This is a genomic window from Fischerella major NIES-592 (assembly GCF_001904645.1).
GTDB lineage: Bacteria > Cyanobacteriota > Cyanobacteriia > Cyanobacteriales > Nostocaceae > Fischerella > Fischerella thermalis.
In genome coordinates, this window is record NZ_MRCA01000006.1 from 309,699 (window position 1) to 366,235 (window position 56,537).

41 protein-coding genes and 2 pseudogenes (1 of these 43 only partly in view) are annotated in these 56,537 nt (G+C 41.2%); 22 read left to right on the top strand and 21 right to left on the bottom strand.

The window, feature by feature from the left end; all coding sequences use genetic code 11:
* The 5 genes from NIES592_RS13880 to NIES592_RS13900 form a co-directional block, all read right to left on the bottom strand.
* A protein-coding gene (locus NIES592_RS13880; protein ID WP_073556038.1) for a cysteine desulfurase-like protein crosses the window boundary here: on the bottom strand, nucleotides 1-966 show its 5' portion. Its footprint begins 372 nt before the window's first position; the window shows 966 of its 1,338 coding nt (coding positions 1-966); it begins with the start codon at nucleotides 964-966; its stop codon lies off the left edge, out of view.
* Nucleotides 967-1,162: 196 nt separating this feature from the next.
* On the bottom strand, nucleotides 1,163-1,417 hold the full coding sequence (locus NIES592_RS13885; protein ID WP_062247181.1) for a Calvin cycle protein CP12: 255 nt from the start codon (nucleotides 1,415-1,417) through the stop codon (nucleotides 1,163-1,165).
* A 306-nt stretch (nucleotides 1,418-1,723) separates the two neighbouring features.
* Nucleotides 1,724-1,882 (bottom strand): hypothetical protein, encoded by a 159-nt coding sequence (locus tag NIES592_RS25220; RefSeq protein ID WP_178379539.1) that lies wholly within the window; start codon nucleotides 1,880-1,882, stop codon nucleotides 1,724-1,726.
* Between the two features lie 188 nt (nucleotides 1,883-2,070).
* Nucleotides 2,071-5,241: a two-partner secretion domain-containing protein gene (locus NIES592_RS13895; protein WP_073556040.1), complete on the bottom strand. Its 3,171-nt coding sequence runs from the start codon at nucleotides 5,239-5,241 to the stop codon at nucleotides 2,071-2,073.
* A gap of 548 nt (nucleotides 5,242-5,789) precedes the next feature.
* The gene (locus NIES592_RS13900) at nucleotides 5,790-6,809 is read right to left on the bottom strand and encodes a tetratricopeptide repeat protein (protein ID WP_073556071.1); all 1,020 of its coding nucleotides are present in this window, start codon (nucleotides 6,807-6,809) and stop codon (nucleotides 5,790-5,792) included.
* Nucleotides 6,810-7,116: 307 nt separating this feature from the next.
* On the opposite strand from NIES592_RS13900, the gene NIES592_RS13905 reads away from it, so the two are divergent.
* On the top strand, nucleotides 7,117-7,356 hold the full coding sequence (locus tag NIES592_RS13905; RefSeq protein ID WP_016866032.1) for a DUF3134 family protein: 240 nt from the start codon (nucleotides 7,117-7,119) through the stop codon (nucleotides 7,354-7,356).
* A 230-nt stretch (nucleotides 7,357-7,586) separates the two neighbouring features.
* On the opposite strand, the gene NIES592_RS13910 is transcribed toward NIES592_RS13905, so the two are convergent.
* Nucleotides 7,587-8,564, bottom strand: coding sequence for a DUF1517 domain-containing protein (locus NIES592_RS13910; protein ID WP_073556041.1), 978 nt, complete (start codon nucleotides 8,562-8,564; stop codon nucleotides 7,587-7,589).
* 340 nt (nucleotides 8,565-8,904) lie between these two features.
* Between NIES592_RS13910 and NIES592_RS13915 the strand changes: the two genes are divergently transcribed.
* The 3 genes from NIES592_RS13915 (at nucleotide 8,905) to NIES592_RS13925 (ending at nucleotide 11,839) form a co-directional block, all read left to right on the top strand.
* Nucleotides 8,905-9,147, top strand: coding sequence for a hypothetical protein (locus NIES592_RS13915; RefSeq protein ID WP_073556042.1), 243 nt, complete (start codon nucleotides 8,905-8,907; stop codon nucleotides 9,145-9,147).
* A 264-nt stretch (nucleotides 9,148-9,411) separates the two neighbouring features.
* Nucleotides 9,412-10,644, top strand: coding sequence for a glycosyltransferase family 4 protein (locus tag NIES592_RS13920; protein WP_062247176.1), 1,233 nt, complete (start codon nucleotides 9,412-9,414; stop codon nucleotides 10,642-10,644).
* A gap of 745 nt (nucleotides 10,645-11,389) precedes the next feature.
* Nucleotides 11,390-11,839 (top strand): hypothetical protein, encoded by a 450-nt coding sequence (locus NIES592_RS13925; RefSeq protein ID WP_231936142.1) that lies wholly within the window; start codon nucleotides 11,390-11,392, stop codon nucleotides 11,837-11,839.
* Nucleotides 11,840-11,923: 84 nt separating this feature from the next.
* Here NIES592_RS13925 and NIES592_RS13930 read toward each other — a convergent pair whose 3' ends face one another.
* Entirely contained in the window at nucleotides 11,924-13,432 is a 1,509-nt protein-coding gene (locus NIES592_RS13930; RefSeq protein ID WP_073556043.1) for a phenylacetate--CoA ligase family protein, read from the bottom strand.
* Nucleotides 13,433-13,621: 189 nt separating this feature from the next.
* Here NIES592_RS13930 and NIES592_RS13935 point away from each other — a divergent pair, with 189 nt between their 5' ends.
* Together NIES592_RS13935 and NIES592_RS24570 are read left to right on the top strand one after the other, a co-directional pair.
* The gene (locus NIES592_RS13935; protein WP_073556044.1) at nucleotides 13,622-15,331 is read left to right on the top strand and encodes a serine/threonine-protein kinase; all 1,710 of its coding nucleotides are present in this window, start codon (nucleotides 13,622-13,624) and stop codon (nucleotides 15,329-15,331) included.
* Between the two features lie 85 nt (nucleotides 15,332-15,416).
* Entirely contained in the window at nucleotides 15,417-17,762 is a 2,346-nt protein-coding gene (locus NIES592_RS24570) for a protein kinase domain-containing protein (protein WP_256678139.1), read from the top strand.
* A 59-nt stretch (nucleotides 17,763-17,821) separates the two neighbouring features.
* On the opposite strand, the gene NIES592_RS13950 is transcribed toward NIES592_RS24570, so the two are convergent.
* Complete coding sequence (locus NIES592_RS13950) at nucleotides 17,822-18,460, bottom strand: Uma2 family endonuclease (RefSeq protein ID WP_073556045.1); 639 nt, start codon at nucleotides 18,458-18,460, stop codon at nucleotides 17,822-17,824.
* A gap of 360 nt (nucleotides 18,461-18,820) precedes the next feature.
* Between NIES592_RS13950 and speD the strand changes: the two genes are divergently transcribed.
* From speD to NIES592_RS13975, 5 genes are all read left to right on the top strand, one after another.
* Entirely contained in the window at nucleotides 18,821-19,270 is a 450-nt protein-coding gene (speD, locus tag NIES592_RS13955; RefSeq protein WP_073556072.1) for an adenosylmethionine decarboxylase, read from the top strand.
* A 25-nt stretch (nucleotides 19,271-19,295) separates the two neighbouring features.
* Nucleotides 19,296-20,243, top strand: coding sequence for a fused MFS/spermidine synthase (locus NIES592_RS13960; protein ID WP_073556046.1), 948 nt, complete (start codon nucleotides 19,296-19,298; stop codon nucleotides 20,241-20,243).
* A 1,165-nt stretch (nucleotides 20,244-21,408) separates the two neighbouring features.
* Nucleotides 21,409-22,392, top strand: coding sequence for an RNA polymerase sigma factor, RpoD/SigA family (locus NIES592_RS13965; RefSeq protein ID WP_016871755.1), 984 nt, complete (start codon nucleotides 21,409-21,411; stop codon nucleotides 22,390-22,392).
* 484 nt (nucleotides 22,393-22,876) lie between these two features.
* Nucleotides 22,877-23,713 (top strand): hypothetical protein, encoded by an 837-nt coding sequence (locus NIES592_RS13970; protein ID WP_062247169.1) that lies wholly within the window; start codon nucleotides 22,877-22,879, stop codon nucleotides 23,711-23,713.
* A gap of 745 nt (nucleotides 23,714-24,458) precedes the next feature.
* A complete protein-coding gene (locus NIES592_RS13975; RefSeq protein WP_073556073.1) occupies nucleotides 24,459-26,189 on the top strand; it encodes a putative bifunctional diguanylate cyclase/phosphodiesterase in 1,731 nt (576 codons plus the stop codon).
* A 1-nt stretch (nucleotide 26,190) separates the two neighbouring features.
* On the opposite strand, the gene NIES592_RS13980 is transcribed toward NIES592_RS13975, so the two are convergent.
* Together NIES592_RS13980 and shc are read right to left on the bottom strand one after the other, a co-directional pair.
* The gene (locus NIES592_RS13980; protein WP_062247168.1) at nucleotides 26,191-27,006 is read right to left on the bottom strand and encodes a squalene/phytoene synthase family protein; all 816 of its coding nucleotides are present in this window, start codon (nucleotides 27,004-27,006) and stop codon (nucleotides 26,191-26,193) included.
* A gap of 284 nt (nucleotides 27,007-27,290) precedes the next feature.
* A complete protein-coding gene (shc, locus tag NIES592_RS13985) occupies nucleotides 27,291-29,201 on the bottom strand; it encodes a squalene--hopene cyclase (RefSeq protein ID WP_073556047.1) in 1,911 nt (636 codons plus the stop codon).
* Between the two features lie 284 nt (nucleotides 29,202-29,485).
* Between shc and NIES592_RS26295 the strand changes: the two are divergent.
* Nucleotides 29,486-29,560, top strand: a pseudogene (locus NIES592_RS26295) (transaldolase family protein); the annotation flags it as partial.
* A 231-nt stretch (nucleotides 29,561-29,791) separates the two neighbouring features.
* Here the strand turns inward: NIES592_RS26295 and NIES592_RS13990 are convergent.
* The gene (locus tag NIES592_RS13990) at nucleotides 29,792-30,247 is read right to left on the bottom strand and encodes a hypothetical protein (protein ID WP_062247166.1); all 456 of its coding nucleotides are present in this window, start codon (nucleotides 30,245-30,247) and stop codon (nucleotides 29,792-29,794) included.
* A gap of 368 nt (nucleotides 30,248-30,615) precedes the next feature.
* On the opposite strand from NIES592_RS13990, the gene NIES592_RS13995 reads away from it, so the two are divergent.
* Both NIES592_RS13995 and NIES592_RS14000 read left to right on the top strand, forming a co-directional pair.
* Nucleotides 30,616-32,631, top strand: coding sequence for a glycoside hydrolase family 10 protein (locus NIES592_RS13995; protein WP_073556048.1), 2,016 nt, complete (start codon nucleotides 30,616-30,618; stop codon nucleotides 32,629-32,631).
* Between the two features lie 157 nt (nucleotides 32,632-32,788).
* Nucleotides 32,789-33,496, top strand: coding sequence for a M15 family metallopeptidase (locus tag NIES592_RS14000; protein WP_062247164.1), 708 nt, complete (start codon nucleotides 32,789-32,791; stop codon nucleotides 33,494-33,496).
* A gap of 111 nt (nucleotides 33,497-33,607) precedes the next feature.
* On the opposite strand, the gene NIES592_RS14005 is transcribed toward NIES592_RS14000, so the two are convergent.
* Nucleotides 33,608-34,234, bottom strand: coding sequence for an iron uptake porin (locus tag NIES592_RS14005; RefSeq protein ID WP_371915102.1), 627 nt, complete (start codon nucleotides 34,232-34,234; stop codon nucleotides 33,608-33,610).
* Nucleotides 34,235-34,244: 10 nt separating this feature from the next.
* Here NIES592_RS14005 and lanM point away from each other — a divergent pair.
* Nucleotides 34,245-37,118, top strand: a pseudogene (lanM, locus tag NIES592_RS26300) (type 2 lanthipeptide synthetase LanM); the annotation flags it as partial.
* A 359-nt stretch (nucleotides 37,119-37,477) separates the two neighbouring features.
* On the opposite strand, the gene NIES592_RS14020 reads toward lanM, so the two are convergent.
* The 3 genes from NIES592_RS14020 to NIES592_RS14030 all read right to left on the bottom strand — a co-directional run bounded on the left by NIES592_RS14020 (nucleotide 37,478) and on the right by NIES592_RS14030 (nucleotide 39,712).
* The gene (locus NIES592_RS14020) at nucleotides 37,478-38,221 is read right to left on the bottom strand and encodes a cobalt-precorrin-6A reductase (RefSeq protein ID WP_073556049.1); all 744 of its coding nucleotides are present in this window, start codon (nucleotides 38,219-38,221) and stop codon (nucleotides 37,478-37,480) included.
* Nucleotides 38,222-38,317: 96 nt separating this feature from the next.
* Entirely contained in the window at nucleotides 38,318-39,400 is a 1,083-nt protein-coding gene (gene cbiD / locus NIES592_RS14025) for a cobalt-precorrin-5B (C(1))-methyltransferase CbiD (RefSeq protein WP_073556050.1), read from the bottom strand.
* Nucleotides 39,401-39,565: 165 nt separating this feature from the next.
* Complete coding sequence (locus tag NIES592_RS14030) at nucleotides 39,566-39,712, bottom strand: hypothetical protein (protein WP_231936140.1); 147 nt, start codon at nucleotides 39,710-39,712, stop codon at nucleotides 39,566-39,568.
* Between the two features lie 74 nt (nucleotides 39,713-39,786).
* On the opposite strand from NIES592_RS14030, the gene rpiA reads away from it, so the two are divergent.
* Complete coding sequence (gene rpiA / locus NIES592_RS14035) at nucleotides 39,787-40,497, top strand: ribose-5-phosphate isomerase RpiA (RefSeq protein ID WP_062247160.1); 711 nt, start codon at nucleotides 39,787-39,789, stop codon at nucleotides 40,495-40,497.
* Nucleotides 40,498-40,838: 341 nt separating this feature from the next.
* The gene (locus tag NIES592_RS14040; protein WP_062247159.1) at nucleotides 40,839-41,138 is read left to right on the top strand and encodes a glycosyltransferase; all 300 of its coding nucleotides are present in this window, start codon (nucleotides 40,839-40,841) and stop codon (nucleotides 41,136-41,138) included.
* Nucleotides 41,139-41,210: 72 nt separating this feature from the next.
* On the opposite strand, the gene NIES592_RS14045 is transcribed toward NIES592_RS14040, so the two are convergent.
* Both NIES592_RS14045 and NIES592_RS24580 read right to left on the bottom strand, forming a co-directional pair.
* Nucleotides 41,211-43,307 carry a sensor histidine kinase gene (locus NIES592_RS14045; RefSeq protein ID WP_073556051.1) on the bottom strand — a complete coding sequence of 699 codons (2,097 nt, stop codon included), beginning with the start codon at nucleotides 43,305-43,307 and terminating at the stop codon, nucleotides 41,211-41,213.
* A gap of 392 nt (nucleotides 43,308-43,699) precedes the next feature.
* Nucleotides 43,700-43,960 carry a hypothetical protein gene (locus tag NIES592_RS24580; protein WP_143168370.1) on the bottom strand — a complete coding sequence of 87 codons (261 nt, stop codon included), beginning with the start codon at nucleotides 43,958-43,960 and terminating at the stop codon, nucleotides 43,700-43,702.
* Nucleotides 43,961-44,338: 378 nt separating this feature from the next.
* Here NIES592_RS24580 and NIES592_RS14050 point away from each other — a divergent pair, with 378 nt between their 5' ends.
* From NIES592_RS14050 to NIES592_RS14065, 4 genes are all read left to right on the top strand, one after another.
* The gene (locus NIES592_RS14050; RefSeq protein ID WP_256678140.1) at nucleotides 44,339-44,650 is read left to right on the top strand and encodes a hypothetical protein; all 312 of its coding nucleotides are present in this window, start codon (nucleotides 44,339-44,341) and stop codon (nucleotides 44,648-44,650) included.
* Between the two features lie 109 nt (nucleotides 44,651-44,759).
* A complete protein-coding gene (locus NIES592_RS14055) occupies nucleotides 44,760-45,677 on the top strand; it encodes an AraC family transcriptional regulator (RefSeq protein WP_073556074.1) in 918 nt (305 codons plus the stop codon).
* 87 nt (nucleotides 45,678-45,764) lie between these two features.
* On the top strand, nucleotides 45,765-46,562 hold the full coding sequence (locus tag NIES592_RS14060) for a dienelactone hydrolase family protein (RefSeq protein WP_073556053.1): 798 nt from the start codon (nucleotides 45,765-45,767) through the stop codon (nucleotides 46,560-46,562).
* A 135-nt stretch (nucleotides 46,563-46,697) separates the two neighbouring features.
* Nucleotides 46,698-48,944, top strand: coding sequence for a PAS domain-containing sensor histidine kinase (locus NIES592_RS14065; protein ID WP_073556075.1), 2,247 nt, complete (start codon nucleotides 46,698-46,700; stop codon nucleotides 48,942-48,944).
* Here NIES592_RS14065 and NIES592_RS14070 read toward each other — a convergent pair.
* The 3 genes from NIES592_RS14070 to NIES592_RS14085 form a co-directional block, all read right to left on the bottom strand.
* Nucleotides 48,928-51,165 carry an FdhF/YdeP family oxidoreductase gene (locus NIES592_RS14070; RefSeq protein WP_073556054.1) on the bottom strand — a complete coding sequence of 746 codons (2,238 nt, stop codon included), beginning with the start codon at nucleotides 51,163-51,165 and terminating at the stop codon, nucleotides 48,928-48,930. The genes NIES592_RS14065 and NIES592_RS14070 overlap by 17 nt on opposite strands.
* A gap of 769 nt (nucleotides 51,166-51,934) precedes the next feature.
* Nucleotides 51,935-52,411: a tRNA (adenosine(37)-N6)-threonylcarbamoyltransferase complex ATPase subunit type 1 TsaE gene (tsaE, locus tag NIES592_RS14075; RefSeq protein WP_073556055.1), complete on the bottom strand. Its 477-nt coding sequence runs from the start codon at nucleotides 52,409-52,411 to the stop codon at nucleotides 51,935-51,937.
* A gap of 180 nt (nucleotides 52,412-52,591) precedes the next feature.
* Complete coding sequence (locus tag NIES592_RS14085; protein ID WP_062247153.1) at nucleotides 52,592-53,962, bottom strand: gluconeogenesis factor YvcK family protein; 1,371 nt, start codon at nucleotides 53,960-53,962, stop codon at nucleotides 52,592-52,594.
* A gap of 240 nt (nucleotides 53,963-54,202) precedes the next feature.
* On the opposite strand from NIES592_RS14085, the gene ruvC reads away from it, so the two are divergent.
* Entirely contained in the window at nucleotides 54,203-54,694 is a 492-nt protein-coding gene (gene ruvC / locus NIES592_RS14090) for a crossover junction endodeoxyribonuclease RuvC (protein ID WP_062247152.1), read from the top strand.
* A 238-nt stretch (nucleotides 54,695-54,932) separates the two neighbouring features.
* Here the strand turns inward: ruvC and cofG are convergent, their stop codons facing one another.
* Nucleotides 54,933-55,919, bottom strand: a complete 987-nt coding sequence (gene cofG / locus NIES592_RS14095) for a 7,8-didemethyl-8-hydroxy-5-deazariboflavin synthase subunit CofG (RefSeq protein ID WP_062247151.1) — start codon at nucleotides 55,917-55,919, stop codon at nucleotides 54,933-54,935.
* Nucleotides 55,920-56,537 lie beyond the last annotated feature (618 nt).

The following is a 56,537-nucleotide window of genomic DNA, read 5'->3' on the forward strand; positions in this document are numbered from 1 at the left end:
ACGCCGATTGGGAAAGGATGACGATGTTGAACGGCTGGGGGGACAACGAAATGTTTGCCATTTGCCTGCATCAGCTTTCAGAAGATCATAAAGCAAGTAATTTTCTTTTGAGGGCGCGACTTGACAACCTATTTTCGCCAAATAATTAATTGCTGCCACCATACCTGCTAAACCTTCGTGGTTGAGTGTACCAGTTTCCCAACGAGATGGTACTTCATCAGAAGCAGGTCGGACTTTGTAAGGTTGAAAACGGACCAGATGTTCGTGTTTGCCGTAGAGAATGCCGACATGAGGCCCAAAAAATTTATAGGCAGAACAGACAAGAAAATCACAATCGAGCGATCGCACATCAATGGGGCCATGAGGTGCGTAGTGGACTGCATCAACAAAAACTAACGCCCCGACAGCATGAGCAAGCTGTGCGATCGCAGCAACATCATTAATTGTACCGACAGCATTAGAAGCGTACCCAACTGCTACTAAACGTGTACGCTCATTTATCTGCTGTTCGAGGTCACTCCAGTTGAGAGTACAGTCTTCAACATTAATATCAACAAAACGGACAGTTGCACCACGTTCTGCCAACGCATACCAAGGAGAAACATTAGCATCGTGGTCGAGACGTGTGACAATGATTTCATCACCAGGTTGAATTTCCCGACCAATAGCCCTACTTAAAGCAAACGTGAGCGTAGTCATGTTTGCACCGAAGACCACTTCAGTGGCGTCACATCCAAGTAAATCAGCCGCCGCAGTCCGGGCCGAATCAATCAGCGCATCTGTCCGCGCACTTGTAGCAAAAGCCCCGTGGGCATTAGCATTTGACCTCACCAGGTAATCAGCGATCCCATCTATTACTGACCCAGGTACTTGTGTACCTCCCGGTCCATCAAAGAAAATAACGGGTTGGTTCAGTGCAGGAAACTGGGCACGAATCCTTTCGATATCAAGACCTGCTGCTTTCATAGCTGATCGACTCCTGGCTTTGAGGCTAGTACCGCTCTCTTAGAAGTCAAAATTGAGCTTTGATTAGAGAGTATGTTTAATTACACAGTACCTTACTAGTGCAAGCTGGCTTTTGACCTAATTTTGACTGCATAGTTATCGTTGCCATGTTGCACTAGTAATATTTTAACCTCTGCACCCTTACCATTGCCAGAAATTACAGGTCGTAAATTCGACATTCATCCGCTTCTGGATGTTCTTGACAATAATTTTCCAGGTAGGTTCGAGTTTTAGTCGAGTGTAGGCGGTGAGATTTTTCCGCTTGTAACTCTTCAACAATATCCCAAGCCACAGCACAAGCACTAGAGTTACTGCCATTTAGATCACAAGCTTCCCGTGCTTGTGCGATCGCTTCGACAATAGCTTGTTCAAGAGTTTTGGCCAAATTTTGTTCAGAAAGAGTATTAACCATAATGTTTCAGCTGATTGTGCTGAGTATAAACAACAGACACCTTTACTTTAAAAAGGCTGATATCAACATACAGTGGGATAAACCGTAAATTCTGTATACAAATTACCAGGTATGTAAGTTTTGTTTAAAGGAAACGGAGAATTAGTTTTAGTAAAGTAAAAACGAACACAGATGAACTCTTATTTGAAATGAGAAGCGCCACGTTTGAAACTGGAAACTTTATCATTTGAAATAAGAAATGCCACGTTCGCAGTTATAGATGAGATGATTAACGAACACCGATGCACACAGATGAACACAGATGGGTTATCGGTGTGCATCTGTGTTCATCTGTGTTTGATTTTCAAAACAATCATTCACGCTGTCAATCAGAAATGGTAACTTGGCTTTGATAGTTGCGATCGCCTGCATTACTGCTTCTCTATCTGTCTGGGAAATATTAGCACTGTTGCGATTAGCTGTCATATATATTACTCCTTGGGAGACTAAATTCAGTGCTCCCAAAATGAGACAAGCGATCGCACTGGCTGGGTAAAAAACCTCACCCCATCCCCTCTCCGCGAGCTCGGAGAGGGGTGCCGAAGGCGGGGTGAGGTTCATTAGTAACGCACCCTACCAGATGAAAGGAGAGGGGTGCCGAAGGCGGGGTGAGGTTAAAATGCAGGACAAGCAGCAGTTGCTTGAGAACTACGTTCAGGAGTACTAGTAGTTGTGGGGTCGTAAGCTGTTAGGACTACTTCACCTTTATTGTTAAATACCCATCCTTGGGCTGGAGTAATAGATTTGGCATTAGTATGAGTTACCGATTGCTTGTTTATTGCAGCTTGGGAATTACTACTGTTTGCAGCAGGGTTTACTAAATCGACGCGCACATTATCACTGCTGAAATTGTCATTGGGACTAGAAGGTAAACCACCGCGTCCAGTGACTATAAACTCGCTACCACTACCTTGTTGACAGGGATTTTGGGCGATTTGATCACTTGCATCTGCAAGATTTTCTGGTAATTCCCCTAATCCTTGACTGGGATCAACATCTGCGGTGTCGATTTGGACTGTACCACCAAACTCAGGACTTGCGCCTGTGGCTGTGATGTCGCTTTCTGGGGTGAGTTGCTCTCGAAACTGAGTACCAAAAATGGCGTCAGCCTTGATCAATACTCTACCACCAAAGCTTTCTTGAGAATTGGCGCTGATGTCGCTATTTTCGAGAGCAACTAAGTTACCAGTATCAATACTTATATTTCCACCTGTGGCTATGCCTGTGGCGTTAGTAGTGATATTACTGTTGCGGCGCAAGATTAAATCACGGGAATTGAGGAAGATGTTACCTTGACCACCTTGTGTCTGGGCGCTAATGAAGGCTCCGTTATCTAGGCGAATATCTTTAGTAGTTGTGATGTCTATGTTACCTGCTTGGCGATTCTCAATGTCACTGTTGGTATTGAGTTGAGCAGCATCGAGCAAAAAGGAATTAGCATTAATTTTGATACTACCAGCATTTCCCTGACCAGAAGTGCTAGCAATTACTCTGGCATCATCACTGACAAAAAGTGATCCTGTGGTGATCTCAATGTTGCCAGCATCGCCTATCGCCCCAGTTTCTACACTGCTAAAAATACCACTGGGAGTACCATTTTCACTGATTCCGGAAATGTTAGTTGTATTGGTGATATTTAACTTCACATTTCCGGCTTTACCAATACCACCCGGATTTGTACCATCTCCGCCCCGGATAAAGGTATTCAGTTCCCCCCCATTTGTTAAAAAGAGTGAGTTGGCAGTAATGCTAATATCTCCGCCATTGCCCTCACCCCCCGATCCCACATTGCTGAAAGCTGCACTGGGCGAACCTTCGTTATTTGTGCCATCAAAAGAGACGGTATCCCTGGCGTTAATTGTGATGCTACCCCCATTTCCCTGTCCATTGGTGTTGGAAAGGAGTTGTCCCGCATTAGTTACAAACAGCGACCCTGTGTTAATCTCAATGTTGCCAGCATCACCCTTTGCTCCATTGAGAACAGCACTGTTGATACCAGTAAAAGTACTGTTGTCATATATTCCAGAAATTTGAATGTTATCAGTAGCATTAATCGTGACGTTTCCTGCATTACCTTCTCCAGCAGTGTCAGTAAACAAACTAGCACCATTAGTTAGGGAGAGCGATCGCGCGTTGATCTTAATATCACCACCTTGGCCAGTACCAATATAATCAACTCCCAAAAAATTTGATTCACCAAAAACAGATGTGCTGGCTGATGTTCCGACGCCATCAAAGGAGACAGTTGCATTAGGAGCGTCAATGATGATATCACCTGCATTCCCAGAGGAAAAAGTAGAAGCTAGCAGAGATGATTCGCTACCTAGTGAGACAGAATTAGCAGCGTTAATCTGGATAGTTCCCGCATTTCCTTGCCCAGATGTAGAGGTATTGATTCCAGCACGGTTAGATAAAGAAAGCGATGGTGTATTGATAATTATATTGCCTGCCTTTCCAGAGGACGAGGTATTGGCTGAAAGGACTGAGTTACTACCGTTTAACGAGACAGACTCAGAAGCGTTAATCTCAATATTGCCTCCATTTCCTTGTCCAAGGGTAGAAGTAAGGAGGGCAAAATTTGATAAAGCAAGCGATCGCGTGTTGATGGTAATATTACCAGCGTTTCCTGTAGCTAAATCTACTACAAGACTGGCAATTCCACTATTAAGTCCTTCTAATCCCTGCAATGATACTCTGTCTGTAGCTGCGATTGTTACATTGCCGGCATTTCCTTGTCCAAAAGCACCAGAACCAATTAAAAAACGACCAGTACCTTCCAAGATACTGGTATTGATCGCTATATCTCCCGCCTTTCCTACCAATGGAACATTGATGATGAAGATACTGGAGTTAGAATCTCCCTCAATTCTGACCCTATCTGTAGCATTAATGACAATATCACCAGCCTGAGCATCAGAATTAGCATCTGATGGAATTCCGGCAAATAGTCCGCTTCCAGTAAAAATGTCTAAATTTCGCGCATTAACTGCAATACTACCTCCTTGTCCGATGACACTGACGTTAGCTTGATTACTGAGTGTGACATTACCTCTAGCCACGTTATTGGGAAAAGTCAAACTACCATCAGGATTAAACCCAACTGTTCCAGCTTCTGCTAATCCTCCTAACTCAACTCGTCCTTCTGGTGCTGCTAATAGCCCACCGTTGAGGCTAACGTCACCACCTATCAAACTCAGAGATTGCCCAGACTGCACTTCCAGACTGCTGTTACTGGTAATATTGCCAGGGTTATCCCGAAATCTTAAACCTATGGGAATATTAATAGTTAACTGGGGAACTGGTTGCAGGTTGCTGGCACTGAATTCAAAGTTGTCAAATAATACACTATCGGCCGTACTGCCAAAAAATGAGCCACCACGTAAATCCAGACTTGCATTAGGCCCAAAAAAAACCCCTTTGGGGTTGAGTAAAAACAGATTTGCATTACCTAAGACACCAAGCCTACCGAGAATGTTAGAAGGATTATTGCCTGTAACTCTGGTAAGAATATTAGTGATATTAGCCGGATTAGAAAAATAGGCTCCTCTACCTGCATCAATATTAAATTCTTGAAAGCTGTGAAATAAATTTGACCCACGAATCGCACCTCCATCAACGCGATCGCTTTGTATACCATTAATCACATCTGGGTTGACAGTTGAACTTTCCACACCCAGACTGTTATCTGGTATGATTTGGGCTGTTGCAGTAGTGATAGACGCAAAGTTGCTAATCGTGTATAAGGACAAGGTAGTGAGAGGGAGTAGGTAACGAAGCAATTTCATCACTAGTGCCTCAAGAGATTGTGGGGGAAGAAGACAGCAATCTTTAAATTCTGATACACATGAGATACATATAAGATAATATGGCAATTTTGCTACTCATAACATTTCACATTAATCACGATACATTTAAATCCTCTAGAGACGTGCCATAGGACATTTCTACAACACAAATATGTTTCTCATGTCGTTCTTTTTTCCTGCGATCGCTCTCCAATCTCCCAGTCTCTGACTTCAAACAGCAAACTTCTCACCTGAAACAGAAAATTTCTCACTTCAAACAAGAAACTTCTCGCTTGAAGCAGCAAACTTCTCCCTTGAAACAGAAAATTTCTCACTTCAAACAGCAAAATTTAAACTTTGAACTCGAAACACCAAGGTAATCATTACACTTGTGTAATTATTTATAGCGGTTCTCAGTTGCGTTACCTACAAAACCTCACCCCGCCCTATCGGGCACCCCTCTCCTTAGCAAGGAGAGGGGCTGGGGGTGAGGTAAAAGAGTAAGGAGAGGGGCTGGGGGTGAGGTAAAAGTGTACACACCTGTAAAATTATTGCGTTAAAGCAGACTGCAACAACTGCCGCAGAGACTGAGCCTGTATATGATTGGGAAAGATAGTTAAAAAATCATCCAAGTCACGGATTGCTTCCTGGATATGCTGCAAACTTGCACTCCCACAGAGAGCATATCTATATAACTGCTCTGCTGTGGGAGCATAATCAACAGCCAGATAGTAAAGAGCCAAATTAAAAGTATTGTGCCAATCTTGAAAGTTTTCTTTAGAACGCTCTTTAGCAAGTTTAACAGCACCAGCAAAATCAGACCGTGCTTTTTCTGGTTGCTTCAGGGCTTTGTAGGTTACAGCTCGAACATACAAACACCAATCATTATTAGGTTCCAACTCTATAGCCCTGTTAAAATCTGCAAGAGCAGCATTGTATCGTTTCAGCATCAAGTAAACTTCACCGCGAGTCATTAGCGCCCAGGCATAATTAGGGTTAAATTCAATAGCACAGTCAAAATCTTTGAGCGCTTGTTTGTAGCGCTGCATCAACCGATAAGTTTCACCACGCCCAGCTAACGCCCAAGCATTACCGGGATTAAGTTTAATAGCACGGTCAAAGTCTTTAAGTGCTTGTTTGTAACGCTGCATAGATTGATAAGTTTGACCCCGACTTGCCAACACCCAATCTAAATTAGAGTTAATTTTAATCGCACGATTAAAATCTTTGAGCGCTTCTTCGTATCGCTGCATAGATTGATAAGTTTGACCCCGACTTCCCAGCGCCCAGTCAAAGTTAGGATTAAGTGCGATCGCACGGTTAAAATCTTTGAGCGCTTCTTCGTATTTCTGCATTAAACGGTAAGTTTCACCCCGAATTGCCAGCGCCTCAGTGAAATTAGGGTCAAGTTCAATCACACGGTCAAAATCCTTTAGCGCATCCTGGTAGCGTAGCAGGAATTGATAAATTTGACCCCGACGCGCCAGCGTAGAAATATGATTAGGATTAATCTTAAGAGTGCGGTCAAACTCTTTGAGAGCTTTCTTATAATTATTAGTAACAAGCATTCCTGCTTTGCAACTTGAATATATTTTTTCACTACATTTGTCTAATGTATTTGCTGCATACGCATAAGCTATCTGTGTATATCTGTGTGCATCTGTGTGCATCGGTGTTCGATTTCTAAAATAAATTTTTTGCTCATAGCCCTAACTCCCATCAAACCTAACTTTAATTTTAGTTAAGAATAATTGTAGCCAAGAGTAAATCCAACTACTACCAAAGTAAAAGAAAAAATACTACACTTGACAGTCCCAAAAAACTTGTATCTAAAAGATATGATGTAAATATAGAGCCTTATGGGGGAAAGTAAATATGGTGAAACAGTTGAAATCTGCTCTCCATGAAGAACCCCGTAATCAGCGTACTTATGTTATTCCTTTAAAGCAAGAGAATTCCTTTTTAGAATGGTTGCGAGATAGTGGTCGATTAATACCACGAGGCGAAGAGGAATATTATGCTTACGATGAAGAGGAAGAAGAAGAAATAGCTGAGATCGTGGGTCACGATACCTATAATTTTGAAGAAGAGACAATAGAGGAACTAGAGGATTAAGATCGTGTCTGCTGAAACACTAATGTTACGCGTCGGGGTTGGTAATAGGTAATGGGTAATCGGTAATTGGTTTAAAACAATCTTCCCTACCAATTACCAACGACAAAACACGATATCGTAAGCAATTAACCGGATTTGATAAAGTTCTCTAAATACAAACAAAAAAATGCTGGTAACAGAAACTTAAATCTATTGCCAGCTAATTTTTGCTTTTATCTTGACACAAACAATTAAATCAGTTTCAGTTCTGGATATTGTGCCAACACATCTTCACTAGTGAGGACATCGTTTTCTGCTTGCGGAGTCCACAGTACCTCAAAGGCTAACAATTGTTCACCAGGGATGCTGCCGATTTGACGTAAGGCTTGACGCAAATCATCAGCGTTGTTAATTTGTGGTATTTCAAATTTACCCAGAGTAGCTGCCAAGAGAGTCACAATAATGTATTCTCCAGGGCCTTCGGTGATTAGGCGAGTTGGGTTATCGAGTTGCTCAGCAGATGGTAAAGCCTCTTTGCGAGTTGCTTCTTTGAGCTGGTTGTTGACGTTAGACAAAGTTTCTTCGCTGAACTTGCTACGTTCTGCCAATACTAGACGATTAAATGTTGATTCTGCTGCATTTAAGCGCGCTTGTTGAGTACCACCACCTGCATATACCCAGTATTCTGGATGGCGGAGTAAAGCGAGGCTAGCTTCTTGCAATACTTCAACTCTGCCCTCAGGAGAATTAGTATCAGCAGTTTCGGCTATGTAGTTAAGTTCTTGTTGCAACTCACGGGCGTTAGCTAATAAACCCACCTGTAAGCGGCTAATGGAAACTGTAGGGTTGCTGCTGTAGCCAACTTCATCACCACCACTAACAGCACGGCGGAAAGACTGGACTAAAAAGCCAGCAATTGCCAAAAAAATCAACAGGCCAAATAATCCACTACCAAAACCAAACACCGGCACTATAAAGGGAAATCCAAATCCACCACCTGGGTAAACTGGGTAAGGAGCAGGATAGTATCCACCACCGGGAGGTGCATAAGTCCGGGGGGATGAGTAGCCACGACCACTGCTGGGCATTCGGAAAGAACCACCACCAATTCGACCTCCACTAGCTGCTAATGCTCCATCAGCATGACTCAATGCCAACGTGAACACCAAAAATAGGACGAACAGCGGTTTTAAAAGCCTTTTGAAGGCTTGTTGTAGTTTGTTATGCATAACACAGTCACTTGAAAAACGATATTGATTATATTTGTCCAAAAAGGTGGGATTTTTTCATGCTTGGTTGGTGACGCTAGCTTATACCCTACAGAGAGTGTGAAAGTGAAAGTAGCTCTCATCACAAGCTACATATTAAATTTATCGTTTCTTATCCTGTGTCCGCAGCTATCCTCTACGCTAATTCGGTCGCAATAACCGTACATCTTTGGAGATGGGGAGTGTGGGGTGGTGGGGTGGTGGGGTGATGGGGAGTAGAGGAATAACCACTAACCACTAACCACTGTAGGCCGCGTGCATTTGTACCAAGATATTTAGTTACGCCTGATGTGAATTGAATATGGAGACGCAATATTCCTTGCGCCTGGTAAAAAACGTTTTTTTAGAAATCGACCACCGATACACACCGATAAACACAGATAACACAGATGCATCTTTCATGGGTGGTTGGGTGGTCATTGGTTTGTTGAGTATTTCCCATGATCTATTAGTGCCTTTGTTAATTCACATTACACGTTTAGTTTTCAGCAAAGATACTCATACAAATGCTTCGCCCCTACTAACCGCTAACCAAGACAATTGACGATTCGGCATTTTGGCAGAACATTTTGATGGTATTTAGTTATCCTACTGAATACATCTATACTGAGTACATCATTACACTATTTCTTTGCGATTATGCAGCTAGGGATATAGCGATCGCAACTATAAACCCCAGCCTTAAAAATTCTCCCAAGCATACTTAAGAGTTAAATCATAAAGTGAATATCAAATCTGGGGAGTGTGTTAAAAATGTGTAATGCACTGTTGAATTGACTGTGTTACAGCACTTGAGATTAAATTTCTGATGGAACATATTTCATCAAGGGTGGCGACGGTTGGAGAACAAACTGTATCTCCAAATATTCTTGTCGTATGCCGCACTTTTCTACCCAAGGAAGGCGGAATTGAGGAATATATATATAATCGCTGTTTGCAAGACACGGAAAGAGTTATTGTTCTGACCGCTAGTTGTGCAGGAGATAAAGCCTTTGATAAGTCACAACTATTTCCTGTTTATCGTTGGCAAACTCCCAAATCTTGGGGTCATAGTTGGAGTCAAAATATCCTCCAACCATTTCTAAATACGGTTTTGTCAGCTATCTTAGCAATAAAACTTTATTTTCGCTATCATTACCGCTATATTGAATGGGGTCACGGTTACGGTTTTATTTCACTGTTATTTTTAAGCTATCTTTTACCTATTCGATTTTTTATCTATCTGCACGGGGATGATATTTTATGTGCTTTACGTAATCCGATTATGCGATCGCTGTTTGCATTTACTTTGCAAAGAGCAGAGGGTATTGTCTGTAATAGCTGCTGGACACGAGGTTTACTGACTAGGAATTTTCAACTCAACACCCCTACTCACGTTATCCATCCTGTAGTCAGACGAAAAAAATTTGGCGTTGCAAGTCCTACTGCAATTGATGATTTACGTATACGGGTACGCAATAGGCACAATATTCCGGAAAATGCAGTAGTCATTCTTTCGGTCGGCAGCCTACAAAAGTATAAAGGCTTTGACTTGGTCATAGATAATTTGCCACTACTGCTAACTTTAGGACTAGATGTTCACTATATTCTTTGTGGACGAGGCCCTTGTGAGTCAAAACTACAATCTCAGGTGCAACGTCTGCGGTTGGATCGGTGGGTACATTTTGCTGGATATGTTGCTGATCGGGAATTAGCTGGTTACTATGCAGCTTGTGATATATTTGCTTTGCTGACTTTATTCGATTGCAAAGCTAACAGCCACTTAGGTTTTGGCATGGTCTACTTAGAAGCAGCATATTTTGGTAAGCCTGTAATCGCCTCAAATATTGGTTGTATCGCAGATACAGTCCGTCAAAGGGAAAACGGCTTAATTGTCAATCCCTATTCTGGTTTGGAAATATTTCAAGCTTTTCGCCAACTCTGTGAAAACCAACAACTACGCGAACAACTTGGCCGTAGAGGAAAAATATTAGCTAACAAAAGAAGCTTGCACCGATGGCTTTATATTCCTGAGTCCCGCTATTCCTGTTTGCTGACTTAAAGAGTTTGCATGAGTATCAGGTACGAGCTACTAAAAGTCTCAAACGGCATTGGATTTTAGTGTTTACAGCTTGTACTTTTATTATTTGGCATAAGTCAAGTTAAGTGCATTACATATAGCATAGGGATAATCGTTACTGCTTTTTAATATTTTTAATGTAAATATCAGTAATATTACTGTGTTATTTGTATATTTATGCGTATACAAATAAAGAGAGATATACAGTAAGAGCGTTAGCCTGAAAACTAAGGAGGATAGATGTAACTAGGGTTTTACACTTAGTTTATATCCCCTCCTTATTTCTACGTTAATGTAAAAATAATTAGACACAAATGTGTTGACGATCAGAACCCCGGCTTTTGAAAAAGTTGTAATTCTGGTCAAAAAATGTTTGTGACAGATAACCCACAAAGCCGGAGGGTTATGACTCGGTTGTCAACCCAAGACTTAATATTGCCTCTGAGGTTATTCACATACTACTTAAGTAATCATGGGCACATAACAAACTTTATATCATCAGATAGTGGAACGATAAAGAAGCGATCGCTAAAATTTAATACAATATTTCGTTTCATCAATGATGACAATGGAAAATATTCGGATCTACTGTGCTGCCTATAAATCCTGAATTCAGGATTTCACTGCTAAGCAGTTAAGCATATAAAAAGTATTGTCCAGTGATATTAACGATATAAATACTTACCAAGTAATTTGTTTAACCTCAGTAATTATATTGTGTACAATCATGAATATTCGTAGTACTGGGTTGTATCTCCAAAGATTTCTTTTATATGTTGGCGTAGGGTGTGGAATATTGGGTGTAATAAACTCCGACACCGTATATTCCCAAACTAATTCTAGAATTTTTATACGAGTGACAGAACCCACAGGTACTTATTTCAAAAGACGGGTTAACTGGTTTAGGCAATCACCACAAATTACATCAAACCTACAAAGGTGTCGCGCTGAACTCAATGATGAATTTACGATCTCATCATACCGAAATCCAGTAGGTTTGCAACCGATTCGAGAGCGTAACACCAACTCTATTTATTTCGGCAACATCGAGTATCCTCAAGACTACTGGGAAGTAACTTTACAGAATGCCAGTGGTTGCCGAAATCAGGAAAATGCCAGTACTGGTCCCTGGTTTGTTTATAAAAATCATGTACAAATACTACAAGCTCCTCAGTAGTGAAGTGGGGAGGTGGGGTGATGGGGTGTGAGGGGTGTGAGGAGTAAAACTACTAACCACCAACAACCAACAACCAACCATCAACTACTTACGTGTATACCGATGCTTCACCCCCACTGGAAAATACTCTGGATCGCCTGTTGATGTTAATGTAATTTGTGGCGTTTGGTACTCTGAGGGAACGTAGTTAGCAAATTCAGTGTTGAGGCGCAAAAGTTGGGTGAGAATCGAACCTGCTACGACTTGCGTTTTTGCAACACTCGTTTCTTCTCCTGGTGCTAATTCTACAACCACAGATAAATATCGATTCTTGTCTGCATCTTCTTTTACCTGCATGACAAATTTACCCGTCACCCAATCTCTAATTTCGGGCTGCTCTAATCCCACAGTCACATTTTCTGGGTAAATATTTGCACCAAAGTAGGAAACTGTAAAGTTAGAGCGTCCGAAAACGTAAACAAAAGGCAAAGGACGCACACCCCTGCCACCATGAGCTTGCAATTCAGTTACTGGGTCAAAATTATACTGTGCCAAAAACTTGAGCATGGCGTCGTAAGTAATTATGCCACCAGTATCCAAAATGTTGTAACGCACTAAGGGAATACCGTTGTCCCCAGAAAACACTAATGCTCTTTCTTTGACTTCAAAAAACCGGGTGATTGGGTCATACTGTACGAGGGTAGGTAAACGGGATTCTCCAAACAAAGTCCGCGCTGCTTCTGGATTTGCTGCTAAAAAACGACGAATACACACACTTAAGGGTGTTTCGTTACCTAATACACCTGCATCTGCTGTGCCGTAGAGTGAGGCAGAATCATAGCAAAGATGTTGAAAACCAACCCTTTCTCCTACCAAACTGCGCCATTCCTCACTAAATACTTCTCCCGCCATCACCAATTTAACTCGATACTGCTGCCACTCAATTCCCCGGGCAATACCAGTATCAATCACATCTTTCAGAAAAGGTGGGTATCCCAATAGCACAACTTGATCAAAAGCAGTACCAAGTGCCTGTACTACCCGAAGAATTTCTTCCTTATTATTACCTGGGGTAATTACCGTAATTGGATAACCTTTACTAGCAAGATAGCGACAGCAGTTGGTAGTGTACATTCCACCTACCCAAGTTCCCAAAGTGAAACAAATCACAGCAAGGGTGCGTCTAGTGTCAGCAGCAAAACTATCGTGAAATATTTGTTCAAAGCGTGTGGCAATTTGCAATTCATCGGTGAAAAAACGGGGCCAAAATGTTGGTTTTCCCGTTGAACCTGAAGAAACAGCAATCATGTCACAGCTAGAAAGCTGTCCGTAGCGGCATAAGTTTGCTAATGGGTGACGCAATAAATAATTTTCTTTAGTAATCAACGGTAGGGTTTGGAAATCTGTAAAAGTTTGGATGGAATCAGGATTTATTGCTTGTTCTGCTAAGAAATTTTTATATGCAGGTACACTAGTAGCTACATCATGAAATAATGACAAAACCCTAGATTCGCCTTCAGTGTTGAGATGCTGTTGTATAAGTGTATCTAAAGGAGTATGTAAAAAATCTGCATATACGCTAACTGCTCGTTGGCGTTGTGATTCAGTATTCATAGTATTTTGTTGGTTGGTGGTTGTTGTAGAGACGTGCCCTGGCATGTCTGTGCAGTAGTTAGTGTTAGTGGTTGATTGTTAACCATCTCCTATGTCTCCCTTGTCCTGCTTTCAATACCCGATCCCTCCGTAATCACGGCTATCCTTGTTGTAGCTAATAATAAAACCCTTTACCAATTCTTCAGCACCATGCAAGTCTATTGCAGTAAACAACACGCCAATCATAGGAGTAACCGTTTTTGTACTCAGTGTGGTGAACCTTTGCCTATTCATCAAGGAGAAATTATTGCTAATCGTTATAAAATCATCAAGTTACTGGGACAAGGGGGTTTTGGACGCACTTATTTAGCAGAGGATAGAAAACAATCTGCTAAAACGTGTGTGCTGAAAGAATTTGCTCCGCAAGTAGAAGAAGAACAAGATTTAAAAAAAGCTAAAGAATTATTTGAGCGCGAAGCGAGTGTATTAAAAAAACTCCAGCATTCGCAAATTCCCTGCTTTCACGCTTCATTACAAGCCAAAATAGGCAATCATGATTTTTTCTTTTTGGTGCAAGATTATGTGGAGGGTGAAAATTACTTAGACTTACTAGAAAAACGTCTTGCCAAAGGACAAAGTTTTAACGAAGAGGAAGTAATCACACTCCTACAAAAAATTTTACCTGTGCTGTCCTATATTCACTCGCAAAATGTAGTTCATCGGGATATTTCTCCCGATAATTTGATTTGCCGACGTTCTGATCAACTGCCAGTATTAGTTGATTTTGGTGGTGTCAAACAATTACCAGCTTCTCAAGGTTTTTGGTTTACCCAAATGGGTGGTATCCGCACAATTTTAGGTAAAAAAGGGTACGCACCAGAAGAACAGCTACGCCAAGGAAAAGCTTTTCCTAGTAGTGATTTATACTCATTAGCAGTGACGGCACTAGTATTATTGACAGGAAAAGAACCACAAAAACTTTATGATAGCTATCAAGGTAATTGGTACTGGGGAAAGGAAATCAAAGTCAACCCCAAGCTAGAAGCTGTGTTAAAAAAAATGCTGGCTTATAAACCAAGCGATCGCTATCAAAATGCCAATCAAGTCCTCAAAGATTTAAAATCGCCCATCCCTATTCCGGCTGTCAATCCCCACATCACCAAACTCAAAACAATGGTGGTTGCACCAGGGCGAAAAGGTGTCAAAGCGCTAGCTACGAGATTCCACAACAAAACCCAAGCGATCGCCCAAACTTTACCTATGCCCGTTTGGCTGCGTCCTTTCGCAATAAGTATGATCGGCACAACTGTAGTTGCTTTGACTATTGTCGGTTCTTGGGCGCTAGTAAGTGCCGTCATTCAAGGCGTATCATCAATTACTATTCCTACGATCACTCTCCCTAAATTACCTGATGGTTCCGATTCTCCTACTAAACCAGTGGGCGACTCTAGTAACAAAGAAGGAACCCGTATCAGCCAAATTTTAGATCGCCGCACCCGACTACAAATTCCAGAAGGATTTTTTATTCAAACAGTCGATAAAATTTTTTATACTAACAATCCAGAGCTTGTAGGACGTTCCCTCACCTCTGACTCTAAAGATGAAGCTTTGCGTCAAGAGTGGTACTCTACAGCAGAGGATCTATTAAAAAAAATAGAACAAGCTAAACTCAGTACCAACGCCCGTCGTCAATTAGGAACCTATAGCCGACGAAATTTACGAACTTGGCAGCAGCAAGCCCAAAACGGAGAGTTCGGTGACTATACAATCGAACAACTCCAGACAGAAACAAATCGAAAATTTGACCGATTATTTCCGGGACAACGCGGTAGAAATGCGAAACTGGATGAGAATACATTTGGTCAGATATGGTACGCGATCGCAGCCGATCAAGTAAGTAAACTAGAATCTGCTAATTAGGTAATGGTTAGTGGTTAGTAGTTAGTGGTTAGTGGTAAAAAACAACTACCAACTATTAACTACTAACTACTAACAAATGACTATTATGAACGTTTATTGCTCCAAAGGACATGAAAACCCGCCTGGTTGTCGCTTTTGTCTACATTGCGGCGAAAAGCTGGATGCTGCAAATCAGGGTATCCAACCGGGACAAACTTTGGGCGATCGCTATTTAGTTGTGCGTCAAATTGGTCAAGGAGGGTTTGGACGTACTTATTTAGCTGAAGATATCAACCGCTTCCGAGAACTCTGTGTTTTAAAAGAATTTTCTCCCCAAGTCCAAACTGCCTACGTTTTAAAAAAAGCAGAAGAACTGTTTCAAAGAGAGGCTACTGTTCTCTACAAGCTGCAACATCCCCAAATTCCGCGTTTCCGCGAACTGTTTCGCAGTAATTTTGACGGTAAAGAGTACTTATTTTTAGTGCAGGACTATGTAGAAGGGCAAACCTATCGTTCGCTACTAGATGAACGCCTCCAAAAAGGTTTACGTTTTACAGAATCAGAAGTCATTCAGCTATTGTTGCAAATTTTACCGGTATTACAGTATATCCACTCACTAGGAGTAATTCATCGCGATATCTCTCCTGATAACTTGATGCTTCGCAAACCCCCCCAAACCCCCCCTTACCAAGGGGGGGCTAAGGGGGGGTATCCTTACCAAGGAGGAACTCAGGGGGGGTATCCTTACCAAGGAGGAACTCAGGGGGGGTATCCTTACCAAGGAGGAACTCAGGGGGGGTATCCTTACCAAGGAGGAACTCAGGGGGGGTATCCTTACCAAGGAGGAACTCAGGGGGGGTATCCTTACCAAGGAGGAACTGAAGAAGGGTTAAATCATTACTCAGAGGGAACTGAGGAGGGATTACCAGTCCTGATAGATTTTGGCGGTGTCAAACAAGTAGCAGCAGTTGTCGTCTCCCAATATTACCAACCTAACGCAGCTGCTGTGACACCACCAGCTACTTTACTGGGAAAGTTTGGCTATGCTCCCCCAGAACAGATGCAAACAGGGCTAGTAGAACCTCATAGCGATCTGTATGCTTTAGCAGCAACAGCATTGGTGTTGTTGACAGGTAAACAACCGTCAGAACTAATTGATGATTACACCCTGGCTTGGCAATGGCGACGAGAAATTAACCTCAGTCCCACTTTGGGAGCAGTGTTAGATAAAATGCTCTCGCCAGTTCCACAACAACGCTATCAAAGCGCTCGCCAAGTCCTACAAGCCCTCAATCCATCGCCAGCCAATTATCCCCCCACTCAACGTCCCGCCCCAGTCCCCAATCCACCCACCACCGCAACCCTCGCCGTTGCCCCCTCCTCCCCTACTCCTCACACTTCCCCCACTCCCTCCCCTACCTGGTGGACACCCGAGAAAATCATCTTGGTGTTTTTATTACTGACAACATCTGCTGTTATTGCTGTGTGGGGAGCAAACACTTTGCTTTCATTACGTTTTGATGATGGTTCAGACGGTTCTACACCACAGCCAACACCAACATTCAGCCCCACCCAGCAACCCCTTGATCCCCTCGCCAAATATTCACCAGCAGAACGGGCGCGCAAAGAAAGATTACGCGATCGCCGTCAGCGTTTAGGTATTGATGAAAACTTTTATGTGAGTTTGGTAAATCAAGTATTTTGGGAGAATAATCCTAGTTTGCAACGACGCAGCCTCACAGATGAACCAGAGGATACACAATTACGGGCGCAATGGGACAAAACTGCTGAACAATTATTGCAAAAACTGACACTGTTGAGTTCAGAAAGCAGAAAAAAATTGGGTACTTACGGAGGAGGCGATCGCGATCGCTGGAAAGTTGAAGTTAACAAACTCAATGTATCTAGCCGTGCTTTATATGATTTAGCAGATGCAGCATTCTTCCAACAATTTCCAGAACAGGAAAGCAAGAATTTTATCGATCAGCCCATCGGACAAGTTTGGCACGCTTTTGTTGCGGATAAACTCAGCGCTATTCTTGCTAGAAGTGCTTTCGGGAAGATTAATTTTGATCCTAATACCACTACTAAAACCGTTAACGGTAACCTCAAAAGTTCAGCAGGCAAAGTTTTCATCGCTGATCTGCGCCAAAATCAATTAATGGAAGTGAAGTTAGCAGCAAATACTCAAGTTTTGTGGTCAATTTATTCGCCTACCGGGAAGTATCTGTTTTTGGAAGATTCTCAAAAGCGATCGTGGTCTGGGGAACTGCCAGAAAGCGGATTTTACGAGTTTGTAGTTGTGTCACGCAGTTCGCAGCCCCTTTCATATCAACTGACTTTAAATGTAGAAAATCCTACTCCCACCCCATCTCCGACACCAACCGATACTCCCACATCTGAACCAACACCGACACCTACATCTAGCGATACAGCCACACCTACACCGTAGGAAATGCGGAAGGCGGGGTCCCCTCTGGGGATTAGGAAAGAGGTTCTTATTTCCTCGACTTATAAATTATTTTTTATCCAACTTTTAAAAGCTCTAATTGCTTGACTCCTACCAACATTGAGAGTTTGCTGGACATACTCATTCACTAATTCAATAATAGGAATATTAGGAAAATTAGGACTGAAATTAGCTTCTATATATTTTCCTTGTTGCAGTAGATGAATTTGTAATCCATTCTGTGTATATCGCCAAAGTTCAGGAACTCCTAAAATTTCATAGTTATCAAAGTAAGTGCGGGAAGTAATATCAATTTCTATTGCCAAATCTGGTGGAGGAATTACATTTAAATCTATGCACTTTTTACCAACTACAGCAGCATAATTTTTAATATAAAAACAAGCATCTGGTTCTACGGCTTGCTTCATGAGTTCATTCTTGAGAGTCGTTGAGCCTAAAGGCTCAAAATCAATTTCTAATTCTTCCAAAAGAATCTTTACTAAATCTCCTATAATTTCTTTATCTTTCTCATGTTCAGGCAAAGGAACCATAAGTTCTAACCAACCGTTGCTGTAAGAAATTCGTGCTGCACGTTTTTCTCCTAATTCTTCTAAGATATTTTCTAACTGCTGCCAGCTAATATCTTTGAGCAACATTTGTTGACCTGGTTTGACAATAACTTGTTGCAGTTCTAAAAGCATAGAGTTTTAGAGAGCATATTTCTCTATTGCTACATTTCATATATATCTAAATTGTAGTTTATACTCTTTAGTGGTTGACTGTTGTTCAATGGTCAATAGTCAACAGTCAAAGATCAATAATCATTATTTACTCTCCCCCTTGCCCCCTTTTCCTTGTCTCCCCGTGTCTCCCGCGTACCTTCACGCCCCAAACCCTCATCCTGTGGCAATCTTAAAAATTTCTGCACTTATTTCTGTGTTTATGTAATAATTGTAGTTCTGTGCATAAAAGCATAAGAATCTCTAGTCTTGCAGCGATTTTAAATTCCAAGAAATAGCTAAATAATCTTGGAGGTTGATTTCTCGTTAGTTGTTGTAAAGGTGGAAGAATTGGAAAAGCAATCTTACCCCCCCGAGGAATTATCTTCGGTTCCTGTTGGCAGACACTGCATTCTCGAACTTTACGGCTGTCCAATCGATTTACTCAATGATATAAGGTTCATTAGAGAGGCTTTACAAGCAGCTGCTAAGACAGCAAAGTCTACTCTGCTCAAAGAGGTATCATACCAGTTTGAACCCTACGGAGTAACCGCATTGGCACTTTTAGCCGAATCTCACATATCGATTCATACTTGGCCAGAAAACGGCTACATAGCAGTAGATGTGTTTACCTGTGGTCAACATACAAAACCGGAGAAGGCTTGCGAATACCTTATAGAGGCTTTTCAAGCCACTAGGCATGTAATCATGACACTTCCTCGTGGTAGGTTTTCACCGACTATTCAACCAACAATTAAAGAGTTGGAACAGACCCTACTGGTAAATACATGATATTGGAAGTAGAGAGAATAATCTTATGCCAGGTAGCGAAGTAGGTGCAGATTTTTGGGTAAACGAGTACATAACTCCTTGGGATATCTACGCTCATGGAGTAACGGCGGTACTTGCTTACCAGAAAACTGAATATCAAGAGATGTACATTGTGGAAACAGGAACCTACGGCAAAGCCCTAGTCCTGGATGGCAAGTGGCAATCTTGTACTGGGGATGAGTTTTTATACCATGAGCCCTTGGTTCACCCTGCGATGATTTTTCATGGCGCACCACGTAAGGTACTAATTCTTGGTGGTGGCGAGGGAGCTACAGCTAGGGAAGTTCTGCGATGGCAGACTGTAGACAAAGTAGTGATGATTGACATTGATGGCGAAGTGGTGGAAGCTTGCAAGCAACACCTGAGCGAAATGCATCAAAATGCCTTTGATGACCCACGCCTACATGTGGTAATTGCGGATGCACTTAACTTTTTGGATACCACTGACGAGGAATGGGATGTAATCATCTCTGACCTTAGTGATCCGATTGAGTCAGGACCATCATTTCAACTGTTCACTAAAGAATACTTTGAAAAAGCCAGTCGCGTATTATCACCGAACGGGTTTTTTGTAGTCCAAGCAGGCCCGGTATCACCAGGAGAATTAAATCTCCATGCGAGGTTGGCAAAAACTCTGAATGCGGTTTTTCCTAACGTACAATCCTACAGTAGTCACACCTGTACCTATGGCAGACCCTGGGGTTTTATCTTAGCTTCCCAGCAAGAGATAAATACCCGACCTGACCCAGAAAAGGTAGATTTGCTGTTGCAGACAAAAACTAGTGGTGGGTTCCGAATGTTTGATGGGATCGCGCTTTTAGGTATGCTCCATTTACCAATGCATCTGAGAAGAGCGATCGCCACAGAAACTCAAGTCTATACTCTGGCTGAACCTCCCAGATTTTTTGGTCAGGGTCAGTTACAGGGAGTTTGAGATAGGGGTTATATGGATTTAGGGATGTAGGAGTGTAATTTAAGATTTTTCTTTAGACTCTTACATCCTTACCCCGTAAATCTTAATTTTAAAAACTAAATAATTATCTTCAGGAATTACGCATTAGTAACGGAAAAACAAACCACAAAGGACACAAAGGACACAAAGCAAAGAGGCTTTCAAAGAGATTTTGCGTAAGTTATAATCTTATTTAATACAAGGGCTGTTGTGTCAATTGATTCTGAAAGATAGGCTTTCAAAAAACTAATCAAGATAATTATTCATTAAATTCAGTAACTAGAATCAATTACGTAAACAAAAACACATTTCAAACACTTTTTCTTGGAACTCAATAATGACTTATAATAATATTATTAATGTAGAAGCCTCCTCGTCATATAGGATATAGAGGTTTCTGTTATGAGAGCGGCAAGATTTGGGTAGAATACTGCTTCAACAACATAGACTTATCAATAGCTTTTGATCTAATGGTGCTATTCCTACCTGAATTTGAATTCAGGTTAAGCTGCTAATTGAAAAAGATAAACGCGCTACCAAGGAAAATATTGAAGATTAATCTCAGTTTAAATAAGTATAAATGCTTATGAAAACAGAAAAATTTTTTGGATGTAGAGTCTCAATACACCCAAAAATTTAAGTTTCGTAACATCCCCCAATATTACACCCAACTTAGTTCGGTTATCCGGCTACTAACGGCAACACCAATAAGGGTTTTTAGCGTCACTATATATGTAGTAACTATTGCAAAGGAATTTTAGCTATTTTTTTTGGCAAAAACACCATATTAGACTATAATGGAAAGATTTATCTAAACCTATTTACTCTCGAGTAAATTTGTTGTAATATTGAATAAATAGAACTCATACTGACTTCGTATTGATAGTGTCGTCGCCAACGACTTAAGGAAAAGAAGAATTGTTGAAGATAGCGAAAGTGTGTTTGTAGGGGTCTGAAAATCTGGGGATAGTAGGGGAACCCATTTAAGGGGCTAACCGTCTTGACAGGTTCTAAAAGCCTAAAAAACTCAACCTTTTGTAGTAGTTTCCCAAGCCCTGCTAACGTCTGCTGATATATGCACAATCTTTCCTAATTAGCCATAACTATTAAGTATTCTTTTGTGTTTGGAGTAGAGGAAAACGCACCAATGCCCACAGTTAACACTGAACTAGAAAACACCAACGCCAAATTCACGGCTGATATGGTGCGAACCTATTTGCGCGAAATTGGTCGTGTCCCACTGCTAACCCGTGAGCAAGAAATTGTTTATGGGAAGCAGGTACAGCAGATGATGACACTGCTGGACGCTAAGGAAGCTTTGGTGAAAAAACTGCGCCGCGAACCTAGCCTAGAAGAGTGGGCTGCTCACGTGAAAAAATCTGAGTCAGAAGTGAAGCAGACTGTGCAGCAAGGTAAGCGGGCAAAGCAGAAGATGATAGAAGCGAACTTACGCTTAGTTGTTGCTATTGCCAAAAAGTACCAGAAACGCAATATGGAGTTTCTGGATTTGATTCAAGAAGGAACACTAGGATTAGAACGTGGTGTAGAGAAATTTGACCCAACACGAGGTTATAAGTTCTCGACCTATGCCTACTGGTGGATTCGTCAAGCAATCACCCGTGCGATCGCTCAACAAGGTCGTACAATTCGCTTACCCATCCATATCACCGAAAAGCTGAACAAAATTAAAAAAGTGCAGCGAGAACTCGCTCAAAAATTAGGGCGATCACCATCTCCTGCGGAAATTGCTCAAGAATTGGAATTAGAACCTGCCCAAATTCGTGAGTATCTCAACATGGCACGTCAACCAGTTTCTTTGGATGTGAAAGTAGGTGATAATCAAGATACAGAACTGCAAGAAATGCTGGAAGATGAAGGCCAGTCACCAGAGTATTACATGACTCAAGAATTCTTGCGCCAAGACTTGAATAACCTACTTTCAGAACTCACCCCCCAACAGCGAGAAGTACTAGCTTTACGCTTTGGTTTGGAAGATGGTAATGAAATGTCCTTGGCTAAAGTAGGTGAACGCTTGAATCTGAGTCGTGAGCGCGTCCGCCAATTGGAGCATCAAGCTCTGGCGCATTTGCGTCGTCGCCGCGCCAATGTGAAAGAGTACATTGCTAGCTAAATGGTTAGCTTAGCGCTCAAGGGCGACGCGCCTCCTGAACTCAGGGGGCAATTTTTTTCAGTTATCAGTGATCAGTTATTAGTAAACATACAAATTTCAAAACTGATAACTGGTAATTGATAATTGTTAACTGTCGTCATCCGGAATCGAGAGATTTTGTTTTGTAGTTGCAGATAGATGTACAAAAGCGAGGTACTGTCCCAAAAAAGCGTTAATTATTTTAGAATTTACAAAGTCCCTGAATAATTTCAATTTTTCCTGACAATCTTCCTCTTCCTATTGAGTTATTCAATTAGGGGAAACTGCAATAGCTCCAGCAATGGTAGTCTAAGATTACGTTCAAAATTAAATAAAAAATTTCTTTGTTCCCAGAGTTTTTTATCCGACAATATAAATCGACCTTTTGATGGAGTCTTGCTCTCTTAATACTTAGTTAAATTTAGACAAAAGTAAAAAAAGTATTTTTTATTACAGGAGAAATAGGGTGCTTAACCACATAAACAAATTCCTTCCGCCCCGTCAGTATAGACTCCCCTTACTTGGATTGTTACTTGTTGTTGGTGTTGTTGGCGAGAGGGCTAAACCTGTGTTAAGTAACCAACTCGCTAGATTACATGCGCCTACAAACCAGGAATTTAGTACTCAAACAACCACTTATACTTGGTTACAGGGTGCTTCTTCTCAATCAATTACTGCCAATAAAGAAATGCGTTTGCGGAAAGCGCTAGTCACATCAAGCTCTACACCAAAAAAATCTAGTGTAGGTAAAATAGCATCTACACAATTACTAAAAAATTCAGCACAAACTTACACTTGGTTACAGGGAAATAATCACCTCAGATCAGAACCACCAGCATCTCTAGCCAACAAATTAGCAGTAGCAGATACAATTAACAACTCACAGCAAAGCGCACCTAAAGCATCCCTAAAAACAACAGAAGTGGCATCAAAGTCGAAATTTCCTAAACAAGATGGTGTCTACCTTTATGGACAGTCACCCAAACCAGGACAGTTAGGACAAGGTTATATCATATTTGAGAAGCGCCAAAATAAGATCATTGGTGCTTTGTATATGCCAAGTTCTGAATATAGTTGTTTCAATGGTACACTCAACTCCTCTGGGGAGTTGGCGATGACTGTTAGGGGTTATGCTGGTGAAATTAGTCCGTCAGAAATAGCTACAATTAATGGTTTACCTAGAACTAGTGACGACGAACCTGATATCTATGGTCATTCGGTAGAATTACAAGATTATTATCAACTAAAGTCTATAAGTAGTAGCGATCGCCAAATTTTAAAGATGTGTAAAAACCATCAATAAAGCTATGAGGGTTGCATGTTTGCTAGATATTTTAGAAAGATTTCAACGTTAAAATTTGCGGTCTAAACTTGTGATTTACGTTATCCCATAGTCCTATAATACCACTGTTAGAATATATTTATTTTAGATATAAAAATCCAATCTGATTACTGAACATACTTGTGTAAGGAGACAACAGACAACAAGGAAGTTAGAGGTGTACTGGATTTTTTTCAAAAATAAAATATGAGTCCTATATTAACCACAATAATTAATCATTTATTGGTAGACCATATTAACAACAGGCAATAGGAAAATCCTGATCATTAAAATTAGAAGATTTGAACAATGATACTTTTTCTCATCCATAGTGTGAGAAAAAAGATTCAACTAATTTTATCAGTTACTCTCCACCCCAACAATTGGGGTGGTTTTTGTTTTAATGCGATCGCATTATCAAATCTGGTGTTGCTAGTAATCGGAATCTCAGGGTTACCTCTGAGATGAATCAAAATATAAAAATTTAATAAATAATACATTGATAGAAGTATTTTTACATATATTATTTTAATGCTTAAATTGTCCGTGAAGCCTATTTTAAGAGATATACATTGAATAAACTTTCTGAATAAAAAATAAATCAAAGTATGCTATATAACTTAAAAATACTTATCTTCACTGAAATTATTTTTAACTAGTTGTGACTCAAAAACACACTGCCACCGGGATATTTGCTCGCCAATTTACCCATCCTTGCCCAGAATCCATGCAGATTCATCGCCAACTGTATCTGTATTCATTCCTGGCTCAGTTCAAATTGCTCAAAAAAAGCTACACCACCAAAATTATGTTGGTGGCATTTTTAGGTACTCATGTACCACTTTTGACCTTACTCTTCAGTTTCATCACTTCCAACTCCTATTCTTGGGAGATGACAGTACGAGTTATGGTTATTGCTCTGTTAGCTACCTTAGCGGGTACAGCAGCCACACTCTATGCATTACATCACCTGCTTGCTCCGGTAATTTTGACATCTGCTGCATTACAAAACTATCTGAACACTAAAAAATTACCCCAATTGCCAACACAATTTGCTGATGAAGTAGGGACACTGATGGCAGATACTTCACAAACTCTTCACAAATTAGATGAGTTAATTAATTACATTCGCAACTATGACGACCTAACTGGATTACCCAATCGAGATTTGTTTCGCCATCGTGTACATCAGGTTTTCTCCCAGAATAGTCAGCGTCTAGTAGCTATTTTCTTAATAGGTATTGATGATTTTAGTGCCACGAGTCATACTTTGGAGCATCAAATATCAAGTTTACTGTTGAGAGCAGTTGCCCAGCGTTTATCAAATTGTGTCGCTCAAACAGATATTCTGGCTCATTTAAATGGAGATGAGTTTGCGATCGCTCGAACTGGTATTCCTTCTTTTGAGAGTGTCATTAAGCTATCTCAGTTATTACAAAGTACCTTGGCAAAACCCTTTCTAATTGAAGGTAATACAATTCGGATCACAACCAGTATCGGTATCACAATTAATGATTTGAGCGATCGCAATAGTGTAGATCAACTTTTACAACAGGCTCATATAGCCTTGTATAAAGCAAAGCAGCAGGGACGTAGTCAATACAAGTTTTATTCCTCAGAGATCAATTCTCAGTTGCAGGAACGGCTGACAATTGAAAATGAATTGTATGGAGCAATTGAGCGTGGTGAAATGCAGGTTTACTACCAACCCATAATTGATTTGCACAGCCAAAAAATCATGGCCACAGAAGCACTCATTCGCTGGTTTCACCCGATTTTGGGTTCGGTTTCTCCCGCCAAATTTATTCCTATTGCTGAAGCCAATGGTTTGATTGTGCCAATTGGTGAATGGGTTTTACGAACTGCTTGCGCTCAAAATCAAGCCTGGCAAATTGCTGGACTTTCCCCTATCCGCATATCGGTAAACCTGTCAGCACGACAGTTTGAGCAACCTAACTTGGTAGAAGTCGTTAACCAGATTCTCAAAAAAACAGGTCTAGAGGCATTTTATCTGGAATTGGAAGTCACAGAAAGTTTTCTCATGAGCGACATTGAGCGTTCTGTTCATACGCTCAAGCAGCTAAGAGAACTAGGCATATCTTTGGCTTTGGATGACTTTGGAACTGGCTATTCCTCCCTCAACTACTTGAAGCGTTTTCCTGTTAACATGCTTAAGATTGATCGGTCATTTGTGCAGGATGTGACCTCAAATCCTGATAGTGCAGCCGTAACCGATGCGATTATTGCCCTAGCCAAAAGCTTACGGTTGAATATCACAGCTGAGGGCGTAGAAACTCAAGAACAACTTGACTACCTACAACAGCGTGGGTGTCATGAAGGTCAGGGATTCTACTTCAGTCGTCCTGTTCCTGGTGATGCGATCGCCCAAATGCTGAAGAAAAATTCTTCACAAATTATGAATATGAATTCTGAAACCTTCATAATTCATAATTCATAATTCATAATTTTGTTACCTGCTCAATCAGTGCCAATACATCACTACGACTAAGTTTTTCTCTACCATCAGCAAGGGCATTGAGAGTACCATAAGCCAAACTGAGGGGAATTTGGCAAAAATCTAAAGTCGGACCAGCACTCAGAGCTTTGGTATAAGCTTCTGCTAGTACTAGATTACGACGAGCATACACTTGCATGTTTTCTGCACTCCAACCATCTGGAAAAAAATTGACGTCACGGGTTAAATCTTCTTTATGGTTACGGAGAATGTTAACTGCTTGTAGACCTCTACCAAATCCAACTGCGTAAGTACGGTTAGTGTGCGTCCCATCGTACCAAGTCCACAAATCAGAGAGTAACAGACCAACCGCACCCGCAACCCCAAAAGTATAGCGGTCTAAATCAGACTCTGTATGAATTTTCCAATTTCTTTCTGCCCAGTATGCCATTCTGTCTGCCATTGCTCCAGTTGCATCCCAAATTCGGGGAGCGATAGTCTCAGGTGCTAGTAGCGCCCATTCCCTGATTCTAATAGTTACCTCTGCTAATAACTTTTCGTGAGAACTAAATTCTCTAGAGAAAGCATCGATAGTGAAACCGTCAACTGCTGCCTGTAATGTTAAGCTAATTGCTCGCAAAATATTGGCTTTAGTCTGGTTATCCAGTGTGGGATGGTCTTCAATTTCATCGATGGCGCGCATACATAGATATGCTGATGCTACCGCTTCTTGTAAGCCTCGCGGCAAACGACTAATTGGAATATAAAAAGTCCGGCTAGTTTCTTTTAAAATTTCCAAAGCATCTGTCATTAAATCCATTTCTAAATACCTATGTTCGTGTTTTACTGTATCGAAGTTTGTAAATCTTTTATGATTTGACTGATGGTTTTCACTAAAACTTAATAATTTTATTTGCAATTGTTTGTGTTTAAAAATTGGTTAAATCTGTGTAATTTTTTGTTCATCATGTGCTCACAAAAAAAAGTGCTTCTCGGATTTATAGTAGGGACGTACGCTACAGGTGTTCCCGTAGCGTAGTACTTGGAAAACAATTTTTTCATCAAATCAAATAATTGTCACCCAAATTCTTGATCTCTAATAGATCAAGCAAATAATTTTTGATATTGACCTAGAGCTATTAAAGGAAAATATTGTTGATAGAGGTGATACTTTAGATAAAAATGACTAGGAAAGCCAGTGCCTGTAAAATCAGCTTCATCCCAAGAACCATTGGGCAGTTGAGTTACTAGTAAGTAATCAATTCCCCGCTCAATTGCTGGTTTGGCAAAGTTAGCAGTTGCTCTACCTGCTGCCATTAGTCCGATTAAAGCCCAAGCTGTCTGCGAGGCTGTACTGCGTCCTTTCCCCTTCAGCGTAGGATCATCATAACTACGACAAGTCTCACCCCAACCGCCATCTGAGTTTTGACAGCTAATTAACCAAGCAGCACCCTGTTCTATATTGTAGCGATGAGTTTGAGGGGCAACTAAAGATAAAGCAGCCAATGCGCCACTTGTTCCGTAGATGTAATTGACTCCCCAGCGACCAAACCAACAACCTTCAGGTTCTTGCTCATTTAGTAGATATTGAATCGCTCGCTGTTGGTTATATCTATCAATTGATAGATGACAACTACCCAACATTTCTAACACTCTGGCGGTAACATCAGCTGTGTTAGGGTCAATCATGGCTTTGAGATCACCATAGGGAATCAGATTCAGCCAATCCTGATCGTTGTCTAAATCAAAAGCAGCCCAGCCACCTGCTTTACACTGCATAGAAGCAACCCAGTCAACAGCACGGCGCATGGCTTGGTGTTTCAACTTTTCATTGGGAAGCTTGACCTGATTTAATGCCATCACCACGACAGCAGTATCATCAACATCCGGATAAAAACGATTATCAAATTCAAATGCCCATGCACCGGGTTTACCTTGGCGATTTTTGACAGCCCAATCGCCATAATCGAGAATTTGCTTATTTAACAACCATTCAGCTGAGCGTACTACAGCAGGATGATCGGGTGCTAAACCAGAATCAACAAGCGCTCTAATTGCCCAAGCCGTATCCCAAACTGGGGAAACACAGGGTTGGACTCGGTAGGTATCTGCTGTTTCAATGGCAAAGTTATCGACGGCTTGCAGTCCTCGCTCTACAATTGGATCGGCGGCGTCGTAATCCAAACAGCGCAAAGCCAGCAGCGAATTGAGCATGGCAGGAATAATACCGCCCCAGTCACCTGTTGCTTCTTGCCGTTCTAATATCCATTTTTCGGCGGCTTTGATACCTTCGGCACGAAAAGGGACTAAATTTAGGTTTTCAGCCAATTTGAAACTAGAGTCGAGGGTAAGAAATATATCTGTCCAGTTACCGCTACGGGGTAATTCATACTTGACTTGTTCTATGCCTTCTGCATACAGTTCATTTAAGTTGATTGCTGGATCGATGGCAAAAACTGGTTTGCGATCGCATACTATCAACAATGGCACGGTACTTGACCTAGCCCAGCTGGACATTTCGTAGATGTTGAAGAAAAAGTTCTCTGGCAGTAACATTACCCAAGGTGGTAACGAAGGAATACCCTGCCAGCTATAACAACCGATCAGCGCTAGGTGTAATTTTGTAAAAACGCGAGTCCGACTGATACCGCCTCGTTCTATAATGAACTTTCTGGCCTTAAGCATGGCGGACTCAGTTGGGGGTACACCCAAGAGCCTCAACGCCATGTATGCTTCCACGGAAGTACTGAGTTCTCCGCCATCATCGTAAAACAGCTCCCAGCCTCCATGTTCTCTTTGTTGAGAACGCAGATATGCTTCTACTTTCTCTAGGGGTCTAGATTTGTCCGTTCCCCAAATTTTATGCAGCAGGACAACCTCCGCAGTGATGGTGACGTTAGATTCTAACTCAGCCCACCAATAACCTTGGGGATTTTGAATTGAAAGCAAGTAGTTCTGGCTAGCAGCGATCGCATCTGGGAGTTTTGATGCGGTGACTCTGTCTTGAGTTTGCATGGAACACTTCTCACACTACACTAAAAATTCACACTACACTAAAAATGTTCCGAGCTTTACAGATATATAGTAATCATCTCTTGCTAAGTAAAAGATTTTTGTCTATTTCCTAACTTTGCTTGAATATATACTGAAAATTGTAATGAAGCATGGTGGCTCTATTCATAAATTTACTCATAAAATTGTGGTCTATTTTGAGGCTTGGATATACGCACATAGGCGTGTAGCAACTTTCTACAAGAGTAGCAATGATTAAAGAATATCTTTACTTTTGAGACTCAAGGGGTGCTAGAATCGCGATCGCTTATGTCAACCGCCTTACCCGTTTATTGGGCGATGGTATTGCTTTAGTAGCAGATACCGTAGGAAAGTTTGCTTAAAATAGGATTGGAAGAAATTACTGATAGCAGTTGCAGTATAGAAAGAAAAGAAACGAACACCGATGCACACTGATGCACACAGATAGGTTATCGGTGTTTATCTGTGTTCATCTGTGTTCGATATATATTAAAACTTAACAGTAAGCGATTTTATGCAGGTGCGATCGCCTGTTGAAATAGGCTCAAGCGATCGCACAATTACCAATTACCCTAATATTGCTTCTTTGTATATCCTAATATCCAATTGTGTGGCTGCTTTAATTGTTTGTACTTACCCTGAACCATTAACCATAAAGCCATGCGAGTTTGCAACCATCCTTTGCTCAGATAATATCCTGGCTTAGCATTAATACCCTCGGCGGAGTTGTGATCTAAATAGGTCACAACTCCACAGATGCTATCTATTCCTTCTATTGTCACTCTTAGAAAATGGTCGTTAATGTATCCACTGGGAAGCATGAAAATAGCATACACATGATGTCGACCACGCCAAGGCTCAACTACGATTTTGTCTGGATGGATATAAAATTTATTACTTGTTGAAGTGGGAATAAATTCTGGTTGCTGACAAGTGATGAGAGGCGATCGCTGTGAAACGTAAGAAAAGCCAAGAATACCCAATAAGACCAGCGTTAATAATATGTAGATTAGATTACGTTTTTGCACTGGCAATATCGATTTTCCTCTATCTGAGTTATATTCGATAGGCTAACAAAGGGTCATAGAAGTAAAAGCTAAGCTGACTACAAAATTCTTATTTGAAAAAATATTTTGATTTCATAATTAGATTGTAGGGGAGCGATCGCTCTTTCCCAACAAAAACCACCCGCATGTGCAGGTGGACGCAGGAAAAGAGCATAATGTCCTACAGAATTTTTAGCAGTATGACATCACAAAGTGTTGTCGTTGATGTGTTGATGTTGTGGCGATAAAAGAGCGATCGCACCGATTGAGATAAACCTAAAGAGTAATGGAAAAACCGTCCCAAAAATTACAAAGCTGACTAAAATCAATCTAGTTAGCTGGGATTGGATATGGTATCTACTTCTACTCGCTTTTCGGATATTGAAAGTCATTGGGCCCGCGCTTTTATTGAAGCTTTAGCCCAACGTAAAATTTTAAATGGGTATCTTAATGGCACATTTCGTCCCGATAACTCAGTAACTCGTGCGGAGTTTGCTGCCATAATTGCCACAGTTTTTAACCAACCTGCCAAGCAGGAGTATGTGCCGTTTACTGATGTTCCAGCTAACCACTGGGCAGCAAATGCAATTAAAAAAGCTTACGAAACAGGATTTCTGTCTGGCTATCCTGATCGCAGTTTTCGTCCTAATAATAGAATTGCTAAAGGCGATGTTTTGGTATCTTTAGTCAGTGGTTTAGGTCTAGGTACTAGTATTAAACCTGACTTGTTACCAACCCTTCCCCTTATCTATAATGATGCAGCTAGTATTCCTGAATATGCTAGAAATGCAGTAGCGATCGCCACTCGTGCTGGTATAGTTGCTAATTTTCCTAACGTGAAAATACTTAACCCGAATGTAGCAGCAACCCGAGGTGATGTGGCGGCGATCATATATCAAGCCTTGGTATATCAGGGTAAGGCAGAAAAAATAGCCTCCAGCTATATTGTTGTTGCCCCGGAACCAGGAAATATATCTACCCCTGCTGCCATTGTCAGTCATAAACGAGAGTTTCGGGGGGCTTGGGTAGCTTGTGTGTGGAATAGTGATTGGCCTTCTAAACCAGGACTTCCTGTAGCCCAGCAAAAAGCTGAGTTAATCAAGATTATTGAAAAATTAGATGCTCTCAATTTCAACGCCTTGATCCTTCAGGTACGACCAGAGGGAGATGCAGTCTATGCTTCCCAATTGGAACCCTGGAGCGCTTGGTTAACAGGAACTCAGGGGAAAGCACCAGATCCATTTTATGACCCTTTAGAATTTGCGATCGCTGAATGCCACAAGCGTAGTATTGAACTTCATGCTTGGTTTAATCCTTACCGGGCCAGCACTTCCACTAATCCAGCCAAAACTGTTCGCCCCCACCTCGCAGCTACCAATCCAGAATGCGTCTACTTGTGGAAAACTCAACGTTGGATGGACCCAGGAGTGAAAATAGTTCAGGATCGGGCTTACAACGTGATCTTAGATGTGGTGAAACGCTACGATGTTGATGGCATTCACTTAGACGACTATTTCTATCCCTACCCCGTAGAGGGACAATCTTTTCCCGATGACAAAACCTACGCCGCATATAAGGCGGCTGGTGGTACACTCAGTCTTGCTGATTGGCGTCGGGACAATGTTAACAAAATGGTACAGCGCCTCTGGCAAGGAATCAAAGCCACCAAGCCCCAGGTCAAATTTGGCATTAGTCCCTTTGGTATCTATCGTCCCGGACAACCCCCTGGTATTACCGGCTTGGATGCTTATAATGTGCTGTATGCTGATGCGAAAAAATGGCTAGAACAAGGTTGGATTGATTATATTGCTCCCCAGCTTTATTGGCGCACCGACCAAAGCCAACAAAGTTACTCCGCCTTATTGAAGTGGTGGACACAGATTAACACCAAGCAAAGACACGTTTATGCAGGTAACAATCTTACAGAACCAAACAACAAGAGTCGCGAAAGTGACGAAATTGAAAAGCAGGTAAAAATTAGTCGCAGCCAAGCTGAACAGTTGTCCCTGGGAAATATCTTCTTTAACGTGGGTGTTTTGATGGAAAATAGTCAGGGCATCGCTGATAAATTGCAACTGCTTTACAACAAACCTGCCTTACCTCCGACTTTATCTTGGCAGAATGCCACACCACCAGCACCCCCCACAGCGCTGCAAGTTAGCAACCGTAAATTGACTTGGAAAGCAGGTGATAACAGTCAGATTCGTTCTTGGACAGTTTATAGGCAGAGTGGCGATACTTGGACATTGCAGCGAGTTTTGCCTGCTAGCACAACCTTTGCTACCGTTGAAGCGGGAACCTATGCTATATGTGCAGTAGATCGGTTGGCAAATGAAAGCGCAGGAGCAGTAATAGGAGTCAGTTAAAGCTCATATCATGTCTGCTAGCACACTTATACTATTTGCCTGTGTTGGTAATTGGTAATTGGTAATGGGTAATTGGTCAGCTAAAAGCTCACTTAAGCTATTAGCAATAATTCCTAATCTAAAATCCAAAATCTAAAATCTAAAATCCAAAATTGGTATGAGACCTTATCATCAAGTTCCTATCCAAGAGTGTGGCGAACCGCTAGTAGCTATTCCTTTGGCAATGTTTGCAGTGGAATCTCCCCATCCTTATGAAAAATTAGGTGCGCCTTATGGGGAATATTCCCCCTATTTTCTGCGCCGCAGTGTTGTTGAGAGCTTGATCACAGCCCAAAATCACTTACAATTGCTGCGTCCCGACTGGCGGATTCAAATTTTTGATGCTTATCGTCCCGTAGCTGTGCAACAGTTTATGGTAAATTACAGTTTTGCTGAAGCGGTACGGAACAAAGGACTTGTTGAGGCAAATTTATCAGCAACTCAGCGTCAAGAAATTTGGCAAGAGGTTTATCAAATTTGGGCTGAACCTAGTTTAGATATAAATACACCACCGCCTCATAGTACTGGTGCTGCTGTGGATGTAACGCTAGTGGATGAGAACGGCGCAATTGTGAATATGGGTTCACCGATTGATGAAATGTCAGAGCGATCGCTCCCTGATTACTATGCCAATAGTGAACAACTAGATGCACAACAATATCATGCTCATCGTCTGCTACTGCGAGATGTGATGGAGAAAGCCGATTTTAAACGTAACCCGCGTGAGTGGTGGCATTTTTCCATAGGTGATCAGATGTGGGCTTGGTTGCATAATCAAATTAATCCAGGTCAAAATCTAGTTGCACGCTACGGTAGACTACTCTGAAAATGTGGAAATACGTAGAGACGTTGCAGTGCGACGTCTCTACAAAATTTGCAACGTCTCTACAAAATTTGCAACGTCTCTACAAAATCGATGGGGTTCTCATGAAATTTATCAAAACCTAAAGGTAGTGCGAATTGTACCTATGACTACATCAGGGTTATCACTGGTTTGGTTAGGAGCGATTAACCAAATTACTCCAGGTGTAATTGAGATATTATCGTTGAGTTGATATTTGTAGAAGGCTTCTAAATGTACTGGTGTAGCGCGATTAGGTATAGTGCTGATTACGTCAGTTGCACCACCTAAAAATGGTCTATATAACGGAACTACACCAGAACGAGTAGCATAAGGGGGAACACCGACGATAATACCTCCCAAGTTACCATCTTTACCCAAATCAGGAAAGGCTAGAGCGATCGCATAACTGTAAACATCTGCACTTTCATTATCTTCCCCGGCGGATTGGCCTTGTTGATTGGTATACATAAACCAACCATTAACAGCGAATTTGGGAGAAACTCGCCACAACCCCGCTACACCATAAGCATTGATTGTGCGTCGGGAATTATCAGAAATTAAACTTGGTGAATTTGCGGAAATTGTTCCCACATCATTGAGAAAAGTAGGTGTTCCTGCGGTGTAACCATTAACGTAAGTTAAACCGAAAGCTAAATTTCTGCTTGGTTGGATAGTTAATTGCGCTAAAGCTGAATAGCGACCATTAATTATAGAAGAAATTCAGCGTTGGGTGACAACTAGCTTAGAGTTTCTGCAACGTCTTGATGATGACTGGGAAGAAATATGTCAGCACTTCCAGCCAGATAACCCCGGTAAACTGATCAAAATTCAACGGGGTGCAGGAGATAGTCATCATGGTGGCAAGTCTGTTTTTATACTAGAATTTGAGAGTGGTTGGCAGTTAGTTTATAAGCCTCGTTCCCTAGCTGTAGATGAGCATTTTCAAGAATTACTACTCTGGTTAAATCAACAAGGTACTCATCCCCCTTTTAAAACCCTAAAAATTCTCAACCGGGGTGATTATGGTTGGATGGAATTTGTCAAAGCGCAAAAATGTACTGTTCCAGAGGAAATTGAGCGGTTTTATCAGCGTCAAGGTGGTTACTTAGCCTTGTTATATGTCTTGTCAGCCACGGACTTTCATTTTGAAAATCTGATTGCTGTAGGCGAACATCCCATGCTGATTGATTTAGAATCTTTATTTCACCCCCATAGCCATGAAGCCACAACCACAGCCGCCGCCACCTTAGATAGAGAAATGATTGCAGATTCCGTATTACGGGTAGGTTTATTACCGCAGTTAGTTTGGGGAAATACCCAAGCAGCCGGAATTGATTTGAGTGGCTTGGGTGGTGCGGCTGGACAAGTTACACCAGAACGAGTCCCCCAGTTGGAGAAAACGGGTACTAATACCATGCGAATTGTTCGCCGACAGGTGGTATTAGTAGGTAGTCAAAATCGTCCCACACTCAACGACAGGGAGGTGAATGTACAAGCCTATACACCAGCTATTACCCAAGGATTTACAGATGTTTACCGCACCCTTTTACAACATCGTCAAGAATTGCTGAAGATATTAGATATATTTGCAGCTGATGACGTGCGTGTAGTGATGCGTCCGAGTAGAAGTTATGCCTTACTACTGCGGGAAAGCTATCACCCTGATGTGTTGCGAGATGCCTTAGAACGCGATCGCCTGTTTGATAAACTGTGGATAGACGTACAAAATCGTCCCATTCTCAGTCAAGTTATTAGGGCGGAACGTCAAGCCCTATGGCAAGGTGATATTCCTTTATTTACCACCAATCCCAATTCCCGCGACTTATGGAGTCGAGATACTAACTTAGCGCAAGTTTTAGGCTTCAATGCGCGGGGAGTGAAAGCCGTCATCGACTTAGTAGACAAGCAACAGATACCACTCCCAGCCATTATTCACTGGAAAGGTAATCACTGGACTGTATTATATGGACGCAGAGGTAAAAAATATATTGTTGCTGATCCCCTTGTGGGTGTGCGTTATTTAACCAAAGAAGCACTGTTAACTGGTTGGACTAACGGGGTGATGCTGCTACTAGAACCCCGTCCCGACTTCTTTTCTCAAACAGATGATCAAGATAAAGTCGGGGGGTGGAAACGCTTAACGCAACGTCTATTTAGTTACCGTCATATCTTAGCAGAAGCCTTACTACTCAACTTTGTCGTCGGCTTATTAGCATTACTTTCGCCATTTCTCATCCAAATTCTGACGGATGATGTTTTGGTTAGAGGAGACACCCAATTACTCACGGGTATAGCCTTGGGAGTCTTAGCGATGAGTTTAATTAGTAGTGCTTTGCAATGGGTACAAGGAAACTTAGTAGCACATTTTGCCCATCGTTTAGAATTAGATTTAGTCTTAGAATTTGGCAGAACCATTTTACGTTTGCCTTTGTCTTATTATGAATCTCGCCGTAGTGGTGAAGTGGTGAGTAGATTAAGGGATATTCAAACTATTAATCAATTAGTGTCGCAAGTGGGTGTGACTTTACCCAGTCAATTATTAATTGCGATCGCTGCTTTAGCTTTGATGCTATTTTATAGCCCTAAACTCACCCTGGCATCATTATTAATAGCATTTTTCATGCCCCTATCTACCGTGATTTTCTTCCCCACCCTCCAACAGAAAATCCGCAGTGTTTTAGGATTAGCTGCCGAAAATCAAGGTATTTTAGTAGAAACCTTCAAAGGTGCATTAGTTGTCAAAACCACCAATGCAGCCCCGGAATTTTGGCAAGAATTTCAAACTCGCTACGGTAGACAAGCCAACTTCATGTTTCGCACCGTGCAGATTGTCATTACCAATAATATTTTTTCTGGTTGGGTAGCCACATCTGGAGGGATAATTTTGCTGTGGTTCGGCAGTACATTGGTAATTAATCAAGAAATCAGTATAGGACAATTATTAGCGTTTAATAGCTTAAATGCTCAGATTATTGCCTTAGTCAATACAGTCGTGGGATTTGTCACCGAATTTACCCGCGCCCAAGCCGCTACAGAACGTTTAAATGAAGTCATTCAATCTACCCCAGAATTTATTGCTCAACATGAATTGCAGCGATCGCAAGCTGATTTCAAATCTATTCAAGCTAATCTCAAAAGTGCAGAAGCACCATACAAAGCCGCAATTGTCAAACGCGATCGCTATCAAATCATTGCCCAATCTGGTTCAATTTCCCAAAACCAACTACAAGAAGTACAACTAGCCGCGACTCAGCAAGCACAAGTTTTAGAATCACAAAAAGCCACACTAGAAAGTCAAAAACAAGTCATTCAACAAAAACAACAAGCTTTAACAGCCGCAATCGCTAGACGTGCAAAAGCTGCTTCTGCATTGAATCCCAGTAATGCAGTGATAGAAATTGCCCAAGATAAAATTGCCATGGAACAAGCTAGTAAACAAAATAATTTAGCTCGTTTACGCCAAGAAAAAGAAAGTTTATTACAGCGTCAAACGGAAATTAAAGACACAATTAATAATACAGAAAAAGAACTAAAACAGATTTTATCGGATATTCAAAAAACTATTATTCGGGCTTCAGCTACAGGCAATATTTTCAACTTATAACTGCGAAACCCCGGAATAGAATTTATCCAACTTCAGATATAAACTAATCGTTTACTAGTTAGAAAAACCTAGCCTTCAGAATCATAATTTTTAAAATTTAATATCCACAGATACAGGAAAAATGATTGTAAACATGGCGCATACTTCCTGTATGAAATAGATCGTTTACCCTTGATATTTCCAATCTAATATAGTAAAGAAAATTTTAATTATTAATGTTTGGATTTATCTGTTATGGCATTATGTCAGCTGTTTAAAAATAGCGATCGCAAGCAAAAGTTTTCGGTCTACTGAATTTAATTTATTTGCTCCTTGTAATCACCCAGTCTCCTTAATTAGTTCTTTTTAATCATGTTCTATTAGCACACCTGGTTAATTAACCACTGCATCGCACTTTCCACATCGCTGACTTTCTCTGCGGGCGGAGTGGGTGGACGCTTCACCATCACCACCTTCACCCCTAATTCTCGTGCCGCGATTATTTTGGCATAAGTAGCATCACCACCGCTATTCTTACTTACCAAAGTATCAATCTGATGTTCAATTAACAACTGACGTTCATTATCTAGAGCAAAAGGGCCGCGATCGCACAATATTATCCCTGGTGGTACTAATGCATCAGGCGCGGGTGGATCAATCAACCGCATCAAAAACCAAATACCTTCCAAGCTAGCAAAAGGCGCAAGTTGCTGTCTACCAATAGTCAAGAATACCCGTTTGGCAAAATCAGGTAACACACTAGCAGCAACTTCCACATTATCAACCTCAATCCACTCGTCTCCAGGAACTTGTAGCCATACCGGACGAATAAACATTAAATAAGGAATATCACACCTTGCAGCAGCAGTCGCCGCATTCCAAGAAATCTGTGCTGCAAAGGGATGAGTCGCATCAATGAGCAAATCTATTTTTGCTTCACGCAGATATGTAACTAAACCCGCTTCACCACCAAAACCACCAAAGCGCACCATTCCTGTAGGTACTTGTGGATTACGAGTGCGACCTGCTAAAGATGTAATCACTTCTATTTGCTCAATCACCGAGGCTTTAGCCGCTAACTCCGCAGCATCACCCGTTCCACCAAGAATAAGCAGACGTTTCATATAAATGGTTGGTTGTTGATAGTTGTTTACTACTCCTCACACCCCACTGCCCCTAATCCCCACTCCCTATCGGTCGTGGGGGCCCCGAGTTCCCCATCACCCCACCACTTTCTCCAGTAATTCCGTTGCTTGCGAATCTTGACTGATAATTTCACCTTTACGATCAAACAATACAGTACCAACTTTCAAGGTGACATTTGCGTATTTCTGCACGTAAGCTGTGGCTTTCTGACTAATTTTTTCAGCCAGTTTCCCAAATACTAATTCTGACAATCCCAGTTCGAGCAATTTTTTGTGTGCAGCATCGGCGGTTTTAGCTTCCAAAACTGCACCTACAGCCTGTAAATCACCACCAACAGCCACTACAGCAGCGCTGATGATTTCTAATTTGGCATCTGCTAAATGACTGGAAGTATTGAAAATACCCCCTGCTAGCTTAATTAGTTTGCCCTGATATCCCAACAATAAAACAGAATTAGCATGGTATAGTCCAGCTTCTACAAGCATGGCACCAATCCAATTACCAGTTTGTGCGATCGCTGATTCTGGTATGCCTAAACGTTGAGCTACTTGCATCCCATTGCTACCAATACAAAATACTAAGTCCGTACAATCCCTGATTTTCGTTTGCAATGACTGTCGAAATTCTTCTAGATGATCAGCCGCAGATAGAGGTTGAGAAATGCCACTAGTTCCCAACAATGAAAGTCCTTCTAAAATGCCAAAGGCTTGATTGGAGGTGCGTTGTGCCAATTGGCGACCTTCGGGAAGAATAATTGATACTGTGACTGTTTGCTCAGGAGGAATCAAAGGTAGTAAATTGGCATCAAATAGGCGACGAGCATAGCTGTAAATTGCTGGTTCTCCAGAAGCTGTTTTTCCTAAACCTTCGCCTGCTTCCAAAACCAAAGCTTGAGACTGTCGCTGTGACAACCTCACCCAAGCCCAAATAGGTGTATTCCTAGTTAAATCTAGGTTATCCCCAGGATCACTGAGCGTAATAGCTAGGGCGCTGTGTGATTCTAACCTTGCTACCTGAGAAATGGGAATTTCTGCTATTCCTGGTAACATATCAATTTCAACGGATACCTGTGAGTCTATTTTGCTACTTAAATGCAACAAAGCAGCCTTAGCAGCAGCCACAGCAAATACTGGTAGAGTGTAACCTGTACGAGCCATAAGTATATGGTAAAGACTAAAGTCTTCAGAAATATTAAGCACTAAAGTACCTACTACGAACAACCGTAAGTTTGTAGTGAGGACTTTAGTCCTATAAATATTAAGCACTAAAGTGCTTAATACGAACACACCAAAATTATTAGGGGCGTTTGACTCCTGTAAGTTTTAAACTGAAACTGAACTAGGTTGAGATTGATTAGATAACTTAGCTAACTGACGACCTGAGCAAGATTTCCAATTTCCTTTGCCGTATGCATATCCAGCAATCAATGGTAAAGCCAAAGTTGCTTCAGCCAAGTCTCCTGAGCGCATCTACACACTTCCCCACTCTCCCCATCTCCCCTAATATTTACTTGTAAGTTAAATCAGCTTTTCAGGAGTTGGGAATGACAGCAGCAACAGACCCCGTAAAATTGATGAAGCAAAAAGTTGGTAAAGCCGCCGCCGACTTAGTAAAGTCAGGTTCTATTGTCGGTTTAGGTACAGGTTCAACCACAGCTTTTGCAATTCAATATATTGGAGAACGTCTCAAGTCGGGCGAACTCAAAGATATTGTTGGTGTTCCCACTTCTTTTCAAGCAGAAGTGCTGGCGAAGGAATACGGTATTCCGCTAACCACTTTAGATGCAATTGATCACATCGATATTGCTATTGATGGTGCTGATGAGGTCGATCCCCAGAAGAATTTAATCAAAGGTGGTGGTGCTGCACATACTCGCGAAAAAGTTGTAGATTACCTGGCAGATCAGTTTATTGTCGTTGTGGATGGTGGTAAGTTAGTCGATCGCTTAGGTTCAGTTTTCGCTGTACCAGTGGAAGTCATACCAATGGCTGTTACACCTGTAATGCGCGCCGTTGCACAACTTGGCGGGAAACCAGAACTGCGAATGGGTGTGAAAAAAGCAGGGCCTGTGATCACAGACCAAGGCAATATGGTGATAGACGTCAAATTTGACTCTATTGATGATCCAGTGAACCTCGAAAAAACATTGAATAATATTCCTGGTGTTTTGGAAAATGGCATTTTTGTTAATTGTGCAGATCGTGTTTTGATTGGCGAAGTCAAAGATGGTCAACCTGTAGTACGGGAAATGTAAACATATAAAGTTACAGAGACGCCTTTGCGTCTCTACAATTTTGTTGAGTAGACCAATTATTCCTTGATGTTAAAAGCCCTCAAATAAATCTCGTGGAATCGAGCTAAAGTCTAAAATTCGGCGTTGCTGAATCTGGTCATGAATTATGTTTGTATACATTTTTGTAGAGACGTAGCATTGCTACGTCTCTACATATCCGTGAATTGTAAATTCATATCTTGATTCAGCAATGCCTAAAATTCCATAGCTTAATTATGTCTTCTGGCAGATGTGCGATCGCACATAATCGCTAATCTTAAACTTTCGCAAGTTAGAGTTCTGTTAGTCTATCTATTGAAGCAATGGCAGCAGGAACACCGGTAATTGCTGGTGAGGTGGGGGGATTGCAACATACAGTGGTGCATGGTGAAACCGGACTGTTGGTTCCTCCCCGCAACTCCAATGCCTTAGCGATCGCAATTCGGCATCTGTTGGAAGATCCTACACTCCGGCAACGCTATGGCAATGCTGCACGTCATTGGGTTCGATCTCGTTTCAGTACTCAGGCTGTCACCACCCAATTTTACGAACTCTACCAATCTTTAACACTTGCTACATTTGTCCAAGAAATAATTCAAACTCAATCACTGGCAATCAAGTAAAGAAATATAGGTGAGAACAGCAGACATTAACTAGTAATTTTTAGCTTACTTTCGCTTCTCGCGGTGAAATTTCTATTTAATTGCTAGGGGTAGCGTAAACCAAAAACTTACTCCACACTTATGGTTACTATTAACGCCAATTTCACCACCGTGTGCCTTAATAAGTTGTCGAGATAGATACATCTTTAAGCCAATACCTGTAGAAAAACGTGCTTGTGGCTCGTGGACATATAACTCGAATAAGCGATCGCATTCCAGTTTACTCATGTGAATACCGTGAAATTGAACGGTACAAAGAATCATGTTAGCTTCTACTTTGGCAGTAAGTAGCAGATCTAATCCCGGTGGATTAGTTTGGAGAATATAAGTAAATAAATCAACAAAAAATTGATGTAATTTTACAGAATCAGCAGTTACTAACGGTAAATCTTCAGCAACCAATGTTTTTAATTGTGACTGATTCTGCCTTAACATTGGCTCTACATTTTTGATTACTTCTCCAATAAATGTATTAAACTGGATAATTTCTTGGTTAAGAATAATTCCCTCTACTTCAGTTGAATGTATCTCCAGTAATGAGTCAATCATTCGCAGTTGCCGATCATTACCTTGAATCATGCGTTCAATAATTGAACGAGGAATGGGGATAGGGGAGGTGGGGGGAGGTAACGAAGAAAGATTACTTTCCTGTCCCCCAAGTCGTCTCCCTTGTCTCCCATTTTTAAGTAAATTCTTCAACACCATCAAATTACCCATTACCGTAGTCCGCAGATCATGAGAAACTGCATGTAAGAAGACGTTTTTGACTCGGTTAATTTCTTGCAATTCTTGCATTTTCTGCTGTAATTGAGCAGTGCGTTCTTCCACCTGCCGTTCTAGATTATTGTTGAGCTGTTCTAGTTCTTGGTAGAGTTGCGCTTGCTGGATAGCAATAGCTAGTTGTTCTGAAATCTGCTGGAGTAAATCAATTTCGATTTGTTGCCAACAGCGTGGTTTAGCACAAGAGTTAGCAATTAACGCTCCAAACAATTCTTTACCTAGCATAATTGGTACAGCCAAGCTAGCTTTAGTTTGAAATTGCTGATAGAGTGCTGCTAGGTGGGGAGATACTTTCGTTTGGGTGATGTCTTCAACCACACGTACCCTATCTGTCAAAAGTTTTGTTCTTAATTCTTGCAAAAGAGTTTCATCTTTTTTCTTCCAATTCAGGACAGATGGATATTGTGGATTTACCGACTCGGCGATCATTTTGAATAAATCACGGCTATCATTGAGGGCAATAAATACCCTATCTGCTTGCAAAAATTCCCGAACTTCGTTGACAGTTGTTTGTAAAATTTCGTTGATGTTGAGAGATTGACGAATTCGCATTAATGTTTCTGTCAACAAGCGATCGCGTTGAGCTGATAGGCGTAATAATTCCTCTGTTTGTTTACGCTCAGTGATATCGCGGCTGACTGCAAGTAGGCAGGGAATACCATCTAACTCAATAACTTCTGCCGCGACTTGTACTATAATAATTTCCCCAGACTTCTTACGAAACTTAATTTCTTGGTTACGAATAGCTCCTTGAGCTTGTAACTTTTGCAGTAATTTTGTGCGATCGCTTGGGTTTACCCACATGTTCAACTCAAAAGCAGTCCGCCCAAGGACTTCTGAAGGTTGATAACCACTAAGTTGGACAAAACTCTCGTTAACTTCTATGTAGCGTCCTTCTTTAAGTGTACTAATTGTGATTGGATCAGGACTGCAACGAAAAGCTTTAGAAAATTTTTGCGCCAAACTTTGCAAGGCAATTTCTGTTTTTTTGGGTTCTGTGATATCTCGAACAATTGCTAGGACTTCGTTTTCACCACTTTTGACTAACCGCGCCTGATAATCTCGCACTCCCCAGGGTGTTGACAGTTGGTATTCACAAACTTGTAAAGTGTTAGTAACCAAAGTTTTAGCGATCGCTTCTTGCTTGATCAAAGCTACATTGGCAGGCAAGATTTCCCACAATTTTTTACCGACAATCTCTTTTGTTGTATACTCGCCTTTGAAATCTAAATATTCTCCATCACGGCTGATACAAAACACCATATCAGGGATAGCATTGACAATCGCCTGATAGCGCGCCTCAGCCTGAAGCAATTTTTCCTCCCTGAATTTTCGGTTTGTAATTTTCATCAGCAACCCATCCCCGGTAAACAATTAAAAATAAAAAATTAAAAATTAAAAATTGGGAAATTCTGTGGTTTTGGTTATTTCTACAAGTAAATCTACTTTCTTAATCTTGGACTAGAAACTAATACCAATTTAAAAAATGATCACGAAAGATGGATTAATATCAGTCCAGATACACAAAGCAATGCCCGATCCGTCTTGAAAAGCTTTGAAGTTTCCTCCAGGACGTTAGTCTACGATCATCCAGGCTTTGTCCGTCTAAGTCTGGACGCAAAGCCTCTACAAACTTTTCGTAAAATCCAATAATGATATAAAACCAGCTTGTTATTTGTCTACTCTTGTACATTTAAGCGTAGATTTTCCTGAGTGCGATCGGATTCACCCAAAAGGGTGAATCACTTGTGTGAGGATGATTCGACTTCTTGTAACAGTCGAATTAACCCGCTTGTGTTTCTGGAGTAGGGTGATGGGGAGTGTGAGGGGTGTCTAGACGCGCCTTCTTCGGCTTCCCGTAAGGGTGGGGCGTGAGGAGTGTGGGGAGTGTGGGGAGTAAGTATTAAACAACTGCTGATTACTAATGTACAGACGCGGTTAACCGGTTCTTTAACTACTAACCACCAACCACCAACAAACAACAACCAACTACTAACTCTCAAACCAAGTAATTACTGCTACTCATATAGATGTGTTTAATGCCATCTAATTTAAATTTATTGAGAGTAAAACGTGATTTAACTCAGTAATTATACTTAAGCAATATAATACTTTAGTTAGAAGATAAGATACAATGCCAAAAATTAACCATTTGGCTTAAAAAGGCTATTTTTCAATCATTTTATTGTTTAATAAAGTCTTTATTATTAGTGTCTGGATTAGCGTTAATATAGTGTTTTTAGAAAGTCAATGTAATATTTTTTCCCTTTTCTGGATAAAAATATAGCTAATAGACGGTTAATAACCGCTATGAAAATGCCTTTAGTATAAGATGGGTCTCTACCGTGATAATACTTAAATACTTGCTCTTAAGACAACAAGTGCTGATTGACGTCGCTGAAAGCGTGTGTATATTGTTGTCCAAATTCAACAGAATTAGTTTTTATCAGCTGTTGCGATCGCTGAACAATGAGCAAAAGTTCGTAGCAAGTGCTTTAGTGCTTCATTTCAGGCTAAAAGACTTGATTGAGACAATAAATCTCTTGCAAAAGTGGCTGTTGTCAGAGTTGGGTAAAGGGGAAAAGTTAAAGATTGAAGGGTTTTTATTTTCCTTTACCCCAACTTCTGCAAGAAGTTTAGTGTGTGAAAGTGGTGATTTGCAAGAGCGGGGTAGTGGAAGAGTGCAAAGGTAATGCACCTGTTCCAAACGCTGCTGTTCAACGCCTGGGGAACTTTAAGATCGGCCATCCATATCGAAAAACAGTCAGAATAGATCAATCCCCAAGCTGTTTAAGCATTAATATGAGAACGCAAGGGCAAACGATCACAATTATTGATTATCGCCAAGAGAATGCAGCCGATGCGTTTGTGCCGAAACCCGCTGTTCTCTCTAGTTCCGACTGGGACGGTATCCATCTTGAACTTCATCAACAGCCCAAGTTTGACATAGCTGAACATCAACACACAATGCATGTTGTTGTTCAAGGGTTTGCCAATTCATCACTTTCCGACTCATCAGGAGAACGATGGTTGGATGGAAAGATGATAACAGAAACACGCAATCACGGAGATATTGCGATCATTCCTGCGGGTATTTCCCATCGCTGTAATTGGAATACCTCAGTCCAGTTTATGATTTTGGCAATTGAGCCTACACTTCTCAAACAAGTTGGTCAAGATTTGGTTGATGGCGATCGCATTGAACTTATCCCCCATTTTATGACTCGGCAAGATACATTGATCCAAGGTATTTTCTGTGCCTTACGAGAAGAATTAGAGTCTAGCAAAATCGGGGGTTATTTGCTGATTGATAGTCTGAAAACGACATTAGCCATTCACCTATTACGGAACTACTGCAACACTCAACCTAAACTTTCTAGCTATGCGGATGGATTATCCGCTTTCAAGCTGCAACAGGTGAGGGAGTATATTCATGAACATCTGCATCAGGACGTCAGGCTAAGTGAGATTGCAGCGATCGCCCAGATGAGCCAATATCACTTTTTGCGTCTGTTCAAGCAAAGTATGGGTGTAACGCCCCACCAATACATTTTGCAATGTCGGATCGAGCAAGCCAAATACTTGTTGCAACACAGCAAACTCAGCATTGCAGACATTGCTGTCAGTGTAGGTTTTTGCGATCAAAGTCACTTGACTCGATATTTCAAGCGCATCATTGGCGTTACACCCAAACAACTCTTGCAAACGCGATCGCAATAATTTACTCAAATCCCGCAACTTTTTTCTAGAGTTACATGCAGCAATTTGTCTACAGTGGAATGACACTAAGAGCAGCTGAAACTAAAGATGATACAACAAACAAACATCGCAATTAACACAACAAAAGTCAAAATACCGAACAATGACTTAGAAATCGATGCTTACTTAGCTCAACCAGCACATCAGGGAATCTTTGGAGCTATTATAGTTTTTCATGAAATTTTTGGAGTTAACAGTCACATTCGAGAAGTCACCGAACTCATCGCTAAACAAGGTTATGTAGCGATCGCACCCGCGTTGTATCAACGTATTGCTCCTGGTTTTGCAGCTGATTTTAGCCCAGAAGATATTGGATTTAGTCCAGAAGCTTATCGACTGGGCTTGCAATATTATCAACAAGTAAAGTATCAAGAAATTTTCAGCGATATCCAAGCAGCGATCGCTTACCTCAAGACTTTACCCAATGTTAAAGATAATGCAATTGGGTCCATTGGTTTTTGTTTTGGTGGTCATGTTGCTTACATGGCTGCAACGTTAAGCGATATCCAAGCCACAGCTTCGTTCTACGGTGCTGGGATTACCACTTCTAGTTTTGGTGAAGACACTCCTACTATTAATCGTACCTCTGAAATTAAAGGTACAATTTATATGTTTTTTGGTACAAGAGATACCTTCGTTTCCCAGAAGGAAAACAAGCAAATAGAGGCAGAATTAAAGAAACATCAAATAAATCATCGTATATTTAGATACAACGCAGGACACGGATTCTTTGCTGGATTATTTGTAGATAAGTACCCGTTCTTAAAGCAACACCCAAGTTATAATCCAGAAGCTGCTCCTGATGCTTGGCAAAATGTTCTAGAACTCTTTCAAAATAACTTGTAAAACTAAAAAATCAAAGTTTTCCTCCTTTAGGAAGAGCAATATCATCCGAAATCCAAAATTAAACTGGAGAATGTATGAGCAGTCAAAAATAAAGTAAACACTTTCTTTGTGCATGAAAAAATTTGGTCACAACTAATGAAGACCGTAGGAAAAATATTGCGGAAATGGCAAAAAAAAGCTGTTTCTGAACAAACTAAAACCCTAATAGCAGATTACATTGCCAATGATTACCAAAATTGGCGTAATAACTTTTTATGGCAGAGATTAGGTTTATTGTTATGGCTGGCGTTAATTTGCATTTTAACGTTTACATTGCGAGACGTTTATAACTTTTTCTTTCCTCTCAAAGAATTTCAAAACCTACCAGAGGTACTTAGAACTCAAGCGCTAGTTATGGACATTGCTATGCTGCTGAATCTGGTTTTGTGCATGGCTTTGCGTCAAACAAAATTTGGTCGTCAGCATCCAGGAATACTATTTTTAGGGTCATCTTGGTCAATAAATCTCATACCTCAAATTTTTGCAACTCTTAAAGGTTTTGCACTACCTGACACCTTGGCTTGGTCGCTTTTGTTCCTCAGTCAAGCCACATTCATCCCGGTATGCTGGAAACTGCATCTGATCTCTCAACTAGGGTTATTTATTTACTATTTTGGTCTAAATACAGTTCTGGGGTTAAAATTACCGCTGCCAGAACACCCGGAATTATATAATGTTACTTTTATTTTATACTTATTCTGGTTTTGTGCTATTTGTAACCTTGGCGTTTATCTCTATGATTGCCTGCAACGCTCTGAATTTTTTGCCCGTAAAGAACTTGAATTTGCCTATGAGAAACTGAGAGTTGCAGAAGCTAAATATCGCAGTATATTTGAAAACGCTGTTGAAGGCATCTTCCAAAGTACCCCCGATGGACGTTACATTACTGCTAATCCCGCATTAGCGCGTATTTATGGATACTCATCGCCAACAGAGGTAACAACAAATTTTACTGATATAGAAAATCAACTCTATGTTGACCCCCAGCGACGTGCAGAATTTGTGCGTTTAATTGAAGAATATGGAAAAGTGTCTGAGTTTGAGTCACAAATTTACCGCCAAGATGGTAGCATCGTTTGGATTTCGGAAAAAGCATATGCAGTTCGTGACGAAAGTGGTAAGCTACTCTACTACGAAGGATTAATTGAAGATATCACCAAGCGCAAGCAAGCTGAGGCGGCTTTACAAGAACAGCTAGATTTTTTACAAGTTTTAATTGATACTATTCCTACACCAGTTTTTCATAAAAATGCTGAAGGTTTTTATCTAGGTTGTAACAAGGCTTTTGAAGAAGCTTTGGGATTTACAAAAGAGCAAATAGTAGGTAAATCAGAGTATGATATATCACCAAAAGAACTAGCTGATAAATATCAGCAGGCAGATACAACTCTATTTGAACAACGGGGTATTCAGAGTTATGAAGATTCGGTGGTATACAAAGATGGCAAAAAACACGATGTAATTTTTTACAAAGCAACTTTTTCTAAAGCAGACGGATCTCTTGGTGGTTTGGTGGGAGTAATTTTAGATATTAGCGATCGCAAACGTACAGAAGAAGCACTCAGAGTCTTTGTTCATGCAGTCTCCCACGACTTACGTAACCCAGTTTTGGGTACGCTGATGGTATTAAATAATTTGCTTTCACAAGGACAAGGGGGACGACTTGGGGGACAAGAAAGTAATCTTTCTTCGTCATCTCCCCATCACCTCACCTCCCCACCTCCCCATCACCCCATCTCCCCACCTCCCCACCTCCCCTCCTCCATTCCCGTTCCTCGCTCAATTTTAGAAAGGATGAAAAAAAGCAGTGAGCGACAACTAAATTTAATTAACTCACTAATGGAAGCTCATATGAGCGAAGTGCAAGGTATTGTTTTGCAACGTCAACCAGTAAAATTGCACAAAGTTGTCGAAGATGCGATCGCTGATCTTCAACCAATGTTGACAGAAAATCAAATCATTTTAACCAATTTAGTTAAAGATGACCTACCCTTGGTAAATGCCGATCCCACGCAACTATGGCGAGTATTTTCTAACTTAATTGTGAATGCAGTCAAACATAATCCGCCAGGGTTGGATATTACCATTAATGCGATCGCCCAAGGTGATCAAATTTATTGCACAGTTGTCGATAATGGCGTGGGTTTGAGTCAACAACAGTCTGAGAGGTTATTTGATTTATACTTCCGGGGTAGCAATAATCGCAATTCTGTGAGTTTAGGGTTAGGATTATATCTTTCTAAGCGTATAATCAACGCTCACGGCGGCGAAATTGGTGTAAATAGCACACCAGATCAAGGCGCAACCTTTTGGTTTACCTTACCCGTTATCCATGATCCTTAACTTCCAATCGCACCACAGCATTATAATCTGGGACACCTTCGCGCGATCGCTTGCTTTTATCTAGCAACACATTTCCCTCTGGCCAGTGAATCTGTAAATTACCAGGCTGAATCGGCGCAATATATACTCTACCGTGAAACTCTCCCGACTCATTTTTGAGAATCACCGCATCTCCTGTTTTCAACCCCAATTTGTTTGCATCCGCAGCATTCATTAACACTGCTTCCCGGAATGCACCAGTAATGGCATCTTTGCGTTCTTGTACCATACTATTAAATTGCTTACCCCGGCGGGTTGCGACTAAAAAACAATCTGCTGGTAAAGGATCATTGCCATGTGGGAATAATGCTGCAAAATGTGCTTTACCATCTGCTGTAGGGAAATTCCAACCAAAGCATAGATGCGGACCACCATACTGAAATTGATCGCCTGCTTGCTGCAAGTGTTGAATACCAGCATACTGGGGGATGACTTGGGCAATTTCTTGTCGCATCACAGCTGTATTCTCAAAATGTAAAGATGCGACATGTCGTGTCTCTACAACGCGCCTTGCTAATTCCATAAACACTTCCCATTCCGGACGTGCTTCACCGATTCTAGGACCAGGAATTTCTGGACTGAAAATGACTCGGCGTTCGGTACTAGTCTCTGTTACACCTCCAGGAATCTCGTAGCGAGTAGTTGCGGGTAAAAGCACCACAGTATCACTTGGTTCCACCAACATTTGACTAGACAGAACAATATCCATGTGAACTCGCAACGGTACACGCTGGAGGGCTTGTTCTACATAGTCAGGTTCTGGCAACACTTCCAAAAAATTCCCACCTACACAGAACAATACATCTAATTGTCTGTTGTATGCAGCATCAATCATCTCTGGGGCTATTAAACCCTGAGTTGTAGGCACTTCAAATCCCCAAAGTTGGCTTAATTGAGCAGCATTTTCGGGAGTAATCGGTTTACCACCAGGGAATACAGTTGCGTAACATCCCATCTCCGCACCACCCTGCACCCCAGAGTGACCGCGAATTGGCATCAAACCGCATCCTTCCCGACCAACAAACCCCTTAGTAAGAGCCAGATTAATAATCGCTCTAACATTATCTTCGCCGCATTCATGCTGGGTAATGCCCATACTCCAGACAAACACGGCTTTTTGGGCTTCCCCTACGATTTTGGCAAAGGTGTACATCTGTTCGCGAGTACTACCTGAAAGTTTCTCTAACTCTTCCCAAGATTGATGAGCAAGAATTGCTTCCAGTTCTGTAAAACCGGTGGTGTAGCGGCTAATAAACGACTCGTCTACCCAACTATTGGCAATCATATGCTTGATGACGCCATTTAAAAATGCTATGTCGCCACCCACGTTTACCAAGAAGAAATCTTCGGCGAATTTAGTACCAAACAAAGCACTTTCAGGAATAGAGGGAACCCAGTAGCGTTCCATTCCTGGTTCGCGGTAGGTGTTAATCACAACAATCTTTGTACCTGCTTTCTTGGCGTAATGCAGATACTTGACAGTTACAGGTTGGTTATTAGCTACATTTGAGCCAATGAAGACTAATAAATCAGTACCCACCCAGTCTTTATAAGAACAGGTAGTCGCACCCACACCTAAGGCTGCTTTCAGTCCGGCGGTACTGGGAGAATGGCAAATACGAGCAGCATTATCAATATTATTTGTTCCCATCGCCCGCACAGCTTTTTGGGTCGCGTAGTAAGTTTCGTTGACAGTGCCGCGACTAGTAATGTAGAAACTGAGGCGGTCTGGTGTAGTAGCACGGATACGAGTAGCAATTACATCTAAAGCTTCATCCCAGCTAACTCGACGGAACCCTTTTTCTCCACATTGGCGGATCATGGGATAAGGGAGACGTCCTAATTCTCTTAGTTCAGCACTTTTGTGCATCTGCAACTGTCCCACATCTGCCAATAATTCGGGGTTAAAGGCTGGCATTGTGTTCATACGTAATAACCGCAGTCGAACATTGCATAGATGTATTCCTTCTAATGTCCAATCTCGCATTCCGGTTGTACCTAAGGCGCAACCGTCACAAACTCCCTGATTAAGAATATTCCAAGCATAGGGTAAGCGATCGCGCGACAACCAAATAGCTCGAAATACCTCAAAATAGTTGTTCGGATATTGTTCCCCTATACCAAATGGCTTCCAACTTGCCCAGTTCGATGGTGTCCAACGCTTTTTTGGTTTCCGTAACATAACCCGGGATGTAGTAATCAATTCAAAAGCTTTATTTACATGTTTTATGATGAGTTTATCTTATCAAAGATAATTTGATTTTATTGATGTATAAATTGTGAACTTTAGTTGGGAAATATAAGCCTATGCATAAGCTAAATGACTTATGCATCATGACATAGTGGTTTAACTTTTATCAGCTAAATTTCAGTGTTTCACTATCCGGATTTAATGTCTGAGTTTTGTAGAGAATGAATACGTATAAATCAATATGGTAAAAACCATAAGTTTCTAATTATCAGTTTATGAAAAACGCATGAGTTGAACTATGTTAATTCTAAACACCGTATGTTGACATCAAAGTATAGTTTTATTTTTTCAATTTCTTTAAATGTAACTACTAAAATTATTAGATAAAAGTTACTCACATCACATAAGTAGAAACCACAGAAAATCACCAACACTTCAGAGTCATTGTCAATCTGCTAAAAACTCTTAAAAAAACTATAAAAAGCAATTTTTATATAAAATAAACCAAATTTGAAGACACTAGATATGATATAAAATAACTGCTTCAATAAACACATTAGTAAAAATATTACATTGTGAATTATTACATTTTCATTGGCAACAAGTAATCAAATTTGAGATGAATGTCAAAAAAATGTATTTGTTAATGCTGGATTAACTATTTTTGAAAAAATTGTCAATAAATTTAGATAAGAGAGTTAACAATGCTATTTGATCCTTCTAGTGAACGTGGTAGTGGTAGATAAAAACATTAATGCCCTCAGCTACCAACATATTCTTTAAAAACAGCCAAAATGTCTGGGCTAATGGTGAAATTACATGAAGTAATCTCAACATAACGATATCCTTGATCTTCATGACTCAAATGCAGACTGAGATAACTATATGGCTGATAGGGCATTCTGTCCGCCCATTCAATCGCCACTATTCCTGGCGCAACCTCAACACCTTCCCAGTAGGTTTCTAAGTTTAAAGCTGCTACTTCTTGCGGCTCTAGGCGATACAGATCTAGATGATAGAGAGGAAGCCGCCCTGTTGTATATTCATTAATGAGGGTAAAAGTCGGACTCACAATCGGTTCCCTGATACCCAAGCCTTCACCAATACCTTGTATCAAAGTAGTTTTACCAGCACCTAAATCACCTTCTAACAAAATCACAGTATTAGCACTCAGGTATTGACCCAGAATCATACCGAGCGATCGCGTTACCTCTGCATCAGCAAGAAAAATTTTCATAATTTAGTCAAAAGTAATTGGTTAGTAGTTAGTGGTTAGTGGTTAGTAGTTGTTTAATACTTACTCCTGACACCCTCACACTCCACCCTTACGGTAAGCCGCGCAAAGCGCGTCTACACACTCCTCACACTCCTCACACCCCTCATACTTCCCCAACCTCCCGATCTCCCCACCCCAACCTTATCTGGCGTGATGCGCTCCACTGTACCACCGCAATAACACCTTTGCTAATTTTTGGGGATCATGGCGCACGCAACCTGTGTCATCTTCGTGCATGACGTTAGCTAAAACAATCCTTCGTCCTAATTTGGTGACATCTTCGCGATCTAAAAAGACAGGATGGGAGTTTTGTTGTGCGTAACGTATCAGGGCGCGTTCTGAGGGAGATTTTTTGTGCACCAGCACAGCATTAAATAAACGTCTACCACTGCAAGCAGCATCAATTGCCCGAATGTGGTCAGCAACACTAAATCCTTGGGTTTCTCCTGGTTGAGTCATGATGTTGCAGACATAAATACAAGGTGCAGCTGACGCGGCGATCGCATCAGCAATTTCTGGCACTAAGAGATTAGGAATGACGCTAGTATAAAGACTACCAGGCCCCATAATTATATAGTCAGCTTCCTGAATTGCCTTAATTGCTGCAGGCAAAGCAGGTGGATTCACAGGTAGACAACCAATCTTCACAATATTACCTCCAGCTGCGGTAATTTTAGACTCCCCTTCTATACGACGACCATCAGCCAGTTCCGCCCACAAGCGCACATCACTGAGAGTTGCTGGTAAAACTTGTCCTCGGATGGCGAGGACTTTAGAACTAGCAGCAACCGCCCGTTCCAAATCTCCGGTAATTTCACTCATCGCAGTTAAGAACAAATTACCGAAGCTGTGACCAGTCAAACCATCGCCGACTTGAAAACGATATTGAAACAGTTCTGTGAGTAATTTTTCTTCATCCGCTAAGGCTGCCAAACAATTGCGAATGTCCCCGGGTGGTAAAACACCAAATTCTCGACGCAAGCGCCCAGAAGATCCGCCATCATCAGCAACAGTAACAATAGCAGTAATATTAGCGCTGTAACGCTTGAGTCCTCTTAATAAAGTGGAAAGTCCCGTACCGCCTCCAATCACAACTATTTTTGGTCCTCGGTACAGTCGACGATGGGCTAACAGCACATCCACTAATTCTTCGTCACTATCAGGTCGTAGGACTTCAGTAATTGAACCAACTGTGCGGGTTTGTCCCCAAAGCAGCAACAACAACCCACATAGCAAAACTAAAGGCCCACTAATATAGTTGGGTATGATCTCAGTGATTGTTCCCAGAAAACCCCTCACTAATTCCAGCGCCCAGAAAATCGGCGTTAGCTTAATCCAAATTGCCAACCCCAGAGATGCTAGTAACACACCCCCAATGCTAATTAACAACCAACGTTTTACCGATAGTCCTGGTGATAACCATTTGAACCACTGATTAACTCGGTGGGGAGTGCGGCGGCGCGACTGCTTTTGCAAAGCGTTAAGGGCTTGCCTGAAAAAACCAATTGACATACCTAAAAAAAGCGTTGATAAAAACTAATGATTAACAGAAAATTTACACTACCTGGTCCAGACCTCAAATGTCGGATTATGACATTTGTGATGACACAAAAGGGTGTAAGGATTGATTAAAGGACTTAGTATTTTCCCCCCTACCCTACACTCTTATACCCCTAATAGATTCAAAGCACCCTGTCAAAGTTGCCGTTCTGCCGGATAAAACAATATTCTGGTTGAGTTAATTTGAAATTAATGGAAAAGCGAATTTTAGGATTAGATCCAGGTTTAGCAACCTTAGGATTTGGAACAATTATCTGCAATTCAAGCCAAGCCCAGCAGCAAGATACTACAGTAGATATGCTAGATTTCGGTGTGATTAGTACAGCAGCTGACGCGGAAATGGGACAGAGGCTACGTACATTGTACGAAGATTTACACACTTTGATCGAGGATTTACAACCCGATTTGGTAGCAATTGAAAAACTATTTTTCTATCGTATGGGGAATACTATCTTAGTTGCTCAAGCCCGGGGCGTAATCATGCTAGTTTTGGCGCAACACAATCTTCCGTATTTAGAGTTTACCCCTGCTCAAATTAAACAAGCATTAACAGGGTACGGCAATGCAGAAAAATGCGAAGTTCAACAAGCCGTAGCGCGAGAGTTAAATTTAGATTATATTCCTCGTCCAGATGATGCCGCAGATGCTTTGGCAGTGGCTTTGACGGCCTTGTTCCAGTATTGATGATGTAAGTAAACAATTACGAACAGGTAAAAAGTCTGAAGCCACAAGACTTTAAACGCTTATGTGGCGTACTTCCGGATACTTTTAACCGCACAGTCAGCAAAAACAAAAAACAGGACAAAGGAGTTAAAAGCATTGTAGAAGTTTGTCAGCAAGTCAGTTTATCTAGTTCAAAGACTCATCGACGAAGTTCTGATGCTCGTTTACTGATAAATTAAGAGCCAGTGTTGCAAAGTATCTAATTTCTACTCCCCTTTCCTTGGCAAAGAGAGGGGTTGGGGGTGAGTTCCCGCCACCGCTTCACTGCTAGTTGCAACTCCTCCAACAACCAACTATCAAACTGCGGATAAACTGGCAACCTCGGTACTAGCTCCCATCCCGCAGGTTGTAAAATTTCTCTTAGCTCCTGCTCTTGAATATGCGGATAATCAGGGTTTACTTCATCTTTGGGGCCAATTCCACCTAAATCTCTCGCGCCAGCTTCTATACATGCGAGTAACAGTTGCTGATCTTTAACTAAATTCGGCGGAATTTGGATAGTAATATCTGAGGGTAAAATTTGATGTGCTTTGCAAATAACCTCTGGTAGCTGGTTGGGATCAAAGGGCGGCGCATCAAAGCTTTGCTGATTTCCAGGACTGTGGGGTTGGAGGATGACTTCTTGAATGTGATGATAACGTTGATGGAAGTTGGCTATTGCTTCCAATGTTTCCCACCAATTATTTTCCGTTTCTCCGATTCCTAACAATAAACCTGTTGTAAACGGGATTTGTAATTCTCCTGCCCATTCTAATTGTTGCAGCCTGATAGCTGGTAATTTGCTCGGTGCATGTTTATGTACAGTTTTGAGCAATTCTGGGGTTAACTGTTCTAACATTAACCCCATAGAAACGTTTACCTGCTTGAGTTTTTGCATTTCCTCAAAACTCAATGGCCCAGCATTTGTATGTGGCAAAAAACCCATTGTCAACGCTAGTTTACACAAATCATAAATTTGCTGAAACCATGCTGAACGCCGTGATGATTGGGGATGAACTTCGCCACTAAGTATGAGAATTTCACAGACATTTTGAGTTTGCAGTTGTTTCAAAATATTTGCTGCTGCTGCTAACCTCAGCCAAGGACTTTTACCCGGGTCTGTACGAAAATTACAATAGGTACAAAGATTAAAACATTCATAAGTAGGAACAATAGTGTAAGCAGGACTGTAGGTAATTATGTTCATAGGTATTTGGTAGTGCGTGATAGCAAAGTTATAACGGGTATGAGGTGTTCACCTCAGTGCTGCTACAAAAACCGATCCAATCAAAATGGCAACACCGGAGGATAAGGATTGTACTCCTGTGTTTATCCGTAGCTTCCAACTAGATTTGTCCCATCAGCAACATCATCTTTTGTGTCAATTATTATAAAGATGTCCAAAAAACTCTCATACGCATGCAAGCGGATTTTCCGAATCTTTGCGACATGTATACACTAGCCATCCAACTTCAGAAAACTCAGGAACAGCAGTAGGCTTCCGCAAAACAAGTCCAGATCCACAATTATCTCTTTACTGGATGTATCTAAGGATTAGATAAACACTTGGCTCTTGATATCGAGCAAGCAGTACCATTCGATTTTAGATTTTAGATTTTGGATTGGTTCCACACATCAATCTAGATGAGGATTAAGGACAAATATCATACCAGAAGTAGATATTTCTGAAAAGACTTTACAAACCGCAATATGTACTTTAAGATATGTAACAGGGTAAAAAAACTACCTGCACATCATAAGTAAATCTTTGCAATCATAAGAACAATGACAGCAACCTTACAACGCGCGCAAAGCGCCAACGTAT

Bases quoted from the DNA above. Each gene is read 5' to 3' on its own strand.
- NIES592_RS14065 (WP_073556075.1), top strand. From the start codon at position 46,698: ATGAAGACCGTAGGAAAAATATTGCGGAAATGGCAAAAAAAAGCTGTT.
- NIES592_RS14070 (WP_073556054.1), bottom strand. From the start codon at position 51,165: ATGTTACGGAAACCAAAAAAGCGTTGGACACCATCGAACTGGGCAAGT.
- tsaE (WP_073556055.1), bottom strand. From the start codon at position 52,411: ATGAAAATTTTTCTTGCTGATGCAGAGGTAACGCGATCGCTCGGTATG.
- NIES592_RS14030 (WP_231936140.1), bottom strand. From the start codon at position 39,712: ATGCGCTCAGGAGACTTGGCTGAAGCAACTTTGGCTTTACCATTGATT.
- cbiD (WP_073556050.1), bottom strand. From the start codon at position 39,400: ATGGCTCGTACAGGTTACACTCTACCAGTATTTGCTGTGGCTGCTGCT.
- NIES592_RS14085 (WP_062247153.1), bottom strand. From the start codon at position 53,962: ATGTCAATTGGTTTTTTCAGGCAAGCCCTTAACGCTTTGCAAAAGCAG.
- NIES592_RS14040 (WP_062247159.1), top strand. From the start codon at position 40,839: ATGGCAGCAGGAACACCGGTAATTGCTGGTGAGGTGGGGGGATTGCAA.
- NIES592_RS13895 (WP_073556040.1), bottom strand. From the start codon at position 5,241: ATGAAATTGCTTCGTTACCTACTCCCTCTCACTACCTTGTCCTTATAC.
- NIES592_RS13925 (WP_231936142.1), top strand. From the start codon at position 11,390: ATGAATATTCGTAGTACTGGGTTGTATCTCCAAAGATTTCTTTTATAT.
- NIES592_RS13910 (WP_073556041.1), bottom strand. From the start codon at position 8,564: ATGCATAACAAACTACAACAAGCCTTCAAAAGGCTTTTAAAACCGCTG.
- rpiA (WP_062247160.1), top strand. From the start codon at position 39,787: ATGACAGCAGCAACAGACCCCGTAAAATTGATGAAGCAAAAAGTTGGT.
- NIES592_RS25220 (WP_178379539.1), bottom strand. From the start codon at position 1,882: ATGACAGCTAATCGCAACAGTGCTAATATTTCCCAGACAGATAGAGAA.
- NIES592_RS13905 (WP_016866032.1), top strand. From the start codon at position 7,117: ATGGTGAAACAGTTGAAATCTGCTCTCCATGAAGAACCCCGTAATCAG.
- NIES592_RS13960 (WP_073556046.1), top strand. From the start codon at position 19,296: ATGCCAGGTAGCGAAGTAGGTGCAGATTTTTGGGTAAACGAGTACATA.
- NIES592_RS13995 (WP_073556048.1), top strand. From the start codon at position 30,616: ATGGTATCTACTTCTACTCGCTTTTCGGATATTGAAAGTCATTGGGCC.
- cofG (WP_062247151.1), bottom strand. From the start codon at position 55,919: ATGAACATAATTACCTACAGTCCTGCTTACACTATTGTTCCTACTTAT.
- NIES592_RS14055 (WP_073556074.1), top strand. From the start codon at position 44,760: ATGAGAACGCAAGGGCAAACGATCACAATTATTGATTATCGCCAAGAG.
- NIES592_RS13980 (WP_062247168.1), bottom strand. From the start codon at position 27,006: ATGGATTTAATGACAGATGCTTTGGAAATTTTAAAAGAAACTAGCCGG.
- NIES592_RS14000 (WP_062247164.1), top strand. From the start codon at position 32,789: ATGAGACCTTATCATCAAGTTCCTATCCAAGAGTGTGGCGAACCGCTA.
- NIES592_RS14020 (WP_073556049.1), bottom strand. From the start codon at position 38,221: ATGAAACGTCTGCTTATTCTTGGTGGAACGGGTGATGCTGCGGAGTTA.
- NIES592_RS24570 (WP_256678139.1), top strand. From the start codon at position 15,417: ATGAACGTTTATTGCTCCAAAGGACATGAAAACCCGCCTGGTTGTCGC.
- NIES592_RS13930 (WP_073556043.1), bottom strand. From the start codon at position 13,432: ATGAATACTGAATCACAACGCCAACGAGCAGTTAGCGTATATGCAGAT.
- NIES592_RS14045 (WP_073556051.1), bottom strand. From the start codon at position 43,307: ATGAAAATTACAAACCGAAAATTCAGGGAGGAAAAATTGCTTCAGGCT.
- NIES592_RS13885 (WP_062247181.1), bottom strand. From the start codon at position 1,417: ATGGTTAATACTCTTTCTGAACAAAATTTGGCCAAAACTCTTGAACAA.
- NIES592_RS13915 (WP_073556042.1), top strand. From the start codon at position 8,905: ATGGAGACGCAATATTCCTTGCGCCTGGTAAAAAACGTTTTTTTAGAA.
- NIES592_RS14060 (WP_073556053.1), top strand. From the start codon at position 45,765: ATGATACAACAAACAAACATCGCAATTAACACAACAAAAGTCAAAATA.
- NIES592_RS13950 (WP_073556045.1), bottom strand. From the start codon at position 18,460: ATGCTTTTAGAACTGCAACAAGTTATTGTCAAACCAGGTCAACAAATG.
- shc (WP_073556047.1), bottom strand. From the start codon at position 29,201: ATGCAAACTCAAGACAGAGTCACCGCATCAAAACTCCCAGATGCGATC.
- NIES592_RS13975 (WP_073556073.1), top strand. From the start codon at position 24,459: ATGCAGATTCATCGCCAACTGTATCTGTATTCATTCCTGGCTCAGTTC.
- NIES592_RS13965 (WP_016871755.1), top strand. From the start codon at position 21,409: ATGCCCACAGTTAACACTGAACTAGAAAACACCAACGCCAAATTCACG.
- NIES592_RS13920 (WP_062247176.1), top strand. From the start codon at position 9,412: ATGGAACATATTTCATCAAGGGTGGCGACGGTTGGAGAACAAACTGTA.
- NIES592_RS13900 (WP_073556071.1), bottom strand. From the start codon at position 6,809: ATGCTTGTTACTAATAATTATAAGAAAGCTCTCAAAGAGTTTGACCGC.
- NIES592_RS13935 (WP_073556044.1), top strand. From the start codon at position 13,622: ATGCAAGTCTATTGCAGTAAACAACACGCCAATCATAGGAGTAACCGT.
- ruvC (WP_062247152.1), top strand. From the start codon at position 54,203: ATGGAAAAGCGAATTTTAGGATTAGATCCAGGTTTAGCAACCTTAGGA.